This is a genomic window from Stenotrophomonas sp. AR029 (assembly GCF_047520695.2).
GTDB lineage: Bacteria > Pseudomonadota > Gammaproteobacteria > Xanthomonadales > Xanthomonadaceae > Stenotrophomonas > Stenotrophomonas sepilia.
This window is the reverse complement of the sequence record NZ_JAXBQQ020000005.1, coordinates 1-56385: the sequence shown is the minus strand read 5'-3', so window position 1 is coordinate 56385 and position 56385 is coordinate 1. Positions and strand designations below refer to the sequence as shown.

Below are 56385 nucleotides of genomic sequence, written 5' to 3'. Positions count from 1 at the left end.
GCGTGACGAACGGCGTCGGAGTGGGGGCGGGCGAAGAGGGCGGACCCTGGTCGCCGGCGATCCCGGAGGGAAACGGACGGCCGCTGCAGACCTGCCTAGTCTAACCGATGGCTGAGACCTCGCGCAAAAAGCCCCGTTCAGGTAAGGGGGCTCTCTGCAGGGCTGCGCCCTGCACCCGCAGAGGCCAAAGCGACGTCAACGTCAAAAGCGGGTTTCCTGAGAGATGGCGGGGTGGGTCCGGTGGTGGGAGACGCCGTAAACCCGTCCATGGGGGCTTGGCCGCGGCATCCATGCCGCGGACACTCCCGCCACCGGACCCACCCCGCCTTCGACAGTTTCCCGCGATCTGTCGGAATGGCATGGGGTCAGATCCGTTTTCCGCAGGAAAACGGATCTGACCCCGGAATTTCATTCGAAATCTGACAGATTTCATCCACGCATAGCGTGGATCTATTGGCCACCGGTCTACTGTCGAAGGCGGGGTACTGTGGGTTTGCGGGGTGTGAGCGGCATGGATGCCGCGACCAAGCCCCCATGGATGGGTTTACCGCGTCCCCGCAAACCCACAGTGCCTCGCCATCCCACGGAATGCCCGCTGTTGCTGTTGCTTCGGCTGTTGCCCTGGCTTGAAGCAGGTGCAGGGCTGCAAGCCCTGCCGAAGCCCCCACTACGGTAGGGTGGGCCGATGCCGCGCTGCAGCTTGGCGCCGCCGCAGATTTGATTACACTTGAAACTTGTTTGCCCACGACTCCGGACACCCACCCATGAAGCTTGGTTCTTTGAAGGAAGGCGGCCGCGACGGCACCCTGATCGTCGTCTCGCGTGACCTGCGCCACGGCGTGCGCGCCACCGGCATCGCCGCCACCCTGCAGCAGGCCCTGGAGGACTGGAGCCACATCGCACCGCGCCTGAACGCCCTGTACGAATCGCTCAACGCTGGCGACGCCGATGGCGTGTTCGACCTCGATCCGCAGGCGCTGGCCGCACCGATGCCGCGTGCCTATGAGTTCGTCGATGGCAGCGCCTACCTGCCGCACGTCGAGCGCGTGCGCCGCGCCCGCGGTGCCGAGGTGCCGGAGAGCTTCTATACCGACCCGCTGATGTACCAGGCCACCAGCGCAGGCTTCTACGGCCCGCGCGATGCGGTCAAGGTGGTCAGCGAGGACTACGGCATCGACCTGGAAGCGGAGATCGTGGTGATCACCGACGACGTGCCGATGGCGGCCACCCCCGAACAGGCCGCCGGCCATATCCAGCTGGTCGGCCTGGTCAACGATGTCTCGCTGCGCAACCTGATCCCGGGCGAGCTGGCCAAGGGCTTCGGCTTCCTGCAGTCCAAGCCGCGTTCGGCGCTGTCGCCGGTGTTCGTCACCCCCGATGAGCTGGGTGCTGCGTGGCAGGACAGCAAGGTGCACCTGCCGCTGCTGACCCACATCAACGGCCAGTGGTTCGGTGCGCCGGAGGCGGGCGTGGACATGCAGTTCAACTTCGCCCAGCTGGTCGCGCATGCGGCCAAGACCCGCCCGCTGGGTGCCGGCACCATCGTCGGCTCGGGCACCATCGCCAATGAAGACACCAGCAAGGGTGCCTCGTGCTTCGCCGAGCAGCGCGTGGTCGAGACCCTGCGTGACGGCAAGCCGAGCACGCCGTTCATGTCCTTCGGCGACGTGGTCCGCATCGAGATGCTCGATGCTGCCGGCAACAGCATCTTCGGTGCGATCGAGCAGCGCATCGAACAGGCGGCCAAGCCCTGAGCATGGAGGCGGCGATGGAGATCCCGGTCGACGACGGCATCGTGCTGTACACCTACTGGCGATCCAGCGCCGCCTACCGCGTGCGCATCGGCCTGGAGCTGAAGGGCCTGGCCTGGGAGGCGCGGCCGGTGCATCTGGTGCGCGACGGTGGCGAGCAGCACCATGAGGCTTATCGCGCGCTCAATCCGCAGCAGCTGGTGCCGACCCTGCTGCATGATGGGCACACGCTGACCCAGTCGCTGGCGATCATCGAGTACCTGGAAGAGCGCTTCCCACAGGTGCCGCTGCTGCCGGCCGACGCTGCGGGCCGCGCACGGGTGCGGGCGCTGGCGCAGCTTGTGGCCTGCGATATCCATCCGATCAACAACCTGCGGGTGATGCAGCACCTGGAACGCGACCTGCAGCTGCCTGCCGACACCCGCACGCAGTGGACCCTGCACTGGATCGCCGAAGGCTTTGACGCGATGGAAGCGATGCTGGCCAACAGCCGCGACACCGGCACCTTCTGCCACGGCGACCGCCCTGGCCTGGCCGACATCTGCCTGTTGCCGCAGCTGTACAACGCCCACCGCTTCGGCCTGGACCTGGCACCGTACCCGACCCTGCGCCGCATCGAAGCGGCCTGCCAGGCACTGGATGCCTTCGACCGCGCCCGCCCGGAACACCAGCTCGACGCCGCCTGAAAAAAGGGGACGGAGGGGATTAAGTCGTATATGCACTTACGACTTAATCCCCTCCGTCCCCTTTCTGTTGCAATCGGGCCAGGTCATCGCGGAACAACCGGTAGGCCTCCTCGCGGCGGGCATCGTCGGTCTGTCGCAGCACCCATGCCGGGTGCACCGTGGCGTAGCCGCGCGTGCCGTCCTCGAGGGTGTGCCAGCGCCCGCGGTCACGCGAGAGGTCGAAATCATGGCCGAACACCGAGGCTGCCGCTGTCGCGCCGAGGCACACGATCACCTGGGGCCGCACGCGCGCGATCTCACCCATCAGCCAGGGCCGGCAGGCCTGGATGTGACGGCTCTCCGGCCGCTTGTGCAGCCGCACCTTGCCGCGCCGTTCATGGTGGAAGTGCTTCACCGCGTTGGTGAGGTACAGCGTGGCGCGATCGATCCCCAGTTCCGCCAATGCGCGGTCCAGCACCTGGCCGGCAGGTCCTGCAAATGGCTGCCCACGCAGATCTTCGGTGTCACCGGGTTGCTCTCCGACCAGCATCACCCCGGCCCCTGCCGGCCCCTGTCCGAATACGGTCTGCGTGGCCTGCTCCCACAACGGGCACTGGCGGCAGGCGCTGGCCTGCCCGCGCAGATTGTCCAGGCTGCTGGCTTCGGCTGCCGATGCCGGAGGGTTCGCTCGCAGCGGAATCCTGCGTTGCGGTGCCTGCGCGGGACGGTCATGCATTTCCTGCACGCGGTCGGCGGCGTCGCGTACCAGGCGAGGCAGCAATCGGGCTTCAGGCAGGTGGCGCCAGTACTTGGCCGGCATCTCCTGCATCATCATCCGCGTGTTGAGCCGGGCCGGATTGAAAATGCTGGCGTAATAGGTCTGCCACAGCGACTCGCGTGCATCCTCGGCCGGGGCATCCTCGCGTCGTGCACCGGGGCCGAAGGCAAGCGCCTGCCCATCCCAGGAGGCATTGCGCGAAGGCGTGAGGATGGCCCAGCGCATGCCGGTGAAGCGGCGCGCGAAGAACGGCGCGACCCGGTCGACGATGTGGTGCTGTGGCTCGAACCAGGCGATGAACGCATCAGGCTGGCCAGGCACTTCGCGGAAGCGCACGAATGCCTTCATCTTGTGCGTGTCGCGGCGGACCGCCTGGGCCATGGACATCGCCCTCAGTACGTCGGCATCGGCAGGGTTTGACAGCACCGAGCGTTCGCCATGGGCGATGCGCCACAGCAACCGGTACAGGAGGGCCATGCGTTGTCCGTCGCGATGGCACAGGCAGGTGTCCGCCAGCTCCAGGAAGTCGCGCGGTACCGTCGGTGCGCCAGCGTCGGCCTGTGCGGGCGCCGAGGTGACCGCTGGCGCGTCCAGCAGTGATGCGTCGCTGCCCTCGAGCCAGTCCAGCTGCTCCGGCGCGACGCCGCGCAGCAGGGCTTCGCGCGCACCGCTGCGCCAGGCCTCCAGCGACCATGGCGGATCCACCCGCAGCGACCAGCGCTGCGCGTCAGGCCGCGGACGGGGCATCGAACAGCGAACCCTGTCGCGGCGGCGGGGCCAGCTGCGCGCGCAGCGCCGCCGGATCGTCCAGTGCTTTGCGCGGGTGATGGTCGGCCAGCAGCACGAACGGCAGCAGCTTGCTCATCGGTGCCTTCAGGCGTGCGATGTCGGCCACGCGCAGCCGCCCGTGACGGCGCGCCATCAGCACGCGCTTGACGTTGCGCACGCCAAGGCCGGGCACGCGCAGCAGCATCTCCTTCGGTGCCCGGTTCAGATCGACCGGAAAGCGCTCGGGATGGCGGATTGCCCAGGCCATCTTCGGGTCGATATCCAGGTCGAGCATGCCGTCCTGGGTGGTATCGGTAATCTCATCCACGCCGTACCCGTAGAAGCGCAGCAACCAGTCAGCCTGGTAAAGGCGATGTTCGCGCTGCAGCGGTGGCGGCTGCAGTGGCAGCTGCCGGCTGGCGTCCGGAATCGGGCTGAACGCGGAGTAGTAGACCCGGCGCATGCGGTAGTTGCCGTACAGGCTGTCGGCGCTGGCCAGGATCTGCTGGTCGTTTGCCCCGTCCGCGCCGACGATCATCTGGGTGCTCTGCCCGGCCGGTGCGAAACGGGGAGGGCGCGGGGGAGTGCTGCGGCTGGCCGTCGGTGCCACCGCTGCGGGGGCCTTGCGAGCTTCCTTGGCTTCCTCGATGCGCCAGCGCAGTTCCCCCATCGCGCCACGGATGGAATGAACCGTCTTCTCCGGCGCCAAGGCGCTCAGGCCGGCTTCGGTCGGCAGTTCCACGTTGATGGACAGGCGGTCGGCATAGCGCCCGGCACTGGCCAGCAGTTCCGGCGAGGCCTCGGGAATGGTCTTGAGGTGGATGTAGCCGGCGTAGCGGTGTTCTTCGCGCAGCTGCCGGGCCACTTCCACCATCTGTTCCATGGTGTAGTCCGCATTGCGGATGATGCCGCTGGACAGGAACAGGCCCTCGATGTAGTTGCGCTTGTAGAAGTCCAGGGTGAGCGTGACCACCTCGTCCACGCTGAAACGCGCGCGGGCCACGTTGCTGGAGACCCGGTTCACGCAATAGGCGCAGTCGTAAATGCAAAAGTTGGTCAGCAGGATCTTCAGCAACGAAACGCAGCGGCCATCGGGCGTGTAGCTGTGGCAGATGCCCATGCCCTCGGTGCTGCCGATACCGCCACTGGCGCGCGAATCGCGCTTGCCCGAGCCGCTGGAGGCGCAGGAGGCATCGTACTTGGCGGCATCGGCCAGAATGGCCAGCTTGCGGATGGTTTCCATTGAGGAAACCTACGGATGAGCGGTCTCATTGGATGAGACCGCCCCTGAACTCTTCAGAAAAAGGGGATCGAGGGGATCAAGTCGCCAGTGCACAAACGACTTGATCCCCTCCGTCCCCTTTTTCGTGGGATCAGAAGCCGTGGGTGATGCTGGGTGCGCCTGCCGAGAAATCGGCGTACGGGTCGTGCTCGCCGCTACTGCCTTCGGACAGGCGGAACTTCAGGGCCAGGCCATCGCGCGAATCGGCCGCGCGCAGCGCTTCCTCCTGCTCGATGGTGCCGGCCTTGGCCAGCCGGAACAGGCACTGGTCGAAGCTCTCCATGCCTTCTTCCAGCGAGGCTTCCATCGCCGCCTTGATCTCGTGCACCTGGCCGCGGCGCAGCAGGTCGCGGATCATCGGCGTGTTGATCAGTACCTCGGTGGCCGGCAGGCGACGGCCCTCCTTGTTCTTCACCAGGCGCTGGCTGATCACCGCACGCAGGTTCAGCGCCAGGTTCATCAGCACGTTCTTGTGCGCGCTTTCCGGGAAGAAGTTGAGGATGCGCTCGATGGTCTGGTCGGCGTTGTTGGAGTGCAGGGTGGCCAGGCACAGGTGGCCGGTCTCGGCGAAGGCGATCGCCGCCTCCATCGTTTCCGCATCCAGGATCTCGCCGATCAGGATCACGTCCGGCGCTTCACGCATCGCGTTCTTCAGCGCGTTGTGGAAGGCGTGGGTGTCCAGGCCGACCTCGCGCTGGTTGACGATCGACATCTTGTGCTTGTGCAGGTACTCGATCGGATCCTCGATGGTGAGGATGTGACCGGTGGTGGTGCTGTTGCGGTGGTCGATCATCGACGCCAGCGAGGTGGACTTGCCGGAACCGGTGGACCCCACCACCAGCACCAGCCCGCGCGGGGTCATGATGACGTCCTTCAGCACCTGCGGCAGGTTCAGCTCCTCGATGCTCGGAATCCGGCTGCGGATGGCGCGAATGACCATGCCGACCTCGCCCCGCTGCTTGAACACGTTGACGCGGAAGCGCCCGGCATCGGGCAGCGCGATGGCCATGTTGAGCTCCAGCTCGCGCTCGAACTGCGGCACCTGGCCCTCGTCCATCAGCGAGTAGGCGATCTTCTTGACCATGCCCGGCGGCAGGCCGGTGTTGCCCAGCGGATAGAGCTTCCCTTCGATCTTGATGTAGACCGGTGCCCCGGTGGTCAGAAACATGTCCGAAGCGTTCTTTTCGGTCATCAGCTTCAGGAAGTAGCCGATATCCATTGCGAATTTTCCCCAACGAAACGGCCGACGCCCGTTGCCAGCACGGTGTCGGCTTGACGACAATGGCCGTGAACCGACAACCGGTACGGCCTCCCCAATGAAACGACTTAGCTTCGCACGAATGCGCCATGGCCTGTATGTGATGGCGTTTGCATTCGCACTGTCTGCCCCCGCCTGGGCGCAGGACGCTGCCCTGGAACTGGCGCAGGCCCGGCAGGCGGTCGACAAGGCCACCCAGGCCGATGCCGACCAGTACGCCCCGGACCTGATCGGGCTGGCCCGGCAGGGGCTGGAGCAGGCCCAGCGCGCCGCCGGCGACCGCCGCGAGCGCAAGAACGCCCCGGCGATGGCCCTGCGCGCCGCCGCCGATGCCGACCTGGCCCGCGTCCGCAGTGAGGAAGCCACCGTCACCGCGCAGCTGCAGCTGCGCCGCAACGAGGTCAACCAGCTGCAACGCCAGCTGTCGACCGGGGAGGACCGCCGGTGAAGCCGATGACCGCCGCAACCCTGGCCGCGCTGCTGGCGCTGCCGACCCTGGCCACGGCCGCCGACAACCCGATGGTGGCGCAGCTGAGCCAGCGCCTGATGGCCATCCAGGCCAACCCCGATACCGCTGAGCTGGGCGCCTTCGAGCGCATGCAGGCGCAGCAGGCGATCGCCACCCTGGACAAGGCCAAGCGTCGCGACCAGGAGCTGGCCACGTACCTGGCCGAGCGCCGGGTGGAGATTGCCGAGACCGCCGTGCGCACCGCGCTGGCCGCGCGCGAGGTCGACCGCCTGGAGCGTACCCGCAGCGACCTGCTGATCGAGGCCAGCCGCCGCGATGCCGCCCGTGCCCGCCAGGAAGCCGAGCAGCTGCGCATGCAGGCGCAGATGCAGGCCGAGGAGGCCGAACGCCTGCGCCAGGCGGCCGAGGCCGAGACCCTGGCCCGTCAGGACGCCGAGAATGCCCTGACCAGCGTGGCCGGCAAGCAGCAGCAGCGTCTGAGCGCTGCCCAGCAGAACGCCGCCAGGCTGGCCCGGGAGGAAGCCGAGCTGGTGTCCGGGCAGAAGCTGCCCGGTTCGAAGTTCGACGCTCGCGGTGAGGTCTTCACCTTCGGTGGTGACGCGTTCGCCGCAGGCGCCTCCAGCCTGTCGGGGGGCGCCCGCAACCAGGCCAAGGCCCTGGCCGAGTACCTGAACATCGGCAAGAAGGGGCGCCTGCGCATCGAGGCCTACGACAGTGCCAACGGCGTGGGCCAGAAGCGTGCCGAAGCGCTGCGCGACGCCCTGGTCGCGGGTGGTGTCGCCAGCAACCGGATCCAGGTCAGCGGCAAGAAGGCTGCGTCCACCCGGGCGCGCTCGGCCGAGGTCATCATCGCGCCGTAATGCATTGATATTGTTTGTTTTTCGTTGCGATGAGCATTCAGCCTGAACCCCGCCCCGGCGGGGTTCGGTCTTTTTGACGCAGGGGTCTTGTACCCCGCCTTGAGCAGGCGTAGGGTCAATCGTCCGGGACGCAATGCCGCGGACCGGACGATGGGAGGGCCGGGCCGATGCAAGCAGGGCGCGAACCGCAGCAGATCGACGTGCGCAGGCCAGTGCCGCAGGTCGTTGCAGGCGTCCAGGTGGCCATCGGCCGGCACTCCTCCATGAACAACGCCCCGTGCCTTGCGGCCGGGGCGTTCGTGTATCTGTCGAAGGAGGTCCATCATGTTTGAAGATCAGCCCCAGAGCGAGATCGACGCACGTCGCGCGCGTGATCCGGAGTTCAGGGCACTCCATGACCAGCACCGCAAGTTGAACAAGAAGTGCATGGACGCGGAGCTGGGTGTACTCCCGATCGATGATGTCACCCTGGGTCGCATGAAGCGCGAGAAGCTGCTGGCCAAGCAACGACTTCTGCGAATGTACGAAACACCGCTCCCAACGACGTCCCCCACGCTTTGACGCACCCCGTCACGCCCGGAACGGCGTGACCCGGCCATCGATTGGCCCGGCCGGGCGCTCCTGCCCCGGCATCGCGGCACCGCCGATGAGGCGGCCGCGCCAAGGCACCACAGGCGGTGGTGCCTTGGCCTGCAGGCACAACTCACCGATGCGGGCGGTACCGGTCTCCTCGTCGACCCGGGGCCGTCCGCATCCCTCTACGGGGCGGCGGGCGGCATGCCCGGGCCGACCTGACATTCAGCGCCATCCGTCGGATAATCATCGGTCCGGCCCTGCGTGGCGCGAATCGAAAGTCCTCCGAATGCCCATCCATTCTTCCGTCCTCGAACTCATCGGCCAGACCCCGATCGTCAAGGCCCAGCGCCTGGACACCGGCGTCTGCGAGCTTTACCTGAAGCTCGAGAGCGCCAACCCGGGCGGTTCGATCAAGGATCGCATCGGCCTGTCGATGATCGAGGCAGCGGAGCAGCGGGGTGACCTGAAGCCGGGGGCGACCCTGGTCGAGGGTACCGCTGGCAATACCGGCCTGGGCCTGGCACTGGTGGCCCAGCAGAAGGGCTACAAGCTGATCCTGGTCGTTCCCGACAAGATGAGCCGCGAAAAGATCTTCAACCTGAAGGCGATGGGCGCCGAAGTGCGCCTGACCCGTTCGGATGTCGCCAAGGGCCACCCGGAGTACTACCAGGACCTGGCCAAGACCATCGCCGAGCAGACCCCGGGCGCCTACTTCATCAACCAGTTCGGCAACCCGGACAACCCGGCCGCGCATGAGTTCGGCACCGGCCCGGAGATCCTCGAGCAGATGGGCGGCGACCTCGGCGCCATCGTGTTCGGCTGCGGCAGCTCCGGCACCATGACCGGCCTGTCGCGTGCGTTCGCCAAGCTGTCGCCCAAGACCGAGCTGGTGCTGGCCGATCCGGTCGGCTCGATCCTGGCCGAGTACATCAACGACGGCGTGCTCAACGACAAGTCGGGCAGCTGGCTGGTGGAGGGCATCGGCGAGGACTTCCTGCCCTCGATCTCCGACTTCAGCCGCGTCAAGAAGGCCTATGCCATCAGCGACGCCGAGAGCTTCCACACCGCGCGCGAGCTGCTGGGCAAGGAAGGCATCCTCGGCGGTTCGTCCACCGGCACCCTGCTGGCCGCGGCACTGAAGTACTGCAAGGAGCAGACCACGCCGAAGAAGGTGCTGGTGCTGGTCTGCGATACCGGCAACAAGTACCTGTCGAAGATGTACAACGACTACTGGATGCTGGACAACGGCTTCCTGGAGCGCCCGCAGCACGGTGACCTGCGCGACCTGATCCTGCGTCCGTACGGCCAGCGCGACACGGTGGTGATCGGCCCGAACGACCTGTTGACCACCGCCTACCAGCGCATGAAGCTGTATGACGTGTCGCAGCTGCCGGTGATGGACGGTGAGCAGCTGGTCGGCATCGTCGATGAAAGCGACGTGCTGCTGCATGTCTATGGTGACGAAGCGCGCTTCCGCGACACCGTGGCCACCGCGATGGTCAGCAAGCTGGACCGGCTGGACGTGAAGTCGCCGATCGAGGCCCTGCTGCCGGTGTTCGACCGCGGGCAGGTGGCGATCGTGATGGACGGTGACGCCTTCCTCGGCCTGATCACCCGCATCGACCTGCTGAACTATCTGCGCCGTCGCGTGCAGTAAACCGCTGATCGCTGCCGTTCACCGCTGAATCCCGGTTTATCCGCGTCAAAGCTCGTTAAGGCCGCGCTGATAGACTCCCGCTCCTTCGACGGCGCCGCACGTCGGCGCCATTCAGGAAACGACATGTCCAACTCCTCTTCGCCCGACCGCGCACTGGCCCTGGCCACGCTGGCCATCCACGGCGGCCAGTCGCCCGACCCCAGCACCGGCGCGGTGATGCCGCCGATCTACGCCACCTCGACCTATGCGCAGTCCAGCCCGGGCGAGCATCAGGGCTTCGAGTACTCGCGTACCCACAACCCGACGCGCTTTGCCTATGAGCGCTGCGTGGCCTCGCTGGAAGGCGGTACCCGCGGCTTCGCCTTCGCCTCGGGCATGGCGGCCAGCTCGACCGTGATCGAGCTGCTGGACGCCGGCAGCCATGTGGTGGCGATGGATGACATCTACGGCGGCAGCTTCCGCCTGTTCGAGCGCGTGCGCCGCCGTACCGCCGGGCTGGACTTCAGCTTCGTCGACCTGACCGATCTGGCGGCCTTTGAAGCCTCGATCACGCCGAAGACGAAGATGGTCTGGATTGAAACCCCGACCAACCCGATGCTGAAGATCGTGGACATCGCCGCGGTGGCTGCCATCGCCAAGCGCCATGGCCTGATTGTGGTGGTGGACAACACCTTCGCCTCGCCGATGCTGCAGCGGCCGCTGCTGCTGGGCGCCGACCTGGTGCTGCATTCGGCCACCAAGTACCTCAATGGCCATTCGGACATGGTCGGCGGCATGGTGGTGGTCGGTGACGACGCGCCGCTGGCCGAGCAGATGGCGTTCCTGCAGAACTCCATCGGCGGTGTGCAGGGCCCGTTCGACAGCTTCCTGGCCCTGCGCGGCCTGAAGACCCTGCCGCTGCGCATGAAGGCGCATTGTGCCAATGCGATGGCGCTGGCCAAATGGCTGGAAACTCATCCCGAGCTGGACAAGGTGATCTATCCGGGCCTGCCGTCGCATCCGCAGCATGATCTCGCCCGCAAGCAGATGGCCGGCTACGGCGGCATTGTCTCGATCGTGCTCAAGGGTGGTTTCGAGGCCGCCAAGCGCTTCTGCGAGAAGACCGAGCTGTTCACCCTGGCCGAGTCGCTGGGCGGCGTGGAAAGCCTGGTCAACCATCCGGCGGTGATGACGCATGCCTCGATCCCGGTGACGCGTCGGGAGCAGCTGGGGATCAGTGATGCACTGGTGCGGCTGAGCGTGGGGGTGGAGGAACTGGGGGATCTGCAGGTGGATCTGGAGAGGGCGCTGGAGGCGGCCACCGTATGATGGGCAGGCGCATCGAATTGATGCTGAGCCTGACCGGCCGCGACATCAAGAAGAAATACAAGGATTCGCTGCTGGGTGCGCTATGGGGCGTGCTTGTGCCGCTGATCATGCTGGCCATCTATACGGTCATTTTTTCCACGATCTTCAGCGCGAAGTGGAAAGGCATCGAAACCCATACCAAGGTTGACTACGCTGTCCTGCTGTTCATCGGATTGATCGTCTACAACTTCTTCGCTGAGTCGCTTACGCGTGCGCCCACTGCGGTGCTCAGTAATCCGAATCTGGTGAAGAAGGTGGTGTTTCCGCTGGAGGTGTTGCCGCCGGTGGTGGTGCTGTCTTCCCTGTACAATGCTGGCGTGGCGACGGTGGCGTTGATGGCGTTCCTGCTGTTCAGCAGCTTCGGGCTGCATTGGCAGGTCGTGCTGCTGCCGCTGCTGATCGTGCCGTTGCTGGCCCTGACCATGGGCGTGACCTACCTGTTCGCCTCCCTGGGCGTGTTCTTCCGTGACGTGGATCAGATCGCTGGATTGCTTGCCCGAGTGCTGCAGTACCTCACTCCGGTGCTGTACCCATCGATCATCTTCCCGGAGGCAATCGGCAACTGGATGCGCCTCAGTCCGCTGGCGATCTATGTTGAGCAGACCCGTGCTTTGATCGTGACGGGGACGTTGCCCGATTGGGGTCACTACGGCTGGGCGGTGGGCTGGTCGATAGGCATCTACTTCTTTGGCTACTGGTGGTTCCAGCGGACCCGGAGGGCTTTCGCCGATGTCGTCTGACAACCTGGTTATCGACATCGAGAATGTCAGCAAGGTCTTCAATATTTTCGACAAGCCGTCGGATCGCCTGCTGCAGATGCTGCTGCCCCGGCTTGGCCGCGTGCTGCCCGGCAAAGGGGAATGGTCCTCTCGTCAGCGCGGGCGCGAATTCTGGGCGCTGCGCGACGTCAGTCTGAAGGTGAAGCGCGGTGACGCGGTGGGCATCATCGGGCGCAATGGTTCAGGCAAGTCGACCCTGCTGCAGATCATCGCCGGCACGCTGGCGCCCACCACCGGCTCGGCGCAGGTCAATGGGCGTATCGCCGCGCTGCTGGAACTGGGCAGCGGCTTCAATCCAGACTTCACTGGGCGTGAGAACGTCGTTCTCAATGGCATGATCCTGGGTCTGACCGAGCGCGAGGTGATGCAGCGCTTCGATGCCATCGCCGCCTTCGCCGACATCGGCACCTTCATCGACCAGCCGGTGCGGACCTACTCCAGCGGCATGATGCTGCGACTGGCGTTTGCAGTGCAGACCCAGGTGGAGCCCGACATCTTGATTGTCGATGAGGCCTTGGCGGTGGGTGATGCGCTGTTCCAGAAGCGCTGTTTCCAGCAGATGGAGGCGCTGCGTGCAAACGGCTGCACGCTGCTGCTGGTGTCGCACGATCAGGAATCGATCCGTACGCTCACGGACCATTCCATCCTGCTTCGTGACGGCACCGTACGCGTGGCCGGCCCGTCTTCGGAGGTCGTGCTGGAGTACCGTAAGCAGCTGCACGACGATGAGCGCGATTACTACGCCTCCATCAGTGCCCAGCACCTGCAGCACGCCAGGCAAACCATCGAGGCACAGTCGGACGCCGACCCGGTGGCCGAGCCTGCCGAGCACGGCGGTTCGCCTGTGCTGGGTGTGCGCAGTGACAAGCTGTCCTTCGGTGACTTCGACTGCGTGGTGGAACACGTACGGGTGCTGGACACCGACGGCAACGAATGTGCTTACTTCCTTCCGCGCGAACGCGTGATCATCGAGGTCACCGCGCGACCGACGCGGGACATGGACAAACTGAACGTCAACGTCCGCCTGCGCAACAAGGAAGGCGTGAAGCTCTATTCATGGGGAACCCTGAATCAGGATGTCAGCCAATGGACCGAGCAGGGCAGTGAGCAACCGGGTGTATGGGGGACCACGTTCCCCGCCGATGAGCCGTTCGTGGTGAGATTCGAATTCGACTGCGCTCTGGGTGTCAATTTCTACGAGGTGCAGGTTTCGGTTTCCGAGGAGCTCGAGCGTTTTGGCGGTGCCCAGCGCATGCTGCATTGGCGTGACGAGGCCGCCTTCTTCCAGGTGGGAATGCGGCAGAAGGAATACACCTTTGGTGGTGTCTGCGACCTGCGCATGCATGCCGCGATTGTTGACGTCGAATAAATCAGGAAAGCCCTGCAATGGATATGAACCCGACCGCTGCCCATTCCGCACTTTCTCCCGCCGCCGTACGCGTGGCGGTGGCTCGCCTTCTGACCTGGCTTCCTGCTGGGCCCGTTGCGGTGCTCGGGGACCCGGCGCCGGTGCTGTTGCGTGCGCTGCGCCAAGCTGGCGTGGCCATTCAAGGAGATGTCGCTGGACGCACGGCCACAGCCGCCATCGTCGTACTGGAACGGGCCGATGCCGCGCAGGCGGACGAGTGGCTGCAACCCCTGCTGGCCGGCGTTGCAGGGCCGGTGTGTATCGTCGTTGCGGGCGAAGCGGCGGCCACCGGCAACCGCGCTACGTGGGAGGCCGCTGCCATCAAAGCCGAGTGGCGCAAGCATCCGCTCAATGAGCGGGTCGCTCCGTACGGTGAGCTGGACCGGGTGACCGGCATGTTGATGATCGCCTTCGAGCGCGTCCCCGGGCAGGCCCTTGCGGTGTATCCACTAAAAGCGCTTGAGGAAGAGCGCGACCTGCATACCGACATGACCCGAGAGCCGGGCCGTCGTTCCGACGCGCACATGACGCGCTATGCCCAGGCCGCCCAATTCATCCAGGCGGGCGACCGGGTCATCGATGTCGCCTGCGGTCTAGGCTACGGTTCTTACCAGCTGGCTCACAATAGTCTTGCCGCTTCTTTCACGGGTCTGGATGCCAGCGAATATGCGGTGGACTATGCCAACCTCAATTTCGCTCCGGCGTCACCTACCGCGATGAACTTCATGGTTGGCGATGCGCAGGATCTTTCCGGGATGGCTGACGGGTCGGCCGATTTTGCCGTATCGGTGGAGACACTGGAGCACCTGCCTCAGCCGGATCTGCTGCTGGCCGAGCTGCATCGCGTGCTCTCTCCTTGGGGGCGTGTGTACGCCAGCGTGCCCAACGACTGGTCCGATGAAACCGGCGAAGATCCTAATCCATTCCATTTTCATGTGTACGATTGGCCGCGTCTAGTGGCGCAGTTCCAGCGCCATGGCTTTGTAATCGAAAAAGCGTGGTTGCAGGATGCCGGTGGCGGCCAGAAGCGCCACTTGTCGGCGCGCTCGATGCTCGAGATCGACCCGGTCTCGGGTCCAGCGTGCGACGGAGAATGGCTGCTGGTGCTGGCGCGCAAAGCCGACGCACCGCAGCGGGCCGAAGAGGATCCCCTGGCGCGCGTCCGTGCGCTTCTATCGGAAGGGCGCCGCAACGATGCCCAGGTACACCTGGAAGCGCAGTTCAGGGCCACCGAACCGTTGCTGCGTGCACGTGCGCATGCGCTAGCCGCCATCATCGCGGCCGGCGAGGGCGCAGTCGACGTCGCGAATACTCACTGGCAGTGCGTGCAGTCCAGTGCGCGCGAAGCGCTGTCCATGCTGTCCACCGAGCCCGAAGCCGCCGGCTTGCTGCATCTTGCGGGCCGCCAGCTGGCCGGGAGCGTCGATACGCGCCCTGGTGCGCTGCAGTTGCAGTTGCAGGCGTATGCCCCTGTCCTGGCTGCGGTTCTGGGCGGGGAGCCGGCATTGCTTTCCGATTTCGATGACCGTGCCGTGGTCTCTGGTCCAGTCGAAGGTGCCGAGCAGATCAATATGGGCGCGCGTGAGGTGCGACAGCTGATCGATGCCAAGGCGTGGCTGGACGCAAAGTTCCACGAGCACATGCAGCGTATTGTCGAACTGGAACGCCATACCACTGAGCTTGAAGCGGCCCGCCTGTGGCTCGACGGCCAATATCATGCGTTGACTGCGGAGGTGCAGCGCCTCAGCACGGTACCCACACCGCCCTCCGACAGCGCTGCGTGACATCGGCGATGAGTGATTCTCCCACGCCCACCACTTCGGCCCCGCTGCTGACTCCGATGCTCGCGGCTGATCTGGCCGACTTTTGCCTGCGCACGATCGGTCCGAGCCGCGTGCGGCTCATTGGTGAAGCGTTGGCGCACTTGCGTGCACCGCTTCTGGCGGCCGGGTGTGAAGTGTCCAAAGTTGAATCGGTCACGTCTGGCGATGCAGCGGCCGAAACGGTCATCGCGTGGGCCAGCTGCGATGAGGAGTGCAGCAGGTTCCTTGCGCCGTACGCGTCTGCCGTGGTCACTGTCGGACCGGCGGGCGCCGCGCAGGAGGCCCAGATGTGGGTCGCACAGGCGGCCAATCTGGGCTGGCAGCAGCACCCGGCGATATTCGCCTTGCCGGGCGCACCGGCCGACCTAACCGTTCGGGTCTTTGCACGCTCCGGTGTCAGCGTAACCGACCCTGCCTCGTTGCTGCGCGCCAGTTACCATGGCTTGGCCGCGGCACTCGTACGCCCTGGCGATGCCGTGGTGGCTATGGATGCGGCCGAGGGAGATCTGTGGCGCATCGTTCTGCAGCAATCGCGCTGCAGCTGGCTAGGGGTGGTCGACGACAAGCGCCGCCCAGAGAGCGAGCCGGGTGTCGAGTGGCTCGGCAGCATCCAGTGGCAGTCGGTCCCCAGGCAGATCGACATGGTGGTAACCCGGCTCTCTCATGACGGCACCGACTGGTCACAGGAGGTGCAAGCCGCGCATGCCGCTCTGGTCCGTAGCGGTCGCTTGGTGATTGCCGTGCCGCTCTATTCGGGCCGCAATCCGGTGCAGCAGGATCTGCTGGGGCTGCTGGAGCAATCAGGGCTGGTGATTGACCGTGCGTGGTGGCAGAGCCTGACGCGTCCTCCAGGCCCGGAGCAGTTCATCGAAGTGTCGCGCGACGCTGCCGACCAGCTCAAGATCGATTCGGACAGCATCGCTATCGCCGACGCGCTGGTGCTGCTGGCGGTCAAGGTAGATGGTCCGGGGATTATGCAGGAACCGTCGCTGAAGGTGCCGAACCACATCGCCTTCCAGCGCGACTATCTTGATGCCAGTGTAGTGCGCCTGATCGTCGCAGTTGGCCTGCGGCTTGAATCGGCGACGCTGCGGCGGCCGATAGCGCGCAAGGTGATGCATGAGGCTCCGGTAGATTCGGCGGACTACGGCGCCGCTCTTTGCGTACTGCTTTATGACCCGGTGGCACTGGAAGGTCGTGGCCGTGCTGAGCTGCTTGCTGCTGCTCGACTTTACATCGACGCACCCGCTGCTAACCCTACCGTACTCCGGTGGCAGGTGTCGCTGGCGTTCGCCGTCGCATCCCTGCATCAGTCCGCCGGTGATCTTGATCAGGCCGCCGAGTTGTACGGCAGGGTTCTCGCCTTCGACGTCCTGACCTTCAGCCCGCTGTTGGGTACAAAAACCGCCGCCGCCGCGCTGCGGCTGGGGTGGATACATTTTGGTCGGGGCGCTCTTCCAGCGGCGCGGCAAGCGTGGGCGCGCGGTTTGGACGAAGCCCGGCGCATTGCTTCACAGCCTGATTGGTCGGCCGTCATCGGTGACTGCAATGCACCGGAAGTCTTCGCCATGCCCGAATTTGCTGCGGTCATGGATGAGGCGGGCTGTCTGGCGTCAGCGTTGCGACTGACCGCAGAAACGCCGCTTCGGCCAGGCTTGGCTTGGCAATGGAGCAATCGCTCCTTGCGTCTGCAGCTGTTGGAAGCGCGCACTGAGCAACAACGCCGGCAGATCTGGCAGGACAACCTGCAGGAGGCGAAGGACTGGCTGGATGGGCAGTACCATCAGCTGAACGCCGAGCTAGCCCGCCGCGAACAAGTGATCCAGACGCTGGGCTCAACAGCTCGGACGCTGGCCATCGAGAACGAAGGCGCACGAGCTGCATTCCGATTGGCGCATCTGCATGCGGTCGGCGAGAAGGAGGCTCTTTCTCAGCAGCTGCACGCCCTGCATTCAGAATACGATCGATTGTTTGCCGAGCATCAACACTTGATCAATGCCAACCAACAGTTGATCGGTGCGGCACAGCAACTCAGCGCCGCCACCGGTGCCATCATGTCAGGGGAGTCGCAGAGCCGGTTTCCGGCCGAGTCCATCGCAGAGGAAATGTTCCGGCTTGCTAATGCGCTCGATCGGCTTCCGCTGAAACCATTGGTTCGCAAAGTACTGCGCGCTCTTGCCGCGCGGCTTGGGAGGAAATGACGCGATGATTTCCCGGTTGACCGCTGTCATTGACCCAGACTGCGAACGTGCATTCGGCACGTGCCTTGTTGCGCAGCTAGATGTTGATCTTTCCATGCAGATGACCCGGAAGTCAGCTGCCTGGGAGCTTAGTAGGAAGCCAGTCCGATGAATCATGATTTGAGTGTGGTCGTAACTTTTCATCGTGAAGGAATACTCGCCCATGCGTCACTGAGAAGCTACCTGCACGCCAGGGAGCTAGCAGTTCGGGCGGGCATCACTACCGAGATGGTGTTGGTTCTGGACAATGCTGATGCCGAGACTACGAGCATGATCCGATCTCATCCGGATCTGCGAGGTGATGAGAGCATTCTGGAGCTTTCATTGGGAGATGCTGCACTCGCACGTAACGCGGGGATTCGGCAGGCTGATGGAACCTATGTGTGCACGCTTGATGGTGACGATCTGGTAAGTCGTGATTACTTCGTGAAGCACGTGGAGTTCGCGCGGAGCGCGGGTGAACGGGTCATCCTTCATTCTGAGATCGTTATCAGCTTCGGCGCCAAGAATCTATTCAGCTGGCAGGTTGATCAAAGCACCATGCCGTTTTCGAAAGACATGCTGATTTCCGTAAACCCCTGGGTGAGTGCGGTGTTCGCGCGTCGCGAAGTGTTCGCGGAGGTTCCCTATGTGGCATGTTTCCCGCTGCAGACTGGCTTCGGATATGAGGACTGGCACTGGAGCTGTGCAACTGTTGCTGCAGGCTTTGAACATAGAGTTGTGCCTGGTACGGCCTACTTCTACAGAATCAAGGAGTCCGGCTCCGTAAACTCGGTGAGTAATTCCATAGGAGTCGTGATGCCCCCAAGTGACCTTTTTGGATTTGGAGGGCTGCGATGATCAGGCGTTTCTTCGCCCTTGTCCGCCGCGTAAGCGTTCGTCAACTGATCCGCAATCCACGTGCGGAATTGGGGCGTATTCTTGCCTGGTTTTCGAGGAGGCTGGAAAGAGTAGGCACGGTGATATCGCATGGGCAGCCCGAGATCCCGGCGTGGTTGCAAGAGGAAATGATTTCATTGGCGAGCGTGGAGCCTGGGCTGCTGTCCGACCATGGCGCCCCGGACCACTACCGGCACTATGGCATTCCCTTCATAACCAAGCCCGGCGAAATCTATCGTCAACTCCTGTCCGAGGTGGGCGAGCGTCCGTACACCCACGTCATGATCCTGCCATGGTTGGTCCGTGGTGGGGCGGATCGCGGTGCCCTTTATCACCTCGAGGCCTGGGCAGAATGCATGCCAACTGGCGATATTCTGGTGCTGCTGACCGAGGGGGGAGAATCCGCCTGGGCTCATCGCGTACCCGAAGGTGTGAAGGTTGTTGAATTCGGCAAGATCGTAGGTTCGATGGGTATGGAGGGGCAAGTACAGTTGATGACCCGCTTGCTGGTGCAGTTGCAGCCAGAGGTCGTGCACAACATCAACTCGCGAACCGCTTGGGAATCGATCAAGATGTTCGGTATTGCATTGCGGCAGCGTTCGCGACTGTATGCATCATTGTTCTGTGACGACCATGACGAGAACATGGTTCCTGTTGGGTACGCGCGACGGTACTTGCGCTCCTGCTATCCGCATCTGGCCCAGGTGTTCTGCGACAACTCTGTGTATCCAGACCGGTGGTCCAGGGAGATTGGCGTTCCGCGCGCCATTTTCACCGTGATGAAGTTTCCTTACGATCGTGAAGTCGTGGAGAAGGTAGATTCGTTCGATCTCCCGGTGTCCCCGCGTATCTTGTGGGCAGGACGGTTTGATCGACAGAAGCGCCCTGATGTGCTGCTTGCAATTGCCAAAGCGATGCCTGACGTACTGTTTGATGTTCACGGCGTGTCCGTGCTTGGTCCTCAACATCCTGCCATGGCGCAGTTGGGTGCTCTGCGCAACGTAACTTTGCACGGCCCCTTCGTTCGTTTCGAAGAAATTGTGCGATCAGACCATGCGGCCTATCTTTTTACGTCGTCGTGGGAGGGCTTGCCCACCATTCTGCTCGACGCCGCAGCCGCTGGCTTGCCTATCGTTGCGCCCGCTGTAGGGGGCGTCGTAGATCTGATCGAAAGAGATTGGCTCGTTGATGACCCTGATGATGCGGGCGCGCATGTTCAGCGCCTGCGATCCCTGATTTCCGAGTCTCAACTGCGGAGGCTTCGCAGGGCCAACCAGTATCGCGCCCTTTCAAGCGGACGCAGCTGGGTGGATTTCAGGACCTCCATTTGTTCAATCGAAGGCTATGCCAGGAACGCTGGGGCATGATCATTGGTCGTGGAATGGTCGCTACAGCGTTCGCCCCCGTCTGGCAGGATGATCGGCACGTGTGCATCCTCGCCGCTGGAGTATCGAATTCGAGGGAAGTAGACCCGGCGCAGTTCGAGCGTGAAGAGCTCCTGGTGAGATCTGTAATGGCGGCAGATGTTGGCAGGGTCGTGTACTTTGGCAGTTGTGCCGTGGGCAACCCAAACGAGACCGAGAGTCCTTACCTTGTCCACAAACGACGGATGGAGAGTCTGGTCATCGCGGATCCGCGTGGACGTGTTCTGCGCTTGCCCCAGGTAGTGGGCCGTGGCGGAAACCCAGGGACCCTGACCAATTTTCTAAGTGCGCGGATTTCTAGCGGCGAGTACTTCGAGGTATGGAAAAATGCAGAGCGCAATCTGATTGATGTCGATGATGTCTGCGCGCTTGCCACCCACGTCATTCGGAGTGATGAAAGATATCCTCGGGTAGTCTCGCTCGCTGACCCGGTCTCGACCCCTATGCTGTCCATCGTGCAAGCCATGGAGGAGTCGGTGGGCAGGGTTGGCAACTACGGCCTTCTCGACAAAGGGGCTCCATTCATAATTGATGCAAGCGACTGCAGCCGGGCTGCCGGGGAAATTGGAATCGGCTTCGACAGGAACTATTACAAAAGGGTCATTGCCAAGTACTATTCAATCTCCTAGCCCCAGGCTCTCCATGACCCGGCGCGGAACGGATTGGCGTTAGCGGCGCACGACTTGAACACTTCTAGGTAATTTCCGATGGCAAAGCCGCATTTGAGTGCGATCGTCACCTTTCACAAGGAGGGACTGCTTGCACACACAGCGCTGAGATCATATGCGCTTTCCCGCGCCGTCGCGGGGCAGGCAGGGTTGCATGTGCAGCTCGTTCTTGTGCTGGACAACGCTGACGTAACAACAAGTAGCTATGTCAAGAACCATTTTTGCCTGGACGGATCGGAATGTGTTGTCGTGACCAATGTCGCCGACCTGGCTCTTGCCCGCAACGTTGGGGTGGCCAATGCGACGGCTGACTATGTCTGTACGCTCGATGGCGACGACCTGATTTCGCGGGAGTACTTTGCCCGCCATCTCCAGGAGGCAGGCCGGCGTGAAGGACGCTTCATCTTGCACCCAGAGCTGGTGCTCAGCTTTGGAATGTACAACGCATTCAATTGGCAGCCCGACCAGGAAGGCCCTTACTACGATCCCAGGTCAATGCTTTCGGTCAACCCCTGGATCAGTGCGGCCTTTTCAACCAGAAAGGTTTTCGAAGAGATTCCCTACGTTGCGTGCTATCCCAGCAGTACGGGCTTCGGATATGAGGACTGGTATTGGAACTGTGAGACGATCGCGCGGGGTGTTGTGCACGGAATTGCGCCGCACAGTGCCTATTTTTACAGGCGGAAGGTTTCGGGGTCGTTGAACCAGGCAAGCCATGCGATGAAAACAGTGGTTCCAAAGACAGTCTTCTTTGAACCAGGAGCCGTGGAGGGTGGGGCATGAGCGCCATCCATCGCGCATTGGCATGGGGCAAGCGCGTGCTTGGTGCGGTGGCGCCAAGTCCACGTGCTTCTGCTGAGAGCGCGGGGGGCGCGCTCCCGATCGATGCCCCCAGCGTTCCCGCCATGCCGAAATGGTTGCAGGACGAGATCTTCGAGATAGGGCACCTGGACCCGGATCTGGTTCCTCCAGGGGACGTTCTGGATCGCTATCAGTTCTACTCCGTGCCATCGTTACCCGCCGCAGGGGCGGCCTATGCAGAGCTGCTCACGCATTTGAATGATGCGTGTTTCACCCATGTGCTGGTGATTCCCTGGCTCAAGCCGGGTGGTGCCGATCGCGGAATTATTTATCATGCACAGGCGATACTGGAGTCGAAGGAAGATAATCGACTGCTTCTCCTCGGCACTGAACCCGGGGATTCTCCCTGGGCATCGCGCTTGCCGGCGTCGGCCGTGTACGTCTCCCTTGGAAACATTGTGGAGCGTCTGTCCTTGGATGATCAGGCGCGAGTACTGGTGCGATTGCTTGTTCAGCAAAGACCGCGCGTTATCCATGTTGTCAATTCGCGGGTTGGTTGGGAGGTCGTGCGCCAGTATGGATTGGCGTTGCGCCAGTATTCGGCCCTTTATGCCTCGTTGTTCTGCGATGACTACAGCCAGAGAATGTTGCCGGTCGGCTACGCGCGCGACTACCTGCGCGATTGCCATGCCGTCTTCAATACTATTTTCTGTGACAACTCGCAGTATCCGAGGATCTGGAACGAAGATCTTGGGATTCCACAGAGAAGCTTTACCGTCCTCCCATTCCCGTACGACGGAAAAGTGCCGCCTGTCGGCGCAAAAGCCAGGACAGAGGATGGTGCACGGCGCGTTCTCTGGGCGGGTCGTCTTGATCGCCAGAAGCGCCCGGATGTGCTGGCCGGAATTGCAGAAGCTATGCCGCACGTTGAGTTCGACGTGTTCGGCACACAGGTAATGTCCGGGGACAACGCGGCGATCGAGCGGCTCAAGGCGCTGCCGAATGTTGTACTTCACGGCGAGTTCCAGCGTCTTGAAGCAGTAGTTGGTGGAAATCACTTCGCCTACCTGCATACCAGTGCATGGGAGGGAACGCCTACGATCCTGTTCGATGCCGCATCTTCCATGCTTCCCATCTGTGCGCCTGCAGTGGGGGGGATTCTGGATTTTCTAGAACCGGAATCCCTCATCGCTGATTACGAAGACGTCGCCGCATTCGTTTCTCAGCTGGAAGTATTGCGCTTGTCGCCGCAGGAGCGAGAGCTTCGCGTCTCAAGGCAGTTGGACATGTTGCGCCGAACCAGGCAGTGGGGAGAGTTCTCCTCCAGATTGGAGGCCGCAGGTCCGTACCTCCGGGCTGGGTGTCGGGGGGCTGAGTATGCCGCAGTCGGACCATCCGATGGTATCGGGAGCATCACGTGAAGGTCGTGGTCACTGGCGGGGCTGGGTATATCGGCTCACACACGGTTGTCGAGCTGCTGGAGCGCGGCCACGATGTGCATGTTGTTGATAACTTACAAAACAGTGAGCGCGGCGTAATAGATCGTATCGAGGGACTGGTCGGCAAGCCTGTGTCATTCTCCGAACTGGACATCCTTGAAAGCTCGGCGCTGACGAATTGTCTGATCGAGACCCGACCGGACGCTGTGATCCATTTCGCCGCACTGAAATCTGTTGGCGAGAGCATCTCCATGCCATTGGAGTATTACAGGGTCAACGTTGAAGGAACCATCTCGCTGCTGTCGGCGATGGACGCAGCTGGCTGCAGCAGGTTGGTGTTCAGCTCTTCAGCGACCATCTATGGCGAGCCCGAAAAGTGCCCTGTTCCGGAGACCGCTTCGTTGCGGCCGCCGACGCCTTATGGGCGCACGAAACTTGCTTCCGAATGGGTCATTCGTGACTGCGTAGAAGCCCCGGACAGTAAATTGAGTGCCGTCCTACTTAGGTATTTCAATCCTGTGGGCGCGCACCCCAGTGGTCTTATTGGAGAGTTGCCACGGGGGCTACCCAACAATCTTGCGCCCTACATCACGCAGACTGCGGCGGGTCTCCGGTCGCATGTACGAGTGTTTGGTGCGGACTATCCAACTCCTGACGGCACGGGGGTCAGGGATTTCATCCACGTGGTTGATCTGGCAGCCGCGCATGTGGCGGCGTTGCACGTCTTGGACGGCCCCGATGGAAGGGCGCTGACCCTAAACCTGGGCACCGGACGGCCCTATTCGGTACTGGAGATGATCCAAGCCTTCAGTGATGTCGTCGGTCATCCTGTTCCATACGAAGTCGTTGAACGCCGTGCTGGAGATATCGTTGAGTCTTGGGCCGACCCATCACGGGCAGAGGCGCTCCTTGATTGGCGAGCCACCCGCTCGCTCAGGGAGATCTGTGAAGACGCATGGCGTTGGCAGCGCAACCTGTCGTGCCAAGCTCTGGATGGCTGATCGGTACGATCCAACCAGATCTGTATACTCCCGCCCGAGGCTTGCGGGCTGCTGACCAGCGCCTGCACATTGGTGGTTCCAGATCAGGGGTCTAGTGAATGCGATATGTTCTTGCCATGCGGTCCGAGATGGATCCTGTCCCGCTGTCGGAACTGATGCGCGGACTATGGCTGCTTTGTGCCGGTGTAGCGGTTGCCTGCATTCTGGCGCGTATACCGTTCTTGATCGCCCCTGGGTTGTCCATCGACTCCTATTCCAACCTCGATGGTTGGCCGCCCATGGAGCGCTTCGTAAGCCAGGGCCGCTTTGGGCAGTTCTTGCTATTCCAGGCGATGCAGGGAATGGGTGTAGATCCAGAGACTTTTGCCACGTTGTTCCAAGGCGTCGGGCTGATCTGCTTTTCCTTCACCGCACCTCTGTTCTTCGCTGCGTTCGACAAACCTGGTGAGACAAGAGCGTTTGCTGTTTGTGTTCCTGCGCTGCTGTTGGTGCTGCATCCGTTTCAGGCGGAGATCCTGACGTTCTCCGAGGCGTCATTCTCTGCACTATTGGCGATTGCGATGGGCATCGTTGCAGTCTTCATCACTGTCCGCGCCCCGCGTCTGTGGTGGTTAGGCTGCGTGCTGCTGATCGCTGCACTTTCAATGTACCAGCTCGTATTGAACTACGTCGGCATCATGGTGCTGCTAGGACTTGTGAGAGCGTGTCTCGAGGAGCCAGATGTCGCTGGGCGGCGGTGGCGGAACTATTTTCCGGCTGCCGCAGCCGGGACGACCGCTGCGCTCGCTGTCGTTCTGTACCTGGTCATCAACAAGCTGCTCCTCTCCGTGCTTGGTGTGCCAGTTGACCAGCGTGGTCAGATGATCTCTCTCGACCAGCTGAGCACCCGAATCGGTGAGATTGCGGAGCTGGCAAAATGGCTGTTTTCCCATCCTCTTCTGGTGACAACCGCGTCTGCCGTTGGCACCGCGTTCTGGTCGCTGGTCATCAGTGGCTGGGTGGCTGTGTGCTGGTTGCTGCTACGCAGTTGGCGCAGGGAGACGCCATTGGCTCTGGCGGCAGTGCTGGTGGCACCGTTGGTTGGCCTAGGCGTTGTAGCGGTGGGTGCGACTTGGTGGCCGGTGCCCCGGGTGCTGGGCGGCCTTGTGGCGATCTTCGCCGCTGGCTGTTTCTGGTTATGCCTGTATGCAAGGAACATCGCTACCCGTGGCTCGGTCAGCCTGCTGGCAGGCCTGCTGCTGATCTCTTCGATTGCGATCGGTCATCGCATCCACAACGACCAACGGCAACTGAATACCTTTGACTCCTTCCTGGCCGAGCAGATCATGGCGTCGCTGAGAGGGCTTGACGGATACACCGAACAGACACCCATTGCAGTGGTGAATACAAAGATGCGCTGGACACATGGCGTTCCCCTTGCAACCACGTGGATGGATATGAACATCTCCGCTTTCTACATATCCAGCGCGGTACCGGCCCGGATGGCGCTTTCCACGGGACGTAAGCTGAACTTCCGGCAGGCGAGTGAGCAGGACGTCGCCGCGTGCGCAAATGCTCCTGCATGGCCTGAAGGCGGGTTCGTGTCAATGCAGGCGGGGGGCGGCGCGCTGGTCTGCCTCTGAGTTCACCTGCGTGCGTCCAGATTCCTCGACGACGCGCGCCTTGGGCATGCTGGACCTGACGCGCAGCACACGTAACAGTATCGTCCTGGCCGGCACTTCGACAATCAGGTGAAGGCCAATACTTGCACTGACTGCTGCAAGCAGTACGGTTACCTGTGCTACGTGAAGACCGAATGCTTCAATCAGGGGCGGCTGAAGCATCAGTTTGAAGTAGTACTGGTGTATCAGATAGAAGGCAAACGACGCTTCGCTCAAAAGGATCGGGATGCGCCACCGTATTCCGACACCGAGCTCTCAAGACGCGCAAGCGTGACTACAGTGATCACGAACATCGCCGCATACGGCATGATCCGAATCAACGGCGCCTTCTTCTGGACTCCCATCGTGAGCACGACTGCTGCGGTGGTGAGCAGCAATACTCCCGTCCAGGCCCGGTGACTTAGCCACTGGTTGTAGCGGGCTACCAGCACGAAGCTGCCGATTCCTGCGATGAACTCGCCCGGCCGGATCAATGGCAAGCGGTACAGCCACCGATGCGAGCTGTCGGAGTTCGATGAGCCAAGTGCCGCCAACTCCGGCCTGAACTCGTAGTAGAGCGCCGCGACTGTGGGAATCAGCAACCCGCCGATGATAAGCACGGGCCCCAGCCATCTGCTGCGAAATGGGGCAACGGCAGCGGCAATGAATGGAAAGGTCAGGTAGAAGAAGCGTTCTACCGATGGAGTCCACGCTTCTGCCAGAGGCGCGAACGAGACGTTGACGTTCCCGCTCCAGGCTTGAGTGAACGTCAGGTGCGCCCAGAGTCGGGGGTCACCTTCTTGCGCAGCTTTGATGATGAAGGGGGCGGACGCGGGCAGCCAGCCAGAGCGGAAGCATTCGTGCACCGCGCTTTCAGTAGAACGAGAGCGTTGAGCCGAGACCAATCGTAGACAGCCGTTCCAGATTCGAGGCAGCGAGCACGAAGCCGCTCAAGACGAAGAAGAACGAGACGCCTACTTGCACGTTGGACGCGAAGGTCCGGAAGAAGTCGCTCAGCATGGAAGCATATTCCATAGCGGACGACTGATGAACGTAAACCAGAGGAGCAGCAATGAAGCGGGCGACAGTCAGGTTGTTGAGCGCTGGCTATCCATGCATCAAGAGTTCGCGCGCTTGGTGGAAAGCACTAGTTTAGTCAGTACGTACGACAGCGGCAGGGTGGCACAGATTGAGAGGAGGGGTGCAATCGTCTTGTGGATGCCAAATCCAGACACCGCAGCGTGCAGGACAATTGCGCCCGCCAGATAGGTGACCAGGTAAACCAGCGGAAACAACAACAGCTTGCGCAGGCTGTGCTGTGCGCGGAAGACAAATCGGGTATTGATCAGATAGCTAAGCAGAATGCCGGAGGCGAAGCTGATCGCATAAGCAATGCGGTAGTCCATGATAAGCAGCAACAACCAGTAGAGCACGAAAGTGCTACCGGTGTTGAGGACACCGCCCGCGAGGAAGCGGGCGATGGTTGCAAGCGATGTGTGCAATGTTAGCTCGCTGCGACAGCGGTTAGTTTGATGAATTCATCGTACTGTCTGATGTACTCATCGCCGTCGTAATTCTCGGAGGCAAAGACCAGCAGAACGGCACCAGGTGAGTACTGGTACTGCGTGCCCCAGATCATGGGGGGAAGGTGCAGGCCTACGCTTGGCGAATCCAGGACGAACTCATCACGACGCGTGCCGTCGTCCGCGAGAACCCGAACACTGCCCTTGACGCAGATCAGGAACTGATGGCAGATCCGATGCGCGTGTTCGCCACGCGTTTCCTGGCTGGGAACATCGAAGACAAGGAAGTATCGTTTGGGTTCGAAGGGAAGGTCCTTCGAGAACTCACCGACCGAAAGTGCGCCTCGGAGGTCCTGATAGCGAGGAAGCTCATGCAGCTTCACGCCCGCGACCGAACTAACTCTAGCTTCGTCCGCAGCTGCCTGCGGTGCAGGATGCTGTGCGCGGCTATCAGTCACATACCCGACGATTCGCGCAGGATTTCCCACGACGATCGCGTTCGGAGGTACCGAGCGGGTGATGACTGCGCCAGCGCCGACCATGGCGCCGCTACCGATCCGAATGCCAGGCAGGATCGTGGCATTTGCTCCAATGGAGGCACCAGCCTCCACGAACGTCTCCGCATACGCCTCGGGGTGCTGGCGGGATCGGGGGAATCGGTCATTGGTGAAGGTCGCATTCGGGCCGACGAATACGTCGTTAGCTAGCCTTACACCGTCCCACAGTTGTACGCCACATTTAACGGTGACACGGTCGCCGACGACGACATTGCCTTCAACGAAGACGCCATCGCAGATATTGCAGTCCTCACCGATCACGGCTCCGGGCAGGACATGCGCGAAGGCCCAGATTCGGGTGCCTTTGCCGATGCTCACCGATTCGCAAAGTGAATTGGGATGGCAGAAGTAGTTCATCAGTCGCGCTCCGTGAAGGTTTCCAGAGATTGCAGAATGGAAAGAGGGCGTGCCTTGGTGTTCTCGAACGTACGCCAGGCATAAGCGCCCACGACGCCCAGTCCCAACGAGTTCAAGGCACCAAAGAACAGGATGGCTACCATCGTCCCGGCGTAGCCTGGCACGGCAACCAGGCCGGAGATCTTCGCAGCGAGAATAAGAAATGAAAGGCCGACGCCCGCGCCTAGGGACAGCACACCGAGAGCCATGAGCAGTCGAATGGGGAGGTCGGTAAACGAGAAGACGCTATCGGACAAGTAGCGCAGTTTCTTCTTGAGCGTCCAGGCGCTCTTTCCGTGTTCACGGCGAAGCCGTCTGTAAGGCACGAACTGGCGTCGCCCTCCCAGCCAGAACAGCTGGGCGAGCAGGCTCGTGTTGCTCTCCTTCAACTGAAGCAGGCGGTCACGCATCGAATGGGTGACGGCGAAGATATCCACGCCTCCCTTCGGAATGTCGGGCATGACGAAGCGCCGATACAGTGCCCAGAATGCCTCCGATGCCAGCTTGGAGAGACCAGGGTCATCTCGCGACTCTCTGACCCCCATCGCGATATCCGTGTCTCCAACCGCGAGCGCCTTGAAAAGATCAAGCACCAGTTCCGGAGGTTCTTGGAGATCGGCTGCCATCACGGCGATGATGGAGTTCTTGGCGTGCTCCAGCCCGACTCGGATGGCCGAGAACGCACCGAAATTTCTGGACAAGGCAATCAGCTGAGAATCAAATCCGGCGGCCGGCAGCTGCTCACGAAGCCGTGCGTAGCTTTGATCCGGGCTGCCGTCGACGACGAAAACCGCCTCGAACGGTACCTGTGCGCTCGCCTTAATGGACGCCAGTGCAGCGATGAGCTTGGCAATGGACCCTTCGTTGCCGTACACCGGGACAACGACGGTCAGTGTTGGATTCAGAAGCTGTTGCATGCTTCAATCACGCGATCAACTTCCACGTCGGTCAGCTCAGGGAAGCAGGGCAGCGTAATCACCGCAGTGCAGTCCAACTCGGTGACCGGTAGCTCTAGATCCGCGTAGCGCCCGCCATGGCAGGGCTGACGATGGTCGGGAATCGGGTAGTGGATGTCAGTCTGGATGCCCAGGCTGGCAAGGTGTTGCTGAAGCGCGCTCCGTGCCTCACTGCGCACGACGTACAGGTGTGCAACATAGGATGCGCCACTGCTCTGGTTGACGCGAATCTTCGGATTGATGATGCCAGAGCTGTAGCGCTGCGCAACCTCTCGGCGACGTTCGTTCCACTGATCCAGATGCGGAAGCATCAACAGCAGCATGCTTGCCTGCATTTCATCCAGCCGGCTGTTGCGACCGCCAGCCAAGCCGTTGGTGTACTTCTGCGTCCAACCGTACTGACGCAGCATGCGCACGCGCTCGGCCAGGTCGGCCCGGCGGGTGATCACGGCGCCACCATCGCCGAGTGCGCCGAGATTCTTGGTCGGGTAGAAGCTGAAGCTGGCGATATCACCGAACGAGCCTGCCAGACCGCTCGCGTTGCGCGCGCCATGGGCCTGTGCGCAGTCTTCCAGCAGGCCCACGCCATGGGCCTTGCACAGCGCCGAAATGGCTTCGACATCTGCCAGTTGACCGTAGAGGTGGGTGACGATGACTACCTTGATGCCGCCAGCGACCAGTGCAGCTTCCAGCAGCGCCGGGTCCATGGTCGCGGTGCCTTCAGCGATGTCGATGAAGACCGGTTCCGCGCCACAGGCCAGCACCGCCGATGTGCCGTACATCGCTGCATTGGCGACTACCGCAACCTGGTCCTGTGCCGTTACGCCCAAGGCGCGCAGTGACAGCTCCAGCGCATCGGTACCGTTGGCAACGCTGATGCAGTGGTCGACCCCGCAGTAACTGGCAAAGGCAGATTCGAACGATCGGACATTCGGGCCCAGGACAAAATAGCCGCTGCCAACCACCTCGGTCGCCGCCGCCGCGAGTGCATCCTTCAAAGGTTCGATATGACGTGACAGGGAGTTGACTGGAATGGCTTCAGGCAGCATTGGGATCGGATCTGTGTTGGATGGAAGGAACTGTCTGGGGAATCCAGAGGGCGGTGGGCGCTGAACGGACCTGTGCCAGTCGGTCAATCGTCGAAGGCACCGGAATTGTACTCACTCCTCGCGGCGGCCCCAATGCAGGCAAGCGACAATATTCCTGTCGGTTGCCATCCGAATGCGAATGGCAACCTTGCAACATCAAAGAGCTGCTTCCAGCTCCGGCAGGATCGCAAACAGATCCCCGACCAGGCCGATATCGGCAATCTCGAAGATCGGCGCGTCGCCGTCCTTGTTGATCGCCACGATCGTGCCTGCATCCTTGATGCCGGTCAGGTGCTGGATGGCGCCACTGATGCCGACGGCCACGTAAAGCTCCGGCGCGATGATCTTGCCGGTCTGGCCCACCTGCAGGTCGCTGGGCACGTAGCCGGCATCGACCGCGGCACGCGAGGCACCGACGGCGGCACCGAGCTTGTCGGCCAGCTGGAAGATGACCTTGAAGTTTTCTTCCGAACCGACGCCGCGGCCACCGGAGACCACGCGCTTGGCGCTCTGCAGGTCCGGGCGGTCGCTGGCACCAGCGGCGAGGCCGACGAAGCGGGTGTGGGTCGGCAGGACAGCATCGACGCTGGCTGCTTCGATGGCGGCGCTGCCGCCCTGGGCCGCTTCCGGCCACGAGGCGGCACGCACGGTGGCGACCACGATCTGGTCGGCCGGGGCTTCCACGGTGATGATCGCGTTGCCGGCGTAGATCGGGCGCTTGAAGGTGTGGCTGCCTTCAACGCTCATCAGGTCGGAGACCTGGTTGACGCCGAGCAGGGCGGCCACGCACGGCATCAGGTCCTTGCCGAAGGTGGTCGACGGGCCGAACACGTGGGTGTAGCCCTTGGCCAGCTGCGCGATCTGCGGCGCCAGCACCTGCGCGATGGGCTGCGCGTTCGCAGCGTTGGCCACGGTCAGGACCTTGGCGACGCCGGTGATCTTCGCGGCCTCGGCGGCAACGGCGGCCGGGTCGGCGGCCAGCACCAGCACGTCGATGCTGGCACCGCCGATGGCGGCAGCAGCGCTGACGGTCTTGGCGGTGGCGGCGTTGAGCTTGCCGTCGTGGTGCTCGGCGATGACGAGAATCTTGCTCATTACAGCAGCCCCTTCTGCTTGAGTGCGGCCACCAGTTCGGCCGCGTCCTTGACCATCACACCCTTGCTGCGCTTGGACGGTGCGGCGTACTGGGTGGTCTTGAAGGTGTCGGCGGCTTCAACGCCGAGGTCGGCCAGCTGCAGGGTCTCCAGCGGCTTGGCCTTGGCCTTCATGATGTCCGGCAGCTTGATGAAGCGCGGCTCGTTCAGGCGCAGGTCGGTGGTGACCACCGCCGGCAGATCGACTTCCAGCGTTTCCAGGCCGGCGTCGACTTCGCGGGTCACCGTGGCCTTGCCGTCGGCAATGCCCAGCTTGCTGGCGAAGGTCGCCTGCGGGCGGCCCCACAGCGTGGCCAGCATCTGGCCGGTCTGGTTGGCGTCGTCGTCGATGGCCTGCTTGCCGAGGATCACCAGGTCCGGCTGTTCCTTCTCGATCAGCTTGAGCAGGGTCCGTGCGGCGGTCAGCGGCTGGATGGCCTGGTCGGTGACCACATGGATGGCGCGGTTGGCGCCCATGGCCAGGCCGTTGCGCAGGTGCGCCTGGGCATCTGCGGGGGCAATGCTGGCAACCACGACTTCGCTGGCGATGCCCTTGTCGCGCAGGCGCAGGGCTTCTTCCAGGGCGATTTCATCGAAGGGGTTGGGGGACAGCTTGACGCCGTCGGTGACCACGCCGGAACCGTCCGGCTTGACCTGAATGCGGACGTTATAGTCCACCACGCGCTTGTACGCGACGAGGATTTTCATCTGGTACGGGGTCCTTCAATAACGGAGAGAACGTCCGGTCCTGCAACAGCAACCGGTTCGGGGGTGGGATCCTGATTCTAGCTGGCTTGAGGGGACCATGCGAATGCGTATGGTTATGCTGCGCTGCGGCATGGCTCGCGTGAATCCAGTGCGTCGTTCACGTCACGCAGGCAGTCGTGAAGACGAACCACATGTATCCTGTGCTGCTGTGCTGGGGTGCTTCATGGCGCCCCTTGGATGAATTTCGATCAGGAGAACAGGTAGTGCCCACATGGCTTGTCACCGGCGGTGCCGGATTCATTGGCGGTAACTTCGTTCTCGAGGCCGTCGCACGTGGCGTCAAGGTCATCAATCTCGACGCCCTGACCTATGCCGGCAACCTGAAGACCCTGTCCAGCCTGGACGGCAACCCGAACCATGTGTTCGTGCAGGGTGACATCGGCGACAGCGCCCTGGTCACCCGCCTGCTGGCCGAACACCAGCCGGACGCGGTGCTCAATTTCGCCGCCGAGAGCCACGTCGACCGTTCCATCGATGGCCCGGGTGCGTTCATCCAGACCAATGTAGTGGGGACCCTGGGCCTGCTGGAAGCCGTGCGTGATTACTGGAAGGCGTTGCCGGCCGAGCAGGGCGCGGCCTTCCGCTTCCTGCACGTGTCCACCGACGAGGTGTACGGCACCCTGGGCGAGACCGGCAAGTTCAGCGAAACCACGCCGTACGCCCCGAATTCCCCGTATTCGGCGTCGAAGGCCGCTTCGGACCACCTGGTGCGTGCCTTCCACCACACCTACGGGCTGCCGGTGCTGACCACCAACTGCTCCAACAACTACGGCCCGTATCACTTCCCGGAGAAGCTGATCCCGCTGGTGATCGCCAAGGCGCTGGCCGGCGAGCCGCTGCCGGTGTACGGCGATGGCAAGCAGGTGCGCGACTGGCTGTTCGTTTCCGACCACTGTGAGGCGATCCGCACCGTGCTGGCCAAGGGCAAGGTCGGCGAGACCTACAACGTCGGCGGCAATTCGGAAAAGCAGAACATCGAAGTGGTGCAGGCGATCTGCGCCCTGCTGGACCAGCGCCGCCCGCGCGCGGATGGCCAGCCGCGCAGCAGCCAGATCACCTATGTCACCGACCGCCCCGGCCATGATCGCCGCTATGCGATCGATGCGTCCAAGCTGAAGAACGATCTGGGCTGGGAACCGGCCTACACCTTCGAGCAGGGCATCGCCTTTACCGTCGACTGGTACCTGGACAACCAGGACTGGGTCAACGGCGTGCTGGACGGCAGCTACCGTCTGCAGCGCATCGGCACTGCGGCCTGAACCCTGGAGACGACATGACGCAGCGTAAAGGCATCATCCTCGCCGGCGGCTCCGGCACCCGGCTGTATCCGATCACCAAGGGCGTCAGCAAGCAGCTGCTGCCGGTGTACGACAAGCCGATGATCTACTACCCGCTCAGCGTGCTGATGCTGGCGGGCATCCGCGAAGTTCTGATCATCAACACCCCGCACGAGCAGGCGCTGTTCCAGCAGCTGCTGGGCGACGGCTCGCAGTGGGGTATGGACATCCAGTACGCGGTGCAGCCGAGTCCGGACGGCCTCGCCCAGGCCTACCTGATCGGCCGCGACTTTGTCGCTGGCAAGCCGAGCTGCCTGGTGCTGGGGGATAACATCTTCCACGGCCACGGACTGCGTGAGGTACTCAAGCGTGCCGACGAGCGCGTGCACGGCTCGACCGTGTTCGGCTACTGGGTGAATGATCCGGAACGTTATGGCGTGGCCGAGTTCGATCAGAGCGGGAAGGTGATCGACTTGGTCGAGAAGCCAGAAAACCCACGCTCGAACTATGCAGTGACTGGCCTGTATTTCTACGACGGCAACGCCAGCGATTACGCGGCCGAACTGAAGCCGTCGCCGCGTGGCGAACTGGAGATCACTGATCTCAACAAGCGCTACCTGGCCGAAGGCAACCTGCACCTTGAGGCGCTCGGTCGTGGCTATGCGTGGCTGGATACCGGTACCCACCAGTCGCTGCTGGAAGCATCCAACTTCATCGAGACCATCCAAACCCGCCAGGGCCTGCAGGTCTGCTGCCCGGAAGAAATCGCGTTCGGCAAGGGCTGGATCAGCGCCGAGCAGCTGGAAGCACTGGCTGCACCGCTGATCAAGAATGGCTACGGCCAGTACCTGCACAAGCTCGCTCTGCGTGGAGTCGTTCCTTGAAGGTAATCGAGACAAGCCTGCCCGGATGCAAGATCGTCGAACCTGCCGTGTTCGGTGACGCCCGGGGGTTTTTCTTTGAAACATGGAATGCCGACCGATTCGCAGAAGCGGGTCTGGTCAGCAGCTTCGTACAAAGCAATATGTCCTCTTCAAGCAAGGGCGTCCTACGCGGCATTCACTATCAGTGGCCTCGCCCGCAGGGCAAGTTGATCTCCGTCCTTGAGGGCGAGGTCTACGACGTGGCGGTCGATATCCGCCGCGGCTCGCCTACGTTTGGACGCTGGGAAGCGGTGATCCTCAGTGCCGAAAACAAGCGGCAGTTCTTGATACCCGAGGGTTTCGCCCATGGTTTCGTAGTGCTTTCCGAAACTGCGCTGTTCAACTATCTCTGCACCGATGTGTACTTAAAGGAAGCTGATGCGGCTATTCGTTGGAATGACGCCGATGTCGCAATCGACTGGCCGATCAGCGCACCGACCCTGTCGGCCAAGGACGAGAATGCTCCCTTCCTGAAGGACATTGCTGAAGACCGCCTACCGGTCTACGTGCCATGACCGTGCTGGTGTTGGGTGGCAATGGCCAGGTTGGCCAGGAGCTGCTGCGCGCGCTGGTGCCGCTGGGCAAGGTGGTCGCGACCACCCGCAGCGGCCAGCTGCCGGACGGCAGTGCGTGCGAAACGGCCGACTTCGGCCAGCCCGACGGCCTGCCGGCACTGCTGGATCGCGTGCAGCCGTCGGTTGTGGTCAATGCCGCGGCCTACACGGCGGTGGATCGTGCCGAACAGGATGCGGACGCTGCGTTCGCCGCCAACGCGCAGGCACCGGGCGTGATCGCGCGCTGGTGTGCGGCGCATGGCGTGCCGTTCGTGCATTACTCCACCGACTACGTGTTCGACGGCCAGGGCAGCGCGCCCTACCGCGAGGACGAGCCGACCGCACCGCTGGGCGTGTATGGCACCAGCAAGCGCGATGGCGAGGACGCGGTGCGTGCGGCCGGTGGCCGCCATCTGATTTTCCGCACGGCGTGGGTGTATGCCTCGCACGGCGCGAATTTCCTGCGCACCATGCTGCGCGTCGGGGCCGAGCGCGATGCGTTGCGGGTGGTGGCCGACCAGGTCGGCACGCCGACGCCTGCCGCGCTGATCGCCGATGTCACCCTGCAGGCGTTGCAGCATCCCGGGCAGCTGTCCGGGACCTGGCACCTGACCGCCAGCGGCCAGACCAGCTGGCATGGTTTTGCCGAGGCGATCTTCGCCGAAGCGTTGGCTACCGGCGTGTTGGCCAAGGTGCCGACGGTCGAGGCGATTCCCAGCTCCGAGTATCCGACCCCGGCCAAGCGTCCAGCCTGGTCGGTGCTGGACAACCGCAAGCTGCAGCAGGATTTCGGTATCGTGCTGCCAACCTGGCAGGACGGCCTGAAGCGGGTGATGGCGGAGCTGGCCTGATGGCCGTAGCGCCGGGCCGTGCCCGGCGATGCCGCGCGGCCGGGCCGATCAGGAACGGGTCAGAGCCCGCTGCGCAGCAACGGGATCCGACCCCGGGCAAACCTCAACTGCGCCCGTAGGTATCCTCGAAGCGCACGATGTCATCCTCGCCGAGGTAGCTGCCGGACTGCACTTCGATCAGTTCCAGCGGCAGCTTGCCCGGGTTGCGCAGGCGGTGGGTCACGCCCAGCGGAATGTAGGTGCTCTGGTTCTCGCTGAGCAGGATCACTTCATCGCCACGGGTCACCTCGGCGGTGCCGCTGACCACGATCCAGTGCTCGGCGCGATGGTGGTGCATCTGCAGGCTCAGCGTGCCGCCGGGCTTGACCGTGATCCGCTTGACCTGGAAGCGCTCGCCGTTGTCGATCGAATCGTAGGCGCCCCACGGGCGATAGACCTTGCGGTGCCAGGTGGCCTCGCTGCGGCCTTCGGCCTTGAGCTGTGCCACCACGGTCTTGACCTCCTGCATGCGGTCGGCCTTGCCCACCAGCACCGCATCGTCGGTCTCGACCACGATCACGTCATCGAGGCCGACCATGGCCACCAGGCGCTGGCCGTAGGCATAGGTATTGCGGCAGTCGATGGCGATCACGTCGCCCTGGTGCGCGTTGCCATCGCCGTCCTGCTGCGAGACGTCGCGCAGGGCAGTCCACGAACCGACATCGTTCCAGCCCGCATCCAGTGGAATCACCACCGCATCGGCGGTCTTCTCCATCACCGCGTAGTCGATCGAATCGGACGGAACGGCAGTGAAGGCGTCCTTGTCCAGGCGGGTGAAGTCGGCGTCGCGGCGGGCCTGCTGCCAGGCCTGGCGGCTGCCAGCCAGCATCGCGGGCTGGAAGCGTTCCAGCTCCTGCAGGTAGCGCGAGGCCTTGAACAGGAACATGCCACTGTTCCAGTAATACTGGCCGCTGCTGACATAGCCGGTCGCGGTATCCAGGTCGGGCTTCTCGACGAAGCGCTCGACCGCACGCAGGCCCTGGCCATCGGCGGCCTTGATGTAGCCGTAGCCGGTTTCCGGTCCGGTCGGCACGATGCCGAAGGTGACCAGCTTGCCGGCCTCGGCAGCGCCGGCCGCCGCCTGCACGGCGCTGCGAAATGCGGTCTCGTTGGTGATCACGTGGTCGGACGGCAGCACCAGCAGCAGGGCGTCGGCACCGTCGCGGGTGGCCTCCAGCGCGGCCACCGCGATCGCCGGGGCCGTGTTGCGGCCGACCGGCTCGAGGATGATCGCGGCCGGCTCGGCGCCAACCTGCTGCAGCTGCTCGGCGGCGACGAAGCGATGCTCTTCGTTGGCGATCACCAGCGGTCCGCGCGCGGCGATCGGCGCCACGCGCTTCCAGGTGGCCTGCAGCATCGTCAGTTCACCCGCCAGCGGCAGGAACTGCTTCGGGTACGCCTCGCGCGACAGCGGCCACAGGCGGGTACCGGATCCACCGGACAGGATGACGGGCTGGATGCTGCTCATGCGTTCCTCGGTTACTGCTGGATGAGGCGGGAGATGTCGTCGGTGCGCGCCTGCATCAGCGCGGCATCGCCCCGGGCTTCGACATTCAGGCGCAGCAGCGGCTCGGTGTTGGAGCTGCGCAGGTTGAAGCGCCAGTTGCCGAAGTCGGCACTGATGCCGTCGGTGTGGTCCAGCGTGGGCGACTGCGCCGCGAAGTGCTCCATCACGCGCGCGACGGCGGCCTTTGCATCGCTGACCTTGAAATTGATTTCGCCGCTGCAGGGGTAGGCAGCCATGCGGTCTTCGACCCAATCGGCCAGCGAGCGCCCGCTTTCGGAAACCAGCTGGGCGATCAGCAGCCACGGGATCATGCCCGAGTCGGCATAGGCGAACTCGCGGAAATAGTGGTGGGCGCTCATCTCGCCGCCGTACACCGCGTCTTCGGCGCGCATCTTTTCCTTGATGAAGGCGTGGCCGCTCTTGCACTGCACCGGTACGCCGCCGGCCTGTTCGACCATGTCCACGGTGTTCCAGACCAGGCGCGGGTCGTGCACGACCTTGCCGCCGGGGTTGCGCGCCAGGATTGCCTTGGCCAGCAGGCCGACCAGGTAGTAGCCCTCGATGAAGCGACCGGTGTGGTCGAAGAAGAAGCAGCGGTCGAAGTCGCCGTCCCAGGCAATGCCGAAATCGGCACCGTGTTCGCGCACGGCGTCGGCGGTGGCGGCGCGGTTCTCCGGCAGCAGCGGGTTGGGAATGCCGTTGGGGAAACGGCCGTCCGGCTCGTGGCAGATGCGGATGAACTCGAACGGCAGGTGTGGTGCCAGCAGATCGACGATGGCACCGGCACCGCCGTTGCCGGCGTTGACCACCAGCTTCAGTGGTCGCAGCTTGCCGGCGTCGACATAGCTCAGCAGGTGCTGGATGTACGCGCTCTTGTCGTGCTGGGCGCTCTGCGCGGCACGCGGCGGTTGCGCCGCGGACGTATCGGCGGCAACCGCATCGGAAATCGCGAACAGGCCAGTATCGGAGCTGATCGGCCGTGCGTTCTCCTTGACCAGCTTCATGCCGTTGTAGTCCATCGGGTTGTGGCTGGCGGTGACCATCACGCCGCCGGCCGCGCCCAGGTGGTCGGTCTGGAAATAGACTTCTTCCGTGCCACACAGGCCGATGTCGATCACCTCGCGCCCGGTACCGCGCAGGCCTGCGGCCAGTGCATCCTGCAGCGCGGGGCTGGTCAGGCGCACGTCGTGGCCCAGTACCACCGGGCCCGGTGCAAGCTGCGCCGCCAGCGCCACGCCGATGCGGCGGGCCAGATCTTCGTTCAGTTCTTCCGGCACGCGGCCGCGGATGTCATAGGCCTTGAAGGCGGGCAGGGGCATCGATCGGGATCCTGGGTGAGGTCAGCGCCGTAGTTTACGGCCATGGATGTGTGGGAAGCGTTTTCCGCAAACGGCACCCCGGGAGCAGTCATCGGAACGACAGGTACTTGTGGCCGAAGTAGCTGGACACCACTGGCACCGCCACGCCCACCACGTGGGCGATCTCCAGGCGCAGCACGTCCACGCCCAGCCATGGCAGCAGGTGGTAGGCCAGCACGGTGGAAACCAGCCAGGTCTGGGCCACCGCGAACAGGTTGACAAGCACGAAGTAGAACGCCGAGTGGTGCAGGGGCCGGGTGCTGCCGGAAAACACCAACCAGCGGGTCAGCACGAAGGCGGTGACCATGCCGGTGAGGTAGGCGGCGATGATCGCCGGGGTGAACGGCATCCAGTGGCTGTACAGCATCCGCGACAGGATGTTGGCCAGCGCAGCGATGCCGCCGGCCAGCAGGAACAGCAGGAACGGGCGGGACAGGGTCACGCCACCGCCTCGCGGGCCATGGCACGCCCGAAGCCGATGCTCTCGGAGATGCCGCGGTCTTCGGGGTAGTAGTGCGAGGTATCGGCCACCCACAGTCCTTCCACCGGCAGCCGGCGCGGCGGCAGCCGGTCCAGGAAGCCCGGCTCGCAGATCGGCTGCGCGTGGCGGTAGCGGCTGACCCGCACGTCGATGAAGTCATCCGCGCCCAACTGCGGATTGATCATGCACAGGTAGCGGCGGACCTTGTCGGCGAACACGTCGTCGCTGTCGCCATAACGCTCGTGCTCGCCGGGCATGTAGAACGGCACGTAGACGATATGCGCATCCATCGGGCGCAGGTTGGTGTATTCGACGATGCCGGGGATGTCCATGTCCGGGTCGTTGGTGTTGACCCAGAAATTGGCCGAAACCGGCCTGCGCAGCTTGGCGATCACGCAGACCACGGCGATGTTGTTCAGTGCGCGGAACTTCGCCAGGATGGCTTCGGGCAGGTCCGGCGCCAGGCGTGGCACGAACGGCAGCGGTACCGTGGAAATGACCTTGTCGAAGGTCAGATGCTCGCCGCCGACCTGGACACCGCGTACGCGGCCGTCCTCGATCACGATGCGTTGCACCGGGCTGGACAGCCGCACCTCGCCACCATGGCGCAGGATGTCCGCATGCAGGGCATCGAGCAGGGTGGATGAACCGCCTTCCAGATACCCGAGCTTTTCGCGCATCAGGCTGTAACGGGAGCGCCCGATGCGCCGGATCCGGCTCCAGATCCAGGCCGCGGACAGGTTGCCGGCATAGTCGTAGAACTTGTAGTCGAACAACCGGCGCCACAGCGTTTCGTAGGCTTCGGCGCCAACCCAGCGGCGGATCCAGGAGGAGGCTTCAACGTGGTCCAGCGGGCGCCAGTTGTTGCGACGCGTGCACAGGAAAGCATGCAGGCCGTAACGGATCTTCGCCATCATCCCCAGGCCCCTGAAGCGCAGCAGGGCGATCGGATTGCCCCATGGCTGCAGGCGCTTGCCGAACCAGTAGCCCATGCGGGTCTCGGTCCAGCGCATGCGTTCGCCCAGCCCCAGCTCGTCGAGCACGGTCAGGAAATCGTGATCGGAGGTGCAATGGAAATGGTAGTAGCGTTCGATCGGCATGCCGCCGAAGTCGAAGCTCGCGGTCATTCCGCCAACCCGGTCATCGGCTTCGAATACCACGGGCTGATGGCCGTCGCGGGCCAGCTGGTAGGCCACGGCAAGGCCCATCGGGCCGGCGCCGAGAACGGCGATGCGCTCGCTCATGATCAGAACTCCAGGGCGATGTCGCCGTACTCGGGGTCGTTGAAGGTGGCGTCGATGGCCTGCGCGAAGGGCGTCGGCCGTACGTTGAAGATCGAAGGCCAGTCGATGACTTCGAACTCATCATGGGCCACCAGTGCCTGCAGCTGCGCCGCGGTGAACGGTGGGTCGCGGTCGAACAGCGCCCAGGTCCTCAGCAGCAGGTGGAACAGGCGGTAGGGGATGTGCAGCAGCAGGGTGCGGGCACGCGTGCTGCGCTTGATCTGGCGGATGATGTCGATGTAATCGACCTTCTCCAGGCCGGTGATGTTGTAGCGCTGGCCAGAAATGCGCGAGCGCAGGCAGCTGGCGATGATGGTGGCGAAATCGCCGGCATACAGTGGCTGGCGCATGTAGCGTCCATCGCCAGGAATCGGAAATACCGGAACCCTGCGCATGAAGCGCGACAGCCATCCCAAGTGCTTGCGGTCGAACCAGCCGAACATCAGGGTCGGGCGCAGGATGACCGCAGGGATGCCGCGCGCGGCGACCCGTTGCTCCTGCTCACGCTTGGTGCGGGTGTAGTCGTCATCGGCCACCGAACAGACCACCGAGGAGCTGACGTGCACCGTGTAGGGCACGGCGTGACGCTCGATGGCATCGAGGATGAGGTCGGTGGCAGTGATGTTGTTGCGCACGAATGGCAGAGGATCGGTGCCGCCGATCTGCGCCTGCAGCATCACCACGGCGTCGGCACCAGCGAAATGGCGCTCCCAGGTGCCCGGCTCTGCCAGGTCGGCGTGTTCGGTCACCACATCCGGATGCAGACGCGCGAGTACCTCGAGATTGGCAGCGTGCTTGTCGATCACCACCAGTCGGCGGTAGCCCTGGCGCTTGAGGATGGCGACCAGGTTCTGGCCGACCAGGCCGGCACCACCGGGAATGATGATCTTCTGCTCCAGCTCGGAGTCCGTTGCAGTGCTCACAGCGAGATCCTGTTGAACAGGGCCTGCGGCAGCAGGCGGATCACCGTCATGATCAACCGCCAGAAGCCCGGGGCATACAGCACCGGGGTGCCGCGCCCGATGCCGGCGACGATGCGGCGCGCGACCTGGTCCGGCGTTGCCCACAATGGGCCCTTGCGCAGGTGGGCCGTCATCGGCGTGTCGACGAAGCCCGGACGAATGTCGACCACCGCCACGCCCTGCTTGGCCAGGCGTTGGCGCAGGCCACTCAGGTAGGTACTGACCGCAGCCTTGGCGGCGCCGTAGACGTAGTTGCTCTGGCGGCCGCGGTCGCCGGCCACCGAAGTGATCACCGCCAGCGTGCCGCTGCCGGCGTCGGCCAGCCGATTGGCCACAGGCCCCAGCAAGGCCAGCGTCGAGCTGCCGTTGGTGGCGAACTCGGCCATGCAGGTTTCCACCGAGGCCTCACACGCTGCCTGATCGGGCAGCGTGCCATGTGCAACCAGCACCACGTCCACCCGCCCCAGCGCCTGCCAGGCCTGCGCCAGCAGCTCGGCGTGGGCGGCCAGATCGTTGATGTCCATCGAAGAAGTGTGCGTGGCGCGTGCACCGCGCACGCGCAGGTCGTCGGCGATGGCGGCGAGCCGTTCGGAACGGCGAGCAACCAGGAACAGCGCCGCGCCGCGTGCGGCATAGCGCCGTCCGACGGCTTCGGCGATCGCGGACGTGGCGCCGATGATGAGGACGTTCTGCATGCTTACTCCGTCACCCGGCGCCAGAAGCCGGACGAGAAACGTGGATCGATGAATCGGCTGAAGTCCTGCCAGCGCGGGTACGCCTGCTGGAATGAGGCGGCGGTCATCCGCGCATCCTTGGCCGGGTACTGGGCACCGTCGGCGGCATCGACGATCTGGTCCAGGCGCCGCAGCAGGGCCCACAGTGCCTCGCCGGTATTGGGGAAGTCCAGGGCCAGGGTGGTACCCGGGCGCGGAAAGGACAACATGCCAAGGGACGGCCGCGTACCGAACTGCTTGAGCACCGCCAGGAACGAACCCTGGCCACTGCGGGCGATTTCCTGCAGCAGGGCGGGAACTCCATCCGCGGCCGCGTGCGGTGGCAGCACGCACTGGTACTGCACGAAGCCAGCCGGACCATACATCCGGTTCCACTGGCTGATGCCATCAAGCGGATAGAAAAAGGGCAACAGGTGTGAGACGTGGCGCCGGCGTTGCGCCGGCTGGCGCCAGTAATAGAGCGTATTGAACGGGCGCAGAGTGAGCCGGTTGACCAGTGATATCGGTGGTATCAGCGGCATCGACCACTGCCGCCGGGGCGTGGCTGGACGTTCGTCGGCCGGCTGCGCGGCATGGTTGGCACGGGTGAAATGCCCGCGGCCGAGGGCGCGGCCACGTGCCAGGCAGTCGATCCAGGCCACGCTGTACTCGTGGCTTTCGCTGCTGTCCTGTGACAGTGCGAAGAAGTCGGCCAGGCTGGAGAAACGGATGTTCTCCACCTCAAGGCTGCTGCCCGGCACGCGGCGCAGCTGCAGCTCGGCGTGGGTGATCACTCCGGTCAGGCCAAGCCCACCGAGGGTGGCCTCGAACCAGCCGTCGCCATTGCCAGGACGGCACACGTGGCGTTCGCCGTCGCTGCGCAGCAGTTCGAAGGACAGCACGTGGTGACCGAAGCTGCCGGCCAGATGATGATTCTTGCCATGCACATCATTGCCGATCGCACCGCCCACGGTGACGTGACGCGTGCCTGGGGTAACCGGAAGGAACCAGCCTTGCGGCAGAACGAGCGCGATGATCTCACCCAAGGTGACGCCAGCTTCGCACTGCAGCCGTCCGCTGGCCGGGTCAAAGGCGATGAAGCGGTCCAGACCGCGACATTCCAGCAGGGTGGCCCCCGGATTCTGGCAGCTGTCGCCATAGCTGCGTCCGTTACCATGCGGCAACGCAGTGCCCTCGAAGGTTGGCAGCGTGGCGAGCCGATCGTGCACCCTGATCAGCGACTGTGGCGCGCGCGGATACCGCCCCCAGGAATGCGCGTCGGCCCGCATCAGATCGCCACCAGGGCAAACCCGGCGCACAGCACGGCCACCACCTGGCTGGGCCGATCCGTGGCGGCAAACACGATCGGGTCATCGTGCATGTTGCCGCGATGGGCGATCACCCAGGCGCGGCTGACCCAGTACAGCAGGACCGGGCAGATGAACCACAGCAGCTTCGGGTTGCGGTACAGCTCCACGCTGTCGGGGCTGTTGATGTACAGCGCCATCACCAGCACGGCGCAGTAGCCGGCGGCCGCGCCCAGCGACTGCAGCAGCGGCAGGTCTTCCACGCCGTAGCCACGGCCGTTGGCGCGGGTCTTGCCACGTGCCAGCACCGCGTGGAGTTCGGTATAGCGCTTGAGCAGAGCCAGCGAGAGGAAAATGAACATGCTGAAGGCCAGCAGCCAGAACGACAGTTCTGCCCCGATGGCCACCGTGCCGCCGATGATGCGCAGGGTGTAGAGGCTGGCCAGCAGTACCACGTCGAGCATGACGATGCGCTTCAGGCGCAACGAGTAGGCAACGGTCAGCGCGTAGTAGCCCGCCAGCACGGCCGCGAATGCAGGGCTGCAGGCCAGTGCCACGGCCAGCCCGCACAGTGTCAGCAGCGGGCCTGCAACCAGGCCGTGCAGCAGCGGCAGGCGACCGGCGGCAAAGGGGCGATGGCGCTTGCGCGGATGGCGGCGATCCGCATCGAGGTCGAGCAGGTCATTGAGCAGGTAGACGCCGGAGGCGCACAGGCTGAAGGCCGCGAAGGCGAGCAGGGCATCGGCCACCGCCGGTGCTTCCAGGAAGCGGTGGGCGGTCAACACGGGCACGAACACCAACAGGTTCTTCAGCCACTGGTGTGGCCGCAGCGCCTTCAACCATGCCTGCAGCCTGGATGGGGCGGGCCAGTGCCCCAGCAGCTGGGTGCGTTGCGCTGCGGCACCGGCCAGGGCGCTGCGGTTGTTGACCACCCAGGCACCTGCAGCGCGGGCCCAGACCACCAGATCGACCGTGCCATTGCCGGCGTAGTCGAAACCACGCTCGCCGAAGGCATCCACCAGGGCCTGTGCCTTGTGCGTGCCGGACAGGTTGCGCTGGCCATCGCTGGCGATCACCTGCTCGAACAGGCCCAGGTGTGCGGCGATCGGCGCGACCAGCAGCTGGTCCGAGGCGGTACACAGCACCCGCGGGCGCTGCGCCGTGTCGCGCAGCAGTTCCAGAACTTTCGGGTTGTAAGGCAGGCGGCGTGGATCGATGGTGACGCGTGCAGCGATCTGCCGCTTCAGTGCGGCCTTGCCCTGCAGCAGCCAGAACGGCAGCAGGAACAGGTACAGCGGATTGCGCGCCAACAGCACCAGCAGCGATTCATACAGGAGGTCCGTGTCCAGCAGCGTGCCATCCAGGTCCACGCACAGGGCGCGGTCGCGGGCTGCAGGAGAGGGGGCAGGAGGCGCTGGGGGCATCGTTCGCGGGCTGACGCGGCGGGATCGTCCATTGTATCCGCGTTGGGGCATGGGCCAGAAAGCGGCATCCCGGCCCCGGGCCGCTGCATCCGCGCGGTTTGCTGCGCCGCAAACCCGTCGGGTGCAGGCCTGCGGCTAGAATGCGCTTATCCATTCGCAGGGTACTACAGCAATGCAGCAATCGACTTCCGGCGGAAAGCGCGGCAAGCGCTTCGCCAGTGCGGCGGAGGCCCTGCAGGGGGTGGTCGCCGATGGGCAGACCCTGGCCGTGGGCGGCTTTGGCCTGTGCGGCATTCCCGAGGCGCTGATCGCTGCGCTGCGCGACAGCGGCGTCAAGGGCCTGACCGTGATCTCCAACAATGCCGGCGTCGATGGCTTCGGCCTCGGCCAGCTGCTGGAAACGCGGCAGATCAAGAAGATGATTTCGTCCTACGTGGGCGAGAACAAGGAATTCGAGCGGCAGTTCCTGGCCGGCGAGCTGGAGCTGGAATTCAACCCGCAGGGCACCCTGGCCGAGCGCCTGCGTGCCGGCGGCGCCGGTATTCCGGCGTTCTTCACTGCCACCGGCTACGGCACGGTGGTGGCCGAGGGCAAGGAAACCCGCGAATTCGACGGCAAGCACTACGTGATGGAGACCGCGTTGCGCGCCGACGTGGCGCTGGTCAAGGCCTGGAAGGCGGACGAGGCCGGCAACCTGGTGTTCCGCAAGACCGCACGCAACTTCAACCCTGCCTGTGCGATGGCCGGCAAGGTCTGCATCGTGGAGGTTGAAGAGGTAGTGCCGGTCGGCGCCATCGACCCGGATCAGGTGCACCTGCCGGGCATCTACGTGCACCGCATCGTGCACAACCCGCATCCCGAGAAGCGTATCGAACAGCGCACCATCCGCGCGGAGGGCAACTGAAATGGCGTGGACCCGCGATGAAATGGCGGCCCGTGCCGCCCAGGAACTGACCGATGGTGCCTACGTGAACCTGGGCATCGGCCTGCCGACCCTGGTCGCCAACCACATTCCCGAAGGCGTGGATGTATGGCTGCAGTCGGAAAACGGCCTGCTCGGCATCGGCCCGTTCCCGACCGACGCTGAAGTCGACGCCGACCTGATCAACGCCGGCAAGCAGACCGTCACCGCACGTGCGGGCGCCAGCTACTTCGGCAGCCACGACAGCTTTGCGATGATCCGCGGTGGGCACGTCAACCTGGCCATCCTCGGTGCCATGCAGGTGACCGACAAGGGCGACCTGGCCAACTGGATGGTGCCCGGCAAGATGGTCAAGGGCATGGGCGGGGCAATGGACCTGGTCGCCGGCGTGCAGCGCGTTGTGGTGCTGATGGAGCACACTGCCAAGAACGGCGAGCACAAGATCCTGGCCGAATGCACGCTGCCGTTGACCGGCGTGGGCGTGGTCGACCGCATCATCACCGATCTGGCGGTGTTCGACGTGACTGAAAAGGGCCTGTTGCTGGTGGAGGCCGCGCCGGGTGTCAGCGATGAAGAACTGAAGGAAAAGACCGGCGTCGCGTTCCGGCGCTAAGGTCAACGATGTTGTCGCGCAGCGCCAGCCTCAGGGTTGGCGTTGTGGGCCTGCGACGATGTAGCCGGCGTTGGCAACAAGGTCCGGCAGCAACTGCATGACCGGATCAAGTGCATCGTCGTTGTCCAGCTCACTGGGATAGCAGTGCGCATCCAGCAGTGACCGCAACGCCGAAGCCCGCAGCCACATCGTGCCTGCTGTCTGCGGCGTAGGGGTGTCGGCCATCCCCAGCCGCGCCGCCCAGCGGAGATGACGGCGAGAAACGGCGATGGCCTCCGGAGTGGATGCCGCGAACATGCCCAGCGCAGGTTGCTCATCGAACTGTTGAAGCACAGCGTCGAGATCGGCCGTGCCTGGTAGCTGCGGTCTTGCCTCGCCGCTTCCACGGAGGTCCAGCCAGCAGGCCAGCAACGATGGATCCGGACCAAAAGCCTCCAAGACCTGCACGATGCTGGACAAGGCATTGCCTGCATGGCCGATGATATCGACCGCAGCGTCATGAGGGCGCTGCGCCATTGGAATGAAAACACGGTAGCTCACGCCCAGGCCGCTGGCGGCCTCACAAGCTGTAGCGATCAGCCTGGGATCATCAATGAGAATCAGCAGGCAGGCCCGCAGGGGGCCGGCGGGCGGAGCCGGGGACAGCGCTTGGCGCGTCGCGTCAAGCCAGGCATGCCCGAGCCGGGCATCCGGTTCCAGCACCGCGCCTTCGGCCCATTCGTTCCATGCATTGATGAAGACCATGCGCTGGCGCGCAGGCGCCAGGGCCAGGCGCTCATGGATCGTGGTGCGCAACCAGTCGCGGTAGCCACGGGGTGAGGCGTGCAGGTACACGCGGCCGCGGCCGGAACGACGCGCCTCGTTGTCCCAGCCCGGGTTCACGCCAGGATAGAGCGGATAATCCGGCAGTGGCCGCGCTGCGATTTCTGCAGCCAGTTCGCGCCAGTCGCGTACATCGCCATTGAAGGCAGGATTGAGCAGCCACTGCTGTGCCGACAGCGAGCGCGGGTTACTCATGTTCGGCGGGAATTCGACGGCGGCATCAAAGCCGATATCGCGCGGATCCGGTCGCTCGAAGCCCTGGACGTAGGCCAGGTGGATCTCTCCCACGCCGTTGTCGCGGCACCAGCGGCGCCAGCGCTCGGCAGTCGCCCGGGCGTCGGGCAGCAGGTTCGGGCGATAGACCAGCAGCATCGGCCGACCCTCGACTTTCAATGCACGGCGGTCGCGCAGGTAGGGCGCGACATGTGCGATGAAGGCCAGATCGTCCTCTGCGCTGTGCTGCTGGCCGATCAGGATGTCGTCGTCGCGGCCGTCCCAGCGTCGTGCCCAGTTCTCGTTGGCCCAGCACAGGCAGAACGGCAGGTCGATGCTGTCATCGGCCAGCCATTGACGCAGCGGGTCCTCCATCAGGGTGCGGCCGCTGAACCAATAGTAGTAGAAGCAGAATGCGCCGATGCCGTACTCCGCAGCCAAGCGTGCCTGGTCACGCATCACCTGCGGGTTGCGCAGGTCATAGAAGCCGAGGTCGGCCGGCAGGCGGGGTTGGATGTGACCCTCGAACTGCGGCAGGGCGCGGGTCACGTTGCGCCACTCGGTAAAGCCCTTGCCCCACCAGGCGTCGTTCTCCGGGAAGGTGTGGAACTGCGGCAGGTAGAAAGCGACCAGCGTCGCTGGCATGGGTGACGGCAATGCTCCCTCACGCCATGGCACGTGGCCGATCGCCGGTTCATCGGCACGCCAGCGCAGCTGGGCACTGGCGCGCGCGCCCCACTCATCCTGCTGCCCCTTGGGGGGCGGCGGCACCCAGTCGCCATGCCGTGCCAACAGCCGGGTGCGCAACCGGTCGCGCTGCGCCTGCGGCAACGGCAAGGCCCGGAACACGGCGCGCAGCAACGGGAACAGCGACTGGCGCAGGCTCATCGGGTGAGGCCTCGCGACAGCGGGCGGTAGGACGGGATCAGCATCTGGGCAACGGTCATGGCGCCATTTTCGGTGTTGGCGGCCATGACGGCAAACGCCGCCGTGCTAGCGTGTGACCATGCTGTTTCCCCATGACCTGCCCGACGCCGACGTCCTGCACCTGCCGGGATGGCTGGCTGCTGCCGACGCCGACCGGCTCATGGGGGCGCTGCAGGCCGACGTGCGGTGGGACGTCCACCGCATCCGCATGTTCGGCAACTGGGTGGACTCGCCACGGCTGAGCTGCTGGATCGGCGACCCGCAGGCGCGCTACCGCTACTCCGGTGCCGAGTTCGTGCCGCATCCGTGGCCGCCTGTGTTGCAGGCCGTGCGCGAGCGCCTGTGGGCTGAAGGCTACGGCTGCTTCAACAGCGTGCTGCTGAACCGCTATCGCGGCGGCGGCGACTACATGGGCTGGCACAGCGATGACGAGCCGGAGCTGGGGCCGGCCCCGGTGATCGCGTCGCTGAGCCTGGGTGCGGCGCGCCGTTTCCTGCTGCGCCGACGCGACGATCCGGCGCGCAAGGCCGAATTCATGCTTGGCCATGGTGACCTGCTGCTGATGGCCGGGCAGACCCAGCGCTTCTACCAGCACGCGTTGCCGAAGATGACGCGGGTGCAGGGCGAGCGCATCAACCTGACGTTCCGCTGGATTACCCCACGTTGACGAAGAAGGGGTCAGATCCCTTTCCGGCAGGAAAGGGATCTGACCCCGCAACCACGTGCCCGGCGAATGCGGAGATCAGCGTGCAACGTTCGGCTGGTCGGCCTGGCCGCTGGTCAACGTCCAGCCCACCATGTCCTGCGCCAGCTGCTGCAGGCCGCGCTCGAACGCCGCGGTCACCGCCGGCACGTCGGTGCTGCCGACCGGCTGCGCCTGGCGGAAGGTGCGGTCGGCCACCACGCGCTGGTCGGCGACATGGATCAGCTTGGCGTTGACCTCGATCACCACGGTCGGCGTGGCCTGGCCCTGGTAATCCGATTCGAAGCGGCGCACGTCGGTGGACAGCTTGTAGTCGGCGCGGATGCCGGCAGTGCTGCGGGCCACGCCGCGGATGCGGCCGGAATCCTCGAAGCCACGCAGCAGGGTGTCCTCGATCATGTCGGTGGCCGGCTGCGCCCAGCTGGCCCCTTTGTAGATCTCAAGCTGGGAGGGTGTCGGCCGCACATTGATGCGCGGGCTGTCGACCATGCGCGCGGCGCTGGGCTTGGCCAGCACCAGCTGCCAGCTGGCCTGCGGCCATGCCGGGTCCGCCTTGACCTGCACGGACGGCGAGTACAGCGTCACCGCGGTTTTCTCGCTGCTGCCGAGGATGGAGCAGCCGCCCAGCAGGGTGACCATCGAAGCGGCCAGCAGCAGGCGCGGAAGGGTGGTCGGGCTCATTTGGGTTCGAACTCCTTCGGTGCGTCGCGGCCCAGCAGGTAGCGCGCGGGGTTGTTCTCGAGGCGGTCGCTGACCCGGCGCAGGTCGCGGATCAGGCCGCGCAGTTCGGTCAGCGTCGGGCCCAGCTGGCCAAGGCCATCGTTGGCAAAGCTGTTGATCGCGGCTCGGTTCTCGCCAAGGATCGAATCGGCGTTGCCGGCGGCCGAATCGAGCTTGGCCAGGGTCGTGTCGAGCTTGTCGATGATGCCGGGCAGCTGCTGCACCAGGTTCCTGTCCAGGCGCTCGATGGTGCCGTTGGTGGTCTTCAGCGTGGTGTCCAGGCTGCGGGCGGCATCGCGCGCGCTGAGCAGCAGCGCCTGCGTACCCTGGTCACGGTCGGCCAGGCCACCACTGATCGTCTCCAGGTTGGCCAGCGTCGCGTTGATCGAGGCCACGTTGCGGTCGCTGAGGATCTGGTCCATGCGCTCGACGATGCGGTTGGCCACGTCGGTGATGTTCTGCAGCGCCGAGGGCGTGGTCGGGATGATCGGTGCCGGATCCTTGTTGACCGTGGTCAGTGCCGGCGACTGCGGCGTGCCGCCGCTGAGCTGGATGATCGACGGGCCGGTCAGGCTGGTGATCGCCAGCTTGGCGCGGGTATCGGTCTTGACCGGCGTGTTGGAGTTCAGGCGGATGCGCGCGACCACCTGGCGCGGGTCGTCCGGCACCAGGTTCAGTTCGGTGATCGAGCCCACCGCGATGCCGTTGTACTGCACCGGGCTGCCCACCGACAGGCCGGTCACCGCTTCGCGGAACACCACGCGGTACTCCTGCCAGGTGCGGTCGGAGGAGTACTTGGCCGCCCACAGGCCGAAGGCCAGCAGGGCCAGGCCGGTGATCAGGGTGAACGCGCCGATCAGCACGTAGTTGGCTTTGGTTTCCATGGCTCAGGCACTCTCGATCTGTTCGCCACGCGCGGCGCGCGCGCGGGGTCCGTGGAAGTATTCCTGGATCCACGGATGATCCAGTTTCTCGATGTCCGGCAGCGGCGCATTGGCCACCACCCTGCGGTCGGCCAGCACGGCGACGCGGTCGCAGATGGCGTACAGCGTGTCCAGGTCGTGGGTGATCAGGAACACGGTCAGCCCCAGCGCTTCCTGCAGCGTCTTGATCAGGCGGTCGAACGCGGCCGCGCCGATCGGGTCGAGGCCGGCGGTGGGTTCGTCCAGGAACAGCAACGGCGGATCCAGCGCCAGCGCCCGGGCCAGGCCGGCGCGCTTGCGCATGCCGCCGGACAGCTGCGAAGGCAGCTTGTTGATCGCGTCGGCGGGCAGGCCGGCCAGTTTCACTTTCAGCAGCGCCAGTTCGTAGTGCCAGCGCTCGGGCAGTTCGCGGTGGTGTTCCTTCAATGGAACCTGGACGTTCTCACCCACGGTCAGCGACGAGAACAGGGCACCGTCCTGGAACAGCACACCGGTATTGCGTTCGATGTGCAGGCGGCTCTCGGCGTCGTCGGCACGCGCATCGCGGCCGAGGACTTCGATCTGCCCAGCATCCGGCACACGCAGGCCGAGGATCGAGCGCATCAGCACCGACTTGCCGGTGCCGGAGCCGCCGACCACGCCCAGGATCTCGCCGCGGCGTACGTCCAGATCCAGGTCTTCGTGCACGGTCTGGCTGCCGAACCGGTTGACCAGACCACGCACGCGGATGGCCAGTTCGTGGCCCTGGTCGTCGCGCATGTCGATGGATTCGGGGAGGGCGGATGTGCTCATGTCACCAGTCCATGTGCATGAACCACAACGCTGCGAAGGCGTCGATGATGATCACCAGCGAGATCGTCTGCACCACGCTGGAAGTGGTGCGCTCGCCGACCGACTGCGCGGTGCCCTCGACCTTCAGGCCCTCCAGGCAGCCGATCAGGCCGATCACCAGGGCGAATACCGGCGCCTTCGACAGGCCCACCAGCAGGTGCCGCACTTCCATCGTCTCGTGCATGCGCGCGATGTACATCTGCGGCGGGATGTCGAGGTCGAACGCACCGACGGTGATGCCGCCGGCCAGGCCGGCGATCATCGCGATGAAGGTCAGCAAGGGCAGGGTGACCAGCAGGGCGAGCAAGCGTGGCAGCACCAGCAGGTCGACCGGGTCCAGGCCCAGCGTACGCATCGCATCGATCTCCTCGCGTGCCTTCATCGCACCGATCTGCGCGGTGAACGCGCTGGCGGTACGGCCGGCCAGCACGATCGCGGTCAGCAGCACGGCGAACTCGCGCAGGAAGGCGATGTTGACCAGCTCGACCACGTAGATCTCGGCGCCGAAGTCGCGCAGGATGGTCGAGCCGAGGAAGGCGATCACCGCACCCACCAGGTAGGACAACAGCGCCACCAGCGGCACCGCATCCAGCCCGACCTGCTCCATCTGATGCACGGTGGCGGTCAGCCGGAAGCGGCGGGGTTCCTTGACCAGCCGCGCCGCCTTGACCAGGTTCTCGCCGAGGAAACTGCACAGGGCCTTGATGTTGTGGCCGGTGGCGTGGACGCTGACGCCCAGCCGCTCCAGCGCGGCCAGCACGCCGAAATCGCGCTTGGCCTTGGGCCGGTCATCGGCCACTTCCTCGATGGTGCACACCAGCGCCTGGTGGTCCGGGCGGAACTGCAGCGCGTCTTCGTGGAGATCGGCGCGATGGGCCACGCGCAGCACCTGCAGCACGCCGGCCGAATCGAGCTGCTCGATGCCGGTGGCATCGATGCCGGTCAGCGCGTCGGGAACGCCGCGCAGGACTTCGGCCGCGGCCAGCGCGGTCTTCAAGGTCCAGGTGCCGGACAGGCGGATCAGGCCCGGGTCGTGGGCATCCTGTTCGAGCTGGGGAGCGAGGTTCGGGGTGACGTGGGCCATTCGGGTCGCAGCATAACCGTTCTGTATCGGGCTTCGCGTCGAACTTGGATGAATTTCTCCGGCGGGCCCCAGCGTAGGTAATACTACGGCGCATGTCCGCAGATGCTCACACGATCCCCACACCCCAGGCCACCTACGCACAGCGCGTGGCCTTTGTTTCCGAGATCGCCGGACGCCTGCACAGCTATGGCACCACGGCCCAGCGCCTGGAAACGGCGGTGGTTGCACTGGCCCGCCAGCTCGATCTGGATTGTGAACCGTGGTCGAATCCCACCGGTATCATCCTCAGCTTCAGCGATCCGGCCCAGGCGATCGGCTCCAGCGACATCACCCGCGTGATCCGCCTGGCACCGGGTGAGAACGACCTGCACAAGCTCAGCGTTGCCGACCACATCGCCGAAGAAGTGTCCAACGGGCGGATGAGCATCGCCCAGGGCCACACTGCGCTGCGCCAGCTGGACAAGGATCCGGGCCGGCGCGGCAAGCTGCGCACCATCCTGTCGTTCACCCTCGGCGCGGCGGGCGTGGCGGGCATGTGGAAGCTGCCGTGGCTGGACATCGCCACCGCCGGTGTCATCGGCCTGATGATCGGCCTGCTCGGCATGGTCACCGATCGCCGCCCGGCCACCCGCGAAGCCGCCGAGGCACTGGCCGCGCTGCTGGCCGGCATGGTCGCCACCCTGGTCGCGTCGTTCATTGGTGCGCTCAACCTCAATACGGTGATCATCGCCTCGCTGGTGGTGCTGCTGCCCGGCATGTCGCTGACCAATGCGGTCAATGAGCTGGCCAGCCAGCACTGGGTATCGGGTACCGCGCGCTTTGCCGGCGCGCTGACCACCATCATGAAGCTCAGCGTCGGCGCGATGATCGCGGTGACCCTGGCCGATGTGCTCGGCCTGGATCCGGTGATCCGGGCCGCGCGTCCGCAGGGGCCGTGGGTGGAGTGGGGCTCGCTGCTGACCGCCGCATTTGCCTTCGCGATGCTGTTCAAGGCCAATCGCCGCGATTATCCGTGGGTGATCGCCGCCTCGGTGGCCGGTTACGCGATCTCCAAGTTCGGCGGCCACGCCTGGGGCGCGCCGGCCGGCATCTTCCTGTCGGCAATGCTGCTGACCGCCGGTGGCAACCTGTTCGGTCGCCTGGTCGGGCGTCCGGGCGCGATCATCCGCCTGCCGGGCATCATCATGATGGTGCCCGGCAGCACCAGCCTGCGTGGCGTGCTGACCCTGGTCCAGCAGCAGGACGTGGGCGCCGGCCAGAGCGTGTTCCTCACCGTTCTGAACGTGGTGATGGCGCTGGTGGCGGGCCTGCTGTTCGGCAACCTGCTGATGCCGGCGCGCAAGACCCTGTAGAGCCGAGCCCACGCTCGGCTTTGCATATGGATAGCCGAGCGTGGGCGCGGCTCTACAAACAGGAAACGCCGGCTTTCGCCGGCGTTTTTTATTGCTCCCCGATCCGGCCTCAGGCCTTCTTGATCAGGAAATCTTCCGGCTTCTTGTTGCCCTTGGCGGTCAGTTCAGCCATCCAGCGCGGCTGCTTTCCACGGCCGGTCCAGGTTTCCTTGGGGTTGGCCGGGTTGCGGTACTTCGGGGCAACCTTGCCCAGCTTGCGGCCGGCGGTCTTCGACGGTGCCTTGGCGACCTTGGCCACCTTGCGCGCGCGCGGTGCCGGGGCGTCGCCGAACAGTTCCTCGATGGTGTAGCCCTCGGTCTTGGCCAGCTTGGTCAGCTGGGCGCGCACCTTGGTGATCGGCCGGCGCTTGGCGACGATGGTCTGCTGCTTCTTGGCGGTACGGATCAGGGCGCCCAGCTCGCGTGCTGACAGGCCGGTCAGGTCAATGCTCATTTACGGTTACTCCGGAAACTAATGTGTGGACGGGACAAGCCAGTCCATGGCGTCGGCGGACAGAATAGAGATGAATTAATCACAGCACAAATGCAGGCGGGTCATGGCGTGGCGGCATGCAGACGCTATCGCGGTGATTTTGACCGGATTATGTCCGCTGCAATATAGGGAAAGGCCGCGCGCCCCCAAAAAAAAAGACCGGGGCAGGCCCCGGTCTTTCCACGTCAGCCCTGCAGTCGCTGCAGCAGGGTGGCCTTGTCCAGGCTCTCCGCCTCGCTGGCGCGGCGCGCGCGGTACTCGTAGGTGCCGGCGGCCAGGCCACGTTCGCTGACCACCACGCGGTGCGGGATGCCGATCAGTTCCATGTCGGCGAACATCGCGCCCGGGCGCAGGCCGCGATCGTCGAGCGCGGCGTCCAGGCCGGCGTCGCGCAGCTCCTGCAGCAGATTGGCTGCAGCGTCGGCCACAACGGCATCGCCCTTCGGGTTGATCACGCACACCACGACCTGCCACGGCGCCATCGCGTCCGGCCAGATGATGCCGGCATCGTCATGGTTCTGTTCGATCGCGGCAGCCACCACGCGCGAGATACCGATACCGTAGCAGCCCATCGCCATCACCGCCGCCTTGCCGTTTTCATCCAGCACGGTGGCATCCAGCGCTTCGGCGTACTTGCGGCCGAGCTGGAACACGTGGCCGACTTCGATGCCACGGGCGATCTTCAGTTCACCGCCGTCCACGGCACGATCGCCGGCACGCACGTTGCGGATGTCGGCCACTTCCGGTTCCGGCAGGTCGCGGCCCCAGTTGACGCCGGCCAGGTGGAAACCGGCCTCGTTGGCGCCGACGACGAAGTCGGCCATTGCCGCCACTTCGCGATCGGCGACCACGCGGATGGCCTTGGCCGGCGCGACCGGGCCGAGGAAGCCTGGCACGCTGCCCAGGTGCTCGGCGATTTCCGCCTCGCTGGCGAAGCGTTGCTCGTCCAGCCCGGCCACCTTGGCCAGCTTGATTTCATTGACCTCATGGTCGCCACGCACCAGCACCAGCACGAACTGCTGTGCCTCGCCTTCGCCGGCGATCAGTGCCACCGACTTCACCGTGCGCTGCAGGTCGATGCCGAGCAGGGCCGCGACGTCCTCGCAGGTCTTCTGGGTGGGGGTATCCACCTTGCGCATTGTTTCGGTGGCGGCCGCACGCGGTGCCGGATCGGCGGCGATCGCCGCCTCCATGTTCGCCGCGTAGTCCGAACCGGTGGAGAACACCAGCGCGTCTTCGCCGGAATCGGCGATCACGTGGAATTCCTGCGAGGCATCGCCGCCGATCGCGCCGGAGTCTGCCTGCACCATGCGGAAATCCAGGCCGAGGCGGGTGAAGATGCGGCTGTAGGCCGACTTCATGTTCTCGTACTCGCGCACCAGGCACTCATCGTGCAGGTGGAACGAATAGGCGTCCTTCATCAGGAATTCGCGCGCGCGCATCACGCCGAAGCGCGGGCGGATCTCGTCGCGGAACTTGGTCTGAATCTGGTAGAAGTTCACCGGCAGCTGCTTGTAGCTGGACAGCTCGCTGCGCGCGAAGTCGCAGGCGGCTTCTTCGGCGGTCGGGCTGTAGCAGAACACCTGGTCCTTGCGGTCCTTGATCTTCAGCAGCTGCGGGCCGAACTTCTGCCAGCGGCCGGTCTGCTCCCACAGTTCCTTCGGCTGGATGGTCGGGATCTGGAATTCCACCGCGCCGGCCCGGTCCATTTCCTCGCGAACAATGCGCTCGACCTTGCGCAGCACGCGCAGGCCCAGCGGCGACCAGGTGTACAGGCCCGATGCCAGCTTGCGGATCATGCCCGCGCGCAGCATCAGCCGGTGGCTGGTCAGCTCGGCGTCGCTGGGGGTTTCCTTGGTGGTGTGCAGGTGGAACTGGGAGAGGCGCATCGTCGGCTTCGGATAACGGCAGAGACGTCTATTCTGCCAGCCCGGCCGGGGGGAGGGGTATCGGCAGGGCTGCGCCCTGCACCCGCCGTAGTGCCGGCCGCTGGCCGGCAACCTCAGAAGCAACAGCCGAAGCAACAGCGGGTTTCCCGTGGGATGGCGGGGTGGGTCCGGTTGCGGGAGACGCCGTAAACCCATCCATGGGGGCTTGGCCGCGGCATCCATGCCGCGGACACTCCCGCAA

General features: G+C 64.3%; 52 protein-coding genes. 26 read left to right on the top strand and 26 right to left on the bottom strand.

The genetic code is table 11. The features are described from left to right. The first annotated feature begins 764 nt into the window (after positions 1-764). The gene (locus ACM0PB_RS15675) at positions 765-1754 is read left to right on the top strand and encodes a fumarylacetoacetate hydrolase family protein (protein WP_065179110.1); all 990 of its coding nucleotides are present in this window, start codon (positions 765-767) and stop codon (positions 1752-1754) included. Positions 1755-1768: 14 nt separating this feature from the next. Next, positions 1769-2437, top strand: coding sequence for a maleylacetoacetate isomerase (maiA, locus tag ACM0PB_RS15670; RefSeq protein ID WP_164093326.1), 669 nt, complete (start codon positions 1769-1771; stop codon positions 2435-2437). Between the two features lie 43 nt (positions 2438-2480). On the opposite strand, the gene ACM0PB_RS15665 is transcribed toward maiA, so the two are convergent. From ACM0PB_RS15665 to ACM0PB_RS15655, 3 genes are all read right to left on the bottom strand, one after another. Next, entirely contained in the window at positions 2481-3941 is a 1461-nt protein-coding gene (locus tag ACM0PB_RS15665; protein WP_414604610.1) for a UdgX family uracil-DNA binding protein, read from the bottom strand. Then, the gene (locus tag ACM0PB_RS15660) at positions 3922-5205 is read right to left on the bottom strand and encodes a putative DNA modification/repair radical SAM protein (RefSeq protein WP_414604609.1); all 1284 of its coding nucleotides are present in this window, start codon (positions 5203-5205) and stop codon (positions 3922-3924) included. Before ACM0PB_RS15660 ends, ACM0PB_RS15665 begins: the two co-directional genes overlap by 20 nt. A 130-nt stretch (positions 5206-5335) precedes the next feature. Next, the gene (locus ACM0PB_RS15655; RefSeq protein WP_049416904.1) at positions 5336-6463 is read right to left on the bottom strand and encodes a PilT/PilU family type 4a pilus ATPase; all 1128 of its coding nucleotides are present in this window, start codon (positions 6461-6463) and stop codon (positions 5336-5338) included. Positions 6464-6584: 121 nt separating this feature from the next. Between ACM0PB_RS15655 and ACM0PB_RS15650 the strand changes: the two genes are divergently transcribed. From ACM0PB_RS15650 to ACM0PB_RS15575, 16 genes are all read left to right on the top strand, one after another. Continuing rightward, positions 6585-6950 (top strand): DUF4398 domain-containing protein, encoded by a 366-nt coding sequence (locus tag ACM0PB_RS15650; RefSeq protein WP_005415160.1) that lies wholly within the window; start codon positions 6585-6587, stop codon positions 6948-6950. Then, positions 6947-7831 (top strand): OmpA family protein, encoded by an 885-nt coding sequence (locus ACM0PB_RS15645; protein ID WP_080375071.1) that lies wholly within the window; start codon positions 6947-6949, stop codon positions 7829-7831. The genes ACM0PB_RS15650 and ACM0PB_RS15645 overlap by 4 nt, the downstream gene beginning before the upstream one ends. Before the next feature lie 324 nt (positions 7832-8155). Continuing rightward, positions 8156-8392: an HP1242/YdcH family protein gene (locus ACM0PB_RS15640; protein ID WP_005407964.1), complete on the top strand. Its 237-nt coding sequence runs from the start codon at positions 8156-8158 to the stop codon at positions 8390-8392. 301 nt (positions 8393-8693) lie between these two features. Then, the gene (locus ACM0PB_RS15635) at positions 8694-10064 is read left to right on the top strand and encodes a pyridoxal-phosphate dependent enzyme (protein WP_414604608.1); all 1371 of its coding nucleotides are present in this window, start codon (positions 8694-8696) and stop codon (positions 10062-10064) included. 123 nt (positions 10065-10187) lie between these two features. Then, positions 10188-11372 (top strand): cystathionine gamma-synthase, encoded by a 1185-nt coding sequence (locus ACM0PB_RS15630; protein ID WP_414604607.1) that lies wholly within the window; start codon positions 10188-10190, stop codon positions 11370-11372. Between the two features lie 20 nt (positions 11373-11392). Next, on the top strand, positions 11393-12151 hold the full coding sequence (locus ACM0PB_RS15625; protein ID WP_414604606.1) for an ABC transporter permease: 759 nt from the start codon (positions 11393-11395) through the stop codon (positions 12149-12151). Continuing rightward, positions 12141-13559: an ABC transporter ATP-binding protein gene (locus ACM0PB_RS15620; RefSeq protein ID WP_414604605.1), complete on the top strand. Its 1419-nt coding sequence runs from the start codon at positions 12141-12143 to the stop codon at positions 13557-13559. Before ACM0PB_RS15625 ends, ACM0PB_RS15620 begins: the two co-directional genes overlap by 11 nt. Before the next feature lie 17 nt (positions 13560-13576). After that, positions 13577-15382, top strand: a complete 1806-nt coding sequence (locus ACM0PB_RS15615; protein ID WP_414604604.1) for a class I SAM-dependent methyltransferase — start codon at positions 13577-13579, stop codon at positions 15380-15382. A gap of 8 nt (positions 15383-15390) precedes the next feature. Then, positions 15391-17622 (top strand): hypothetical protein, encoded by a 2232-nt coding sequence (locus ACM0PB_RS15610; protein ID WP_414604603.1) that lies wholly within the window; start codon positions 15391-15393, stop codon positions 17620-17622. Positions 17623-17769: 147 nt separating this feature from the next. Further along, positions 17770-18501: a glycosyltransferase gene (locus ACM0PB_RS15605; RefSeq protein WP_414604602.1), complete on the top strand. Its 732-nt coding sequence runs from the start codon at positions 17770-17772 to the stop codon at positions 18499-18501. Continuing rightward, entirely contained in the window at positions 18498-19907 is a 1410-nt protein-coding gene (locus ACM0PB_RS15600) for a glycosyltransferase family 4 protein (protein WP_414604601.1), read from the top strand. Before ACM0PB_RS15605 ends, ACM0PB_RS15600 begins: the two co-directional genes overlap by 4 nt. Further along, the gene (locus ACM0PB_RS15595) at positions 19904-20593 is read left to right on the top strand and encodes an NAD-dependent epimerase/dehydratase family protein (RefSeq protein ID WP_414604600.1); all 690 of its coding nucleotides are present in this window, start codon (positions 19904-19906) and stop codon (positions 20591-20593) included. Before ACM0PB_RS15600 ends, ACM0PB_RS15595 begins: the two co-directional genes overlap by 4 nt. 78 nt (positions 20594-20671) lie before the next feature. Then, positions 20672-21415 carry a glycosyltransferase gene (locus tag ACM0PB_RS15590; RefSeq protein WP_414604599.1) on the top strand — a complete coding sequence of 248 codons (744 nt, stop codon included), beginning with the start codon at positions 20672-20674 and terminating at the stop codon, positions 21413-21415. Next, positions 21412-22854 (top strand): glycosyltransferase, encoded by a 1443-nt coding sequence (locus tag ACM0PB_RS15585; protein ID WP_414604597.1) that lies wholly within the window; start codon positions 21412-21414, stop codon positions 22852-22854. Before ACM0PB_RS15590 ends, ACM0PB_RS15585 begins: the two co-directional genes overlap by 4 nt. Further along, positions 22851-23873 (top strand): UDP-glucose 4-epimerase GalE, encoded by a 1023-nt coding sequence (galE, locus tag ACM0PB_RS15580; protein ID WP_414604596.1) that lies wholly within the window; start codon positions 22851-22853, stop codon positions 23871-23873. Before ACM0PB_RS15585 ends, galE begins: the two co-directional genes overlap by 4 nt. A 128-nt stretch (positions 23874-24001) precedes the next feature. Next, a complete protein-coding gene (locus ACM0PB_RS15575; protein ID WP_414604595.1) occupies positions 24002-25495 on the top strand; it encodes a glucosyltransferase domain-containing protein in 1494 nt (497 codons plus the stop codon). Positions 25496-25746: 251 nt separating this feature from the next. Here ACM0PB_RS15575 and ACM0PB_RS15570 read toward each other — a convergent pair whose 3' ends face one another. The 8 genes from ACM0PB_RS15570 to ACM0PB_RS15535 form a co-directional block, all read right to left on the bottom strand. Continuing rightward, entirely contained in the window at positions 25747-26379 is a 633-nt protein-coding gene (locus ACM0PB_RS15570; RefSeq protein WP_414604594.1) for a hypothetical protein, read from the bottom strand. A 7-nt stretch (positions 26380-26386) separates the two neighbouring features. Further along, complete coding sequence (locus tag ACM0PB_RS15565; protein ID WP_414604593.1) at positions 26387-26533, bottom strand: hypothetical protein; 147 nt, start codon at positions 26531-26533, stop codon at positions 26387-26389. Positions 26534-26631: 98 nt separating this feature from the next. Next, on the bottom strand, positions 26632-27015 hold the full coding sequence (locus ACM0PB_RS15560) for a GtrA family protein (RefSeq protein ID WP_414604592.1): 384 nt from the start codon (positions 27013-27015) through the stop codon (positions 26632-26634). 2 nt (positions 27016-27017) lie between these two features. Continuing rightward, positions 27018-27950, bottom strand: a complete 933-nt coding sequence (locus ACM0PB_RS15555) for a WxcM-like domain-containing protein (protein WP_414604591.1) — start codon at positions 27948-27950, stop codon at positions 27018-27020. Continuing rightward, entirely contained in the window at positions 27950-28906 is a 957-nt protein-coding gene (locus ACM0PB_RS15550) for a glycosyltransferase family 2 protein (RefSeq protein WP_414604590.1), read from the bottom strand. Before ACM0PB_RS15550 ends, ACM0PB_RS15555 begins: the two co-directional genes overlap by 1 nt. Further along, on the bottom strand, positions 28891-29994 hold the full coding sequence (locus ACM0PB_RS15545) for a DegT/DnrJ/EryC1/StrS family aminotransferase (RefSeq protein ID WP_414604589.1): 1104 nt from the start codon (positions 29992-29994) through the stop codon (positions 28891-28893). The genes ACM0PB_RS15550 and ACM0PB_RS15545 overlap by 16 nt, the downstream gene beginning before the upstream one ends. 195 nt (positions 29995-30189) lie before the next feature. Further along, positions 30190-31128: an electron transfer flavoprotein subunit alpha/FixB family protein gene (locus ACM0PB_RS15540; RefSeq protein ID WP_414604588.1), complete on the bottom strand. Its 939-nt coding sequence runs from the start codon at positions 31126-31128 to the stop codon at positions 30190-30192. Continuing rightward, the gene (locus ACM0PB_RS15535; RefSeq protein WP_414604587.1) at positions 31128-31874 is read right to left on the bottom strand and encodes an electron transfer flavoprotein subunit beta/FixA family protein; all 747 of its coding nucleotides are present in this window, start codon (positions 31872-31874) and stop codon (positions 31128-31130) included. The genes ACM0PB_RS15540 and ACM0PB_RS15535 overlap by 1 nt, the downstream gene beginning before the upstream one ends. Positions 31875-32137: 263 nt before the next feature. Here ACM0PB_RS15535 and rfbB point away from each other — a divergent pair, with 263 nt between their 5' ends. The 4 genes from rfbB to rfbD are packed head-to-tail and all read left to right on the top strand — an operon-like array spanning position 32138 to position 35539. Continuing rightward, positions 32138-33193 carry a dTDP-glucose 4,6-dehydratase gene (rfbB, locus tag ACM0PB_RS15530; protein WP_005415187.1) on the top strand — a complete coding sequence of 352 codons (1056 nt, stop codon included), beginning with the start codon at positions 32138-32140 and terminating at the stop codon, positions 33191-33193. 14 nt (positions 33194-33207) lie between these two features. Further along, a complete protein-coding gene (gene rfbA / locus ACM0PB_RS15525) occupies positions 33208-34095 on the top strand; it encodes a glucose-1-phosphate thymidylyltransferase RfbA (RefSeq protein ID WP_414604586.1) in 888 nt (295 codons plus the stop codon). After that, positions 34092-34649 carry a dTDP-4-dehydrorhamnose 3,5-epimerase gene (rfbC, locus tag ACM0PB_RS15520; protein ID WP_414604585.1) on the top strand — a complete coding sequence of 186 codons (558 nt, stop codon included), beginning with the start codon at positions 34092-34094 and terminating at the stop codon, positions 34647-34649. Before rfbA ends, rfbC begins: the two co-directional genes overlap by 4 nt. Beyond that, the gene (gene rfbD / locus ACM0PB_RS15515; protein WP_414604584.1) at positions 34646-35539 is read left to right on the top strand and encodes a dTDP-4-dehydrorhamnose reductase; all 894 of its coding nucleotides are present in this window, start codon (positions 34646-34648) and stop codon (positions 35537-35539) included. The genes rfbC and rfbD overlap by 4 nt, the downstream gene beginning before the upstream one ends. A 103-nt stretch (positions 35540-35642) precedes the next feature. On the opposite strand, the gene ACM0PB_RS15510 is transcribed toward rfbD, so the two are convergent. From ACM0PB_RS15510 to ACM0PB_RS15475, 8 genes are all read right to left on the bottom strand, one after another. Beyond that, positions 35643-37046, bottom strand: a complete 1404-nt coding sequence (locus tag ACM0PB_RS15510) for a mannose-1-phosphate guanylyltransferase/mannose-6-phosphate isomerase (protein WP_065179127.1) — start codon at positions 37044-37046, stop codon at positions 35643-35645. A gap of 11 nt (positions 37047-37057) precedes the next feature. Next, the gene (locus tag ACM0PB_RS15505) at positions 37058-38404 is read right to left on the bottom strand and encodes a phosphohexomutase domain-containing protein (protein WP_414604583.1); all 1347 of its coding nucleotides are present in this window, start codon (positions 38402-38404) and stop codon (positions 37058-37060) included. Between the two features lie 88 nt (positions 38405-38492). Then, on the bottom strand, positions 38493-38885 hold the full coding sequence (locus tag ACM0PB_RS15500; protein WP_049465333.1) for a GtrA family protein: 393 nt from the start codon (positions 38883-38885) through the stop codon (positions 38493-38495). Next, positions 38882-40168 (bottom strand): NAD(P)/FAD-dependent oxidoreductase, encoded by a 1287-nt coding sequence (locus tag ACM0PB_RS15495; protein WP_414604582.1) that lies wholly within the window; start codon positions 40166-40168, stop codon positions 38882-38884. The genes ACM0PB_RS15500 and ACM0PB_RS15495 overlap by 4 nt, the downstream gene beginning before the upstream one ends. Before the next feature lie 2 nt (positions 40169-40170). Further along, positions 40171-41130 carry an NAD-dependent epimerase/dehydratase family protein gene (locus ACM0PB_RS15490; RefSeq protein ID WP_414604581.1) on the bottom strand — a complete coding sequence of 320 codons (960 nt, stop codon included), beginning with the start codon at positions 41128-41130 and terminating at the stop codon, positions 40171-40173. Beyond that, positions 41127-41864, bottom strand: coding sequence for an SDR family oxidoreductase (locus ACM0PB_RS15485; RefSeq protein ID WP_053505585.1), 738 nt, complete (start codon positions 41862-41864; stop codon positions 41127-41129). The genes ACM0PB_RS15490 and ACM0PB_RS15485 overlap by 4 nt, the downstream gene beginning before the upstream one ends. Before the next feature lie 2 nt (positions 41865-41866). Then, the gene (locus ACM0PB_RS15480) at positions 41867-43171 is read right to left on the bottom strand and encodes an FAD-binding protein (protein ID WP_414604580.1); all 1305 of its coding nucleotides are present in this window, start codon (positions 43169-43171) and stop codon (positions 41867-41869) included. Next, on the bottom strand, positions 43171-44559 hold the full coding sequence (locus tag ACM0PB_RS15475; protein ID WP_065186254.1) for a UbiA family prenyltransferase: 1389 nt from the start codon (positions 44557-44559) through the stop codon (positions 43171-43173). The genes ACM0PB_RS15480 and ACM0PB_RS15475 overlap by 1 nt, the downstream gene beginning before the upstream one ends. Before the next feature lie 226 nt (positions 44560-44785). On the opposite strand from ACM0PB_RS15475, the gene ACM0PB_RS15470 reads away from it, so the two are divergent. Continuing rightward, the gene (locus tag ACM0PB_RS15470) at positions 44786-45517 is read left to right on the top strand and encodes a CoA transferase subunit A (protein ID WP_414604579.1); all 732 of its coding nucleotides are present in this window, start codon (positions 44786-44788) and stop codon (positions 45515-45517) included. Position 45518: 1 nt separating this feature from the next. After that, positions 45519-46148, top strand: coding sequence for a CoA transferase subunit B (locus ACM0PB_RS15465; RefSeq protein ID WP_069118019.1), 630 nt, complete (start codon positions 45519-45521; stop codon positions 46146-46148). Between the two features lie 30 nt (positions 46149-46178). Here ACM0PB_RS15465 and ACM0PB_RS15460 read toward each other — a convergent pair whose 3' ends face one another. Next, positions 46179-48071: a glycoside hydrolase family 99-like domain-containing protein gene (locus tag ACM0PB_RS15460; protein WP_414604578.1), complete on the bottom strand. Its 1893-nt coding sequence runs from the start codon at positions 48069-48071 to the stop codon at positions 46179-46181. A gap of 118 nt (positions 48072-48189) precedes the next feature. On the opposite strand from ACM0PB_RS15460, the gene ACM0PB_RS15455 reads away from it, so the two are divergent. Then, entirely contained in the window at positions 48190-48777 is a 588-nt protein-coding gene (locus ACM0PB_RS15455) for an alpha-ketoglutarate-dependent dioxygenase AlkB family protein (RefSeq protein ID WP_414604577.1), read from the top strand. 75 nt (positions 48778-48852) lie between these two features. On the opposite strand, the gene ACM0PB_RS15450 is transcribed toward ACM0PB_RS15455, so the two are convergent. The 4 genes from ACM0PB_RS15450 to ACM0PB_RS15435 are packed head-to-tail and all read right to left on the bottom strand — an operon-like array spanning position 48853 to position 52371. After that, positions 48853-49494: an ABC-type transport auxiliary lipoprotein family protein gene (locus tag ACM0PB_RS15450; protein WP_065179136.1), complete on the bottom strand. Its 642-nt coding sequence runs from the start codon at positions 49492-49494 to the stop codon at positions 48853-48855. Next, on the bottom strand, positions 49491-50417 hold the full coding sequence (locus tag ACM0PB_RS15445) for an MlaD family protein (RefSeq protein WP_005415199.1): 927 nt from the start codon (positions 50415-50417) through the stop codon (positions 49491-49493). Before ACM0PB_RS15445 ends, ACM0PB_RS15450 begins: the two co-directional genes overlap by 4 nt. A 3-nt stretch (positions 50418-50420) precedes the next feature. Continuing rightward, positions 50421-51248 (bottom strand): ABC transporter ATP-binding protein, encoded by an 828-nt coding sequence (locus ACM0PB_RS15440; RefSeq protein ID WP_061480218.1) that lies wholly within the window; start codon positions 51246-51248, stop codon positions 50421-50423. Position 51249: 1 nt separating this feature from the next. After that, positions 51250-52371: an MlaE family ABC transporter permease gene (locus ACM0PB_RS15435; RefSeq protein WP_065179137.1), complete on the bottom strand. Its 1122-nt coding sequence runs from the start codon at positions 52369-52371 to the stop codon at positions 51250-51252. Between the two features lie 92 nt (positions 52372-52463). On the opposite strand from ACM0PB_RS15435, the gene ACM0PB_RS15430 reads away from it, so the two are divergent. Beyond that, positions 52464-53723 carry a threonine/serine exporter family protein gene (locus ACM0PB_RS15430; protein WP_046428410.1) on the top strand — a complete coding sequence of 420 codons (1260 nt, stop codon included), beginning with the start codon at positions 52464-52466 and terminating at the stop codon, positions 53721-53723. A 109-nt stretch (positions 53724-53832) separates the two neighbouring features. Here the strand turns inward: ACM0PB_RS15430 and ACM0PB_RS15425 are convergent, their stop codons facing one another. Together ACM0PB_RS15425 and ACM0PB_RS15420 are read right to left on the bottom strand one after the other, a co-directional pair. Next, positions 53833-54216 (bottom strand): H-NS histone family protein, encoded by a 384-nt coding sequence (locus tag ACM0PB_RS15425; protein WP_005415203.1) that lies wholly within the window; start codon positions 54214-54216, stop codon positions 53833-53835. Positions 54217-54440: 224 nt separating this feature from the next. Then, positions 54441-56144 (bottom strand): proline--tRNA ligase, encoded by a 1704-nt coding sequence (locus ACM0PB_RS15420; RefSeq protein ID WP_065186252.1) that lies wholly within the window; start codon positions 56142-56144, stop codon positions 54441-54443. Between the last annotated feature and the right edge of the window lie 241 nt (positions 56145-56385).

Excerpts from the sequence above, each read along its gene's own strand:
- ACM0PB_RS15675 (WP_065179110.1), top strand. The coding sequence starts at position 765 with ATGAAGCTTGGTTCTTTGAAGGAAGGCGGCCGCGACGGCACCCTGATC.
- maiA (WP_164093326.1), top strand. The coding sequence starts at position 1,769 with ATGGAGATCCCGGTCGACGACGGCATCGTGCTGTACACCTACTGGCGA.
- ACM0PB_RS15665 (WP_414604610.1), bottom strand. The coding sequence starts at position 3,941 with ATGCCCCGTCCGCGGCCTGACGCGCAGCGCTGGTCGCTGCGGGTGGAT.
- ACM0PB_RS15660 (WP_414604609.1), bottom strand. The coding sequence starts at position 5,205 with ATGGAAACCATCCGCAAGCTGGCCATTCTGGCCGATGCCGCCAAGTAC.
- ACM0PB_RS15655 (WP_049416904.1), bottom strand. The coding sequence starts at position 6,463 with ATGGATATCGGCTACTTCCTGAAGCTGATGACCGAAAAGAACGCTTCG.
- ACM0PB_RS15650 (WP_005415160.1), top strand. The coding sequence starts at position 6,585 with ATGCGCCATGGCCTGTATGTGATGGCGTTTGCATTCGCACTGTCTGCC.
- ACM0PB_RS15640 (WP_005407964.1), top strand. The coding sequence starts at position 8,156 with ATGTTTGAAGATCAGCCCCAGAGCGAGATCGACGCACGTCGCGCGCGT.
- ACM0PB_RS15635 (WP_414604608.1), top strand. The coding sequence starts at position 8,694 with ATGCCCATCCATTCTTCCGTCCTCGAACTCATCGGCCAGACCCCGATC.
- ACM0PB_RS15630 (WP_414604607.1), top strand. The coding sequence starts at position 10,188 with ATGTCCAACTCCTCTTCGCCCGACCGCGCACTGGCCCTGGCCACGCTG.
- ACM0PB_RS15625 (WP_414604606.1), top strand. The coding sequence starts at position 11,393 with ATGCTGAGCCTGACCGGCCGCGACATCAAGAAGAAATACAAGGATTCG.
- ACM0PB_RS15620 (WP_414604605.1), top strand. The coding sequence starts at position 12,141 with ATGTCGTCTGACAACCTGGTTATCGACATCGAGAATGTCAGCAAGGTC.
- ACM0PB_RS15615 (WP_414604604.1), top strand. The coding sequence starts at position 13,577 with ATGGATATGAACCCGACCGCTGCCCATTCCGCACTTTCTCCCGCCGCC.
- ACM0PB_RS15610 (WP_414604603.1), top strand. The coding sequence starts at position 15,391 with ATGAGTGATTCTCCCACGCCCACCACTTCGGCCCCGCTGCTGACTCCG.
- ACM0PB_RS15605 (WP_414604602.1), top strand. The coding sequence starts at position 17,770 with ATGAATCATGATTTGAGTGTGGTCGTAACTTTTCATCGTGAAGGAATA.
- ACM0PB_RS15600 (WP_414604601.1), top strand. The coding sequence starts at position 18,498 with ATGATCAGGCGTTTCTTCGCCCTTGTCCGCCGCGTAAGCGTTCGTCAA.
- ACM0PB_RS15595 (WP_414604600.1), top strand. The coding sequence starts at position 19,904 with ATGATCATTGGTCGTGGAATGGTCGCTACAGCGTTCGCCCCCGTCTGG.
- ACM0PB_RS15590 (WP_414604599.1), top strand. The coding sequence starts at position 20,672 with ATGGCAAAGCCGCATTTGAGTGCGATCGTCACCTTTCACAAGGAGGGA.
- ACM0PB_RS15585 (WP_414604597.1), top strand. The coding sequence starts at position 21,412 with ATGAGCGCCATCCATCGCGCATTGGCATGGGGCAAGCGCGTGCTTGGT.
- ACM0PB_RS15575 (WP_414604595.1), top strand. The coding sequence starts at position 24,002 with ATGGATCCTGTCCCGCTGTCGGAACTGATGCGCGGACTATGGCTGCTT.
- ACM0PB_RS15565 (WP_414604593.1), bottom strand. The coding sequence starts at position 26,533 with ATGCTGAGCGACTTCTTCCGGACCTTCGCGTCCAACGTGCAAGTAGGC.
- ACM0PB_RS15555 (WP_414604591.1), bottom strand. The coding sequence starts at position 27,950 with ATGAACTACTTCTGCCATCCCAATTCACTTTGCGAATCGGTGAGCATC.
- ACM0PB_RS15550 (WP_414604590.1), bottom strand. The coding sequence starts at position 28,906 with ATGCAACAGCTTCTGAATCCAACACTGACCGTCGTTGTCCCGGTGTAC.
- ACM0PB_RS15545 (WP_414604589.1), bottom strand. The coding sequence starts at position 29,994 with ATGCTGCCTGAAGCCATTCCAGTCAACTCCCTGTCACGTCATATCGAA.
- ACM0PB_RS15540 (WP_414604588.1), bottom strand. The coding sequence starts at position 31,128 with ATGAGCAAGATTCTCGTCATCGCCGAGCACCACGACGGCAAGCTCAAC.
- ACM0PB_RS15535 (WP_414604587.1), bottom strand. The coding sequence starts at position 31,874 with ATGAAAATCCTCGTCGCGTACAAGCGCGTGGTGGACTATAACGTCCGC.
- rfbA (WP_414604586.1), top strand. The coding sequence starts at position 33,208 with ATGACGCAGCGTAAAGGCATCATCCTCGCCGGCGGCTCCGGCACCCGG.
- rfbD (WP_414604584.1), top strand. The coding sequence starts at position 34,646 with ATGACCGTGCTGGTGTTGGGTGGCAATGGCCAGGTTGGCCAGGAGCTG.
- ACM0PB_RS15510 (WP_065179127.1), bottom strand. The coding sequence starts at position 37,046 with ATGAGCAGCATCCAGCCCGTCATCCTGTCCGGTGGATCCGGTACCCGC.
- ACM0PB_RS15505 (WP_414604583.1), bottom strand. The coding sequence starts at position 38,404 with ATGCCCCTGCCCGCCTTCAAGGCCTATGACATCCGCGGCCGCGTGCCG.
- ACM0PB_RS15495 (WP_414604582.1), bottom strand. The coding sequence starts at position 40,168 with ATGAGCGAGCGCATCGCCGTTCTCGGCGCCGGCCCGATGGGCCTTGCC.
- ACM0PB_RS15485 (WP_053505585.1), bottom strand. The coding sequence starts at position 41,864 with ATGCAGAACGTCCTCATCATCGGCGCCACGTCCGCGATCGCCGAAGCC.
- ACM0PB_RS15480 (WP_414604580.1), bottom strand. The coding sequence starts at position 43,171 with ATGCGGGCCGACGCGCATTCCTGGGGGCGGTATCCGCGCGCGCCACAG.
- ACM0PB_RS15470 (WP_414604579.1), top strand. The coding sequence starts at position 44,786 with ATGCAGCAATCGACTTCCGGCGGAAAGCGCGGCAAGCGCTTCGCCAGT.
- ACM0PB_RS15465 (WP_069118019.1), top strand. The coding sequence starts at position 45,519 with ATGGCGTGGACCCGCGATGAAATGGCGGCCCGTGCCGCCCAGGAACTG.
- ACM0PB_RS15460 (WP_414604578.1), bottom strand. The coding sequence starts at position 48,071 with ATGAGCCTGCGCCAGTCGCTGTTCCCGTTGCTGCGCGCCGTGTTCCGG.
- ACM0PB_RS15455 (WP_414604577.1), top strand. The coding sequence starts at position 48,190 with ATGCTGTTTCCCCATGACCTGCCCGACGCCGACGTCCTGCACCTGCCG.
- ACM0PB_RS15450 (WP_065179136.1), bottom strand. The coding sequence starts at position 49,494 with ATGAGCCCGACCACCCTTCCGCGCCTGCTGCTGGCCGCTTCGATGGTC.
- ACM0PB_RS15445 (WP_005415199.1), bottom strand. The coding sequence starts at position 50,417 with ATGGAAACCAAAGCCAACTACGTGCTGATCGGCGCGTTCACCCTGATC.
- ACM0PB_RS15440 (WP_061480218.1), bottom strand. The coding sequence starts at position 51,248 with ATGAGCACATCCGCCCTCCCCGAATCCATCGACATGCGCGACGACCAG.
- ACM0PB_RS15435 (WP_065179137.1), bottom strand. The coding sequence starts at position 52,371 with ATGGCCCACGTCACCCCGAACCTCGCTCCCCAGCTCGAACAGGATGCC.
- ACM0PB_RS15430 (WP_046428410.1), top strand. The coding sequence starts at position 52,464 with ATGTCCGCAGATGCTCACACGATCCCCACACCCCAGGCCACCTACGCA.
- ACM0PB_RS15425 (WP_005415203.1), bottom strand. The coding sequence starts at position 54,216 with ATGAGCATTGACCTGACCGGCCTGTCAGCACGCGAGCTGGGCGCCCTG.
- ACM0PB_RS15420 (WP_065186252.1), bottom strand. The coding sequence starts at position 56,144 with ATGCGCCTCTCCCAGTTCCACCTGCACACCACCAAGGAAACCCCCAGC.